This is a genomic window from Gordonia alkanivorans NBRC 16433, from assembly GCF_000225505.1.
In the GTDB taxonomy this organism is placed as follows: Bacteria; Actinomycetota; Actinomycetes; order Mycobacteriales; family Mycobacteriaceae; genus Gordonia; species Gordonia alkanivorans.
Window position 1 is genome coordinate 115,344 of the sequence record NZ_BACI01000016.1, and the last position, 43,787, is coordinate 159,130.

The following is a 43,787-nucleotide window of genomic DNA, read 5'->3' on the forward strand; positions in this document are numbered from 1 at the left end:
GGAATCTCTGCTCGCCGACGGTGATGTCGTCATCGGAGTCGACGACGCGCATCTGCTCGACGAGTTGTCGGCCACCCTGCTTCATCAGCTCGCGATCGACCGTGCGGTGCACATCGTGGCGACCGTCCGGAGCGGGGAGGCGGTGCCGGACGCCGTCACCTCCCTGTGGAAGGACAATCACCTCACCCGGATCACGCTGTCGCCGTTCACCAAAGAGCAGAGCGTCGAGCTGATCGAATCCGTCCTCGGTGGGCAGCTCGAAGAGCATTCGGCCTCCCTGATGTGGGAGGCATCGGGTGGAAACGCCCTGTTCCTGCGGCATCTCGTGGACGGCGCCCGCCAAGCGAACACCTTGCGACAGGTCAACGGGGTCTGGCAGTTGCGCGGCCGCGCGGCCATCACCTCCGAACTCGCATCGCTGCTCGAGGGGCGGATCGAACAACTCGATGCGTCGGTCCTCAGCGCGCTCAAGTACCTGAGCCTGTGTGAACCGCTCGACATCGACGTGCTCGCCGAACTCGCCGGCGAGGAGGCCGTGGAGGAGGCCGAGATCGCCGGCCTCGTCCGCATCACGCGCGACGGCCGCCGGTTGAATGTCGCCTTCCACCACCCGCTGTTCGGCGAGGTGATCCGCCGCAGACTCGGGATGGTGTCGTCCCGACGACTCCGCGGCAACCTCGTCGAGGCGCTGCGATCCCGCCCCACCGACACGCCCGCCGAGCGGATCAGGCTCGCCGACCTCGCGATCGAGAGCGACGTCGAGATCGATCTGTCGCTCGTTCGCACCGCGGCGAGCGACGCCCTCAAACTCGCGCAGACCTCACTCGGTGAACGGTTCGCGCGGGCGGCCCTCGTCGAGGGCGCCGGGGTCGACGTCGCCGAACTGCTCGCACGCGCCCGGATGTGGCAGGGCCATCCCGACGAGGCCGAGGAGATCCTGTCGCGGTTCTCCCCGGACGATCTGGACGAGGCGCAACTCCTGCTCTGGGGGAATCTGCGGATCGGCAACGCGTTCTGGGCCCTGGGCGACGCCGACCGTGCCGGTGAGATCCTGCAGATGCTGCGCAAGCGGGACATGCAGCCCGCGCTCGTGCCCATCGTCACCGGCATCGCCTCGGCCTGCGCGCTGTTCGAGAACCGGATCGGTGAGGCGATCACGTTGTCGGACAGTGTCTTCGCCGAGAAGCGCAAACTTCCGTGGGCGATCGAGTGGGCCGTGTTCGGTGGTTCTCTCGCGCGAGCAGTCGCAGGCCGCGGGAACGAGGTGGAGGCCCTGGCCGCGCACTCGCGTGAGGTGGAGGTCGACGGACTCCTCCGGTTCCCGACGGGTTTCGGCGAGATCCTCGCCCTCACGCTGACCGGCCGGCTCGACGACGCGGACACTGCCGCCGGGCGCTTCCTGACGGCCGCCCAGACCGCGCAGTACCTGGGTTGGGCCATGTCGGAGATTCTCGTTGCCGCCGTGGAACTCTCGCGCGGCGCATGCGTCTCGGTGACCCGGCGGATGGAGCAGACCCTCGCCACCCTCGACAGCGGTGAGTTCTCGGAGTCCTGGAACTTCCCGGCCCACATCTTCTTGATCCAGGCACTGAGTGCACTCGGTCAGGTCGACCGTGCCGCCGAGGTGCTGGAGAAGGCGAGGGCCCGGTACGGCAGGCACGTCGCGATCTTCGGTCCGATGCTGGCCATTGCGCAGGCCTGGCAGTCGGCGGCCGCCGGCACCATCACGCCGGCCGTCGCGCTTCTCCGTCGAACCGCCGAAGAGACAAGGGAGACAGAACAACTTGCCATCGAGGCGGAGGCGCTGCACTCGGCGGCCAGGTTCGGTGACGCCACCGTCGCCCAGCGACTCACCGAACTCGCCGGACTCGTCGACGGCCCACTGGCACCGCTGTACGCCCGGCACGCCATCGCGCTCGCTGCCGGTGACGCCGTCGAACTCGACCTGTGCTCAGCCGATTTCGAGTCACTGGGCGTTCGGTTGTCGGCGGCCGACGCCGCCGCGCAGGCGAGTGTGCTGCATGATTCGGCGGGCAGCAGGTCGGCGACCGTTGCCTCGGCGGCGGTGGCCAACCGACTCGCCTCGGAATGCGGCGGTCTGCGCACGCCCGCGCTCATCACCGCCGCACAACCGCTCCCGTTGACCTCACGTGAACGCGAGGTCGCGAATCTCGTTGCGGCAGGCCTGTCCAACAAGGAGATCGCGGAGCGGCTCACCGTTTCGGTGCGCACCGTCGAGGGGCACATCTACCGTGCGTCCACCAAACTCGACGTCACCGACCGTGAGGGCATCGCCAAGCTGTTGCTCAAGGACGGTGATCGCGCTCCAGGCACTCGATCACCTCTTCGTCGTCGATCTGACTGAAGTCGTCGTAGGAGAGTCCGACCGCCTCGAACGGTTCCGGGGTGGTCAGTACGACGACGTCGTCGACGCCCCGATCGATGAGGCGGCCGACCGAATCCGACGGTGCCGTGGGTACGGCCACGATCAACCGTGCGGCACCGGCGGCATCCATCGCGTCGATGGCCACCGCCATCGTCGAGTCGGTGGCGAGACCGTCGTCGACCAACACCACGACCCGGTCCTCGACCTCGACCGGTGGCCGTCCGCCGCGATAGAGCTCCTCGCGGTTGTGCAGGATGCGACGTTCCCGGTCGGCTACCGCGTCGAACTCGGCACGCGAGACGCCCAACCGGCGGGGTATGTCGTCGTTGACCACGAGATGGCCGGCGGTCAGGGCGCCCATCGCGAACTCCTCGTGTCCCGGTGCGCCGATCTTGCGTACGACGAGGGCGTCGAGGTCGCCGCCCGTCGCATCGGCGACCTCACGGGCCACGGGCACCCCGCCGCGCGCCAGGCCGATGACCACCGGCCTGGCCCCGTGGGTGTCCTCCCGGGACCGCAGGACCTCCGCGACCCGGGCGCCGAGGGCACGTCCCGCCGCGATTCGGTCGGGGAAGACGCGGCCGGACATGTCGGGTGTCCTCAGAGGTGCACCGCGGGACCGACCTCGAGCTTGAAGCTCGGCAGATCGGCCAGTCCGATGGTGGCCTCGTAGGTGCGGTCGTAACCGGTGGCGCTGATGCGCCAGCCGTCCTCGGTCCGGCGGTAGGTGTCCTCGTAGAAGGCGGCTCCGATCAGCATGAACGAGAACTCGGCGACGATCACGCGGTCCTGCAGATACCAACGGCCGCGGGCGGTGTCGCCGGAGACCTCGATCTCGGGGTGGTTCACGCGGTGCTCGGTGATGACCGCCGGACCGACGTTGGCCTCCATGTACCCCACGAGCTCGTCCCGGTTGGCGAAGGACAGGCTCGCACCGTAGTTGCCGGTCACATCCTCGGTGAGCGTCGACGCGAACGTCTTCCAGTCCTTGGTGTCGAGTGCCCTCAGGTAGCGGTACTTGAGGTTCTCGATCTCGCGGACGTCTTCGTTGTGATTGCTCACTTGCGCCTCGTTCCGGGCAGGACGCCGGCATCGAGCACGGCCTTCACGATCGGACGGGTCCGTTCGAGCAACTCGGAGTTGCCCGACCACAGCGACTCGCCCGCGGCGTCGGTGGTCGCCTCGATGTCGTCGTACACCGCGGCACCCTGTGCCGTGAGTCGATGGCCGTCCTCGGTCCGTTCGGCCAGGCCCGCCTCCGCCAGTCGGTCGATGCTGTCCTCCCAGTCCTGTTCGGTGTAGCCACGCGTGAGCAGCACGACGCGCTTGCCCATGACCTTGCGTTTGACCGTCGGGCCGGGCAGCTGGGCCTCGTGGAAGACCGCCGCATCGAAGCCGTTGAGTCCGTGCAGGACGAGGGCGGCGATGTGGTTGTCGCCCCGCCACTCCCGCAGTACAGCGGTCGCCTGCCACAACCTCAGGCGCGGTGTCTCCGGGATCGGCGCCGACGCCCACGCCGCAGCGAGGGGACGACCGCCGAGCGGAAGGTCCGCGGCGAGCCGGGTGTACCCGGAGGCGAGTTCGTCGAGGAGGGCGTCGTCGGCGGAATCGCCGAGGATCTGCCGCAGGGAGTCATCCAGCATCGCGTTGCGACGTTCGTGGACTCGGTCGAGGCCTGCGTCGACCGCGGCGTGCCAGGACTTGGCGACCAGGTCGGGGTTGAAGTTGTAGAACGCGGCGGAGACGACCGGGGCGGCGCAGGGGCCGAGGGGAGCTCCGCGTGCGCCCACGTAGAAGGCGTGGCCGTCGAGACCGGTGTCCTCTTGTGCGGGGCCGAGTCCCGGGTTGAAGTACGCGAGAATGTGGAAGGGCTCGAGGGTCTCGTAGGCGAGGCGGGAGAGCGACGTGGTCGCTGTGGGCGTCATCACCCCACCTTCTCCACCGGCGGAACGGGTGTCAACCACTTTCGCGGCGATGGACGCTCGCGATCAGTTGTGCCGCGAGTCCCGGCTGCCGACGGATCGATCGCCGGACGCGGAGCCGTCCGGACGCAACCCTGCGTCGTCGTCGCGCGAGTCGGGATCACCCGGTCCACTTCGGAACTCCGCCTCGAAGGCCTCCGCCTCGAACGCGCCGGGTTCGGACTTCTCTGGGTCGGAATACTCCGGCTCCTCGCGGCCGCGACGCCAGCCGCCCTTCATCGGCGGAGCCTCACCGAGGTGGTCGGGGTCGACCGAGCCGTACCACGCCACCAGCACGGCACCGATGACGGCGCCGACGAAGCCGAGGATCGCAAGCCAGCCGAGTCCGGGCTTGGCCGTGTCCTCGAGGAACACCACACCCACCAGGCTGGGTCCGGCGGTCTCGCCGACCACCAGCACGGCGGTGACGCCGTTGACCGCGCCGAGCTGGAGCGCGACGGTCTGGATGTAGAAGCCGACCGCGCCCGCTGCGGCGATGGTCCACGCCGCCGGGTCGGTCAGGAACGCAACGGGATCGAACGGCTGGACGCCGTCGAGGATGCGGACCGAGATGGCGATGATGCCGAACAACAGACCCGCGGCGGCGCCGCCGACGATGGCGCCGGCGGCCGAACCGAGGTTGTAGACGGCGACGAGCGCGAAGGCGCACAGCGCGACGGTGGCGAGGAACAGACCCCAGTGGAAACCGACCTCTTCGCCGCCGCCGGTGTGATGCGACGAGGAGACACCGAGCAGGCACAGCGACATGACGACGAGCCAGATGGCGACCCATTCGCGGGTGTGCAGGGCGATGTTGAGGATGATCGTGCCGAGGAGTGCGGTGACGACGAGGTTCGCCGACACGATGGTCTGCGACAGGAAGAGCGGGAGGAACCGCGCGGCGAGTGCCCCGCCGGCGAAGCCGAAGACGACCATCGTGGTGCCGAGGATGAAGGCGGGATCGACGAAGGTCGACATCGTCGAGGAGATGGTGGGAGCACCCGTCTCGGTGGTGATGCCCTTACCCTCTTCGGCGGCTGCCGCGGCGACACGACGCGCGCCGAGCGCGCGGAGCACCGTCGACATCCCGTAGGCGACAGCGGCAAGGCATGCGGCGATGACGCCGACCACGAACAGTTGCATGCCTCCTCCAACTCGGTCCGGAACCCCCGGGTTCTCGAGGTCATCCGGTCCGTCGCCCAATCCGACTGCCTGCCACCACAGGCTCGACCGGCACAACAGCCCGGTCGTGCGGAAACTAACAGGACGAACCGACAGATAGATACCGAATATTCCCGTAGTGTCCGATTCCATTCAACAGGCGTAGGGCCGACGCGGCGCGTCAGGGTCCGGAGTACCCCCTAGACTCTGTCGGGTGGACAGCGCCGGACGAGCTCATGTACTGATCACCTCCGGTCGGTCGTTCCTCTCCCTGGAACTCGCACGACTCATGGCTGCGGGTGGCCATCGCGTGACGACCGTCGACTCTATTCCCGTCGCCATCAGCAGATTCTCCAACGCGGTAGGCGAATTCCACCGTGTTCCGCCGCCGAAGTTCGAGCCCCTCGAATACTGTCGTGCCCTCGCCCGGATCGTCGAGGAGAACGACGTCGACATGGTGATCCCGGTGCACGAGGAAACCGACATCATCGCGATGCTCGCCGAACTGTTCCCGCCGACGTGTCGGCTCTTCCTCTCCGACTTCGACATCGAGAACCGGCTGCACCACAAGTACGAATTCCAGGAACTGCTCGTCGAACTCGGAATCCCCACCCGCACATTCGCGTGGGTCGCCGGCCCCGAGGACGCGGGTTCACTCGACTTCGACAAGCCCTTCGCGCTCAAGCGGTGTTACTCGCGCGGTTCGCAGAAGGTGCACAAGGTGCAGCCGGGGGACCCGCTCACCTGGCTCGAGCACGACGAACAGAACCCGTGGGTTGCACAGGAATGGGTCTCGGGCGACAAGTACTGCACCTACTCGGTGTGCCACGAGGGCCGGATCTACGCGCACGCCACCTATCCGGTCGACTACGCCATCGACGGCAGCTCATGCCTGAACTTCCGGTCCGTCGACCACCCGCGCATCCAGGCGTGGGTCGCCGACATCGTCGAGCGCGTCAACTTCACCGGGCAGATCGGCTTCGACTTCATCGAGGACGGACCGGACGAGGACCTGTTCTGCATCGAGTGCAATCCGCGCGCGACGAGCGGCATCATGATGTTCTCTCCGGAGGACGGCGTAGACCGCGCCTTCCTCGGCACCTCCGACCCCGACACCGAGATCATCACTCCCGCACCCGGTGTCGACAAGATGATCGGTGTCGGCATGATGCTCTACGGATGGCGTGCGCCCTCTCGCAACGGCCGGTCGTTCCGTCAGTTCGCACGCGACTTCCGCGGCGCGTCGGATGTGATCACCCGGTCCGGCGACCAGAAGCCGGCGGTCCTGCTCCCGTTCGCCTACGCGGGCATCCTCCGCAGCTGTCTGAAGTACCGGGTCGGGCTCGCCGAGGGGTTCATGCACGACCACGAGTGGGACGGTCTGCGGATCAGCCTCTGAGCCCGGTCCACGGACCGGTTCCACCCGTGTCCCCCAGATGTGCGACACGATCTCCGGCCCTGTCGGCGTAGACTCGAAACCTAGCACCACCTGCGGCGATGGGTCACGTGAGCGGGTTCGGTGCGGGGGAAACGTGCTCGAGGGGGCTCGCTATGTACACATCCAAGATCACTCGTCGTCTGACTGTCGGGATCACGACTGTCGCCGCGGCCGGCGCACTCGCACTCGCCGGTGCGCCCACCGCCGCAGCGGCGCCGGTCGAGGCGCAACCCGTCGTGGGGTCCGTGGCGCTCTGCTTCGGAGTCCCGCTGGGTTCGCTGTCGTTCAACATCTGCATCTGACGGCACGACTCTCCCGTCCCGGGGCCGATGGTCCCCGGGACGTGACAATTCCGTGCCGCTGACGCGCGGAAGTCCTGCTCGGGCAGTGATTCCGCACGTACGATTCACCGATGACGTCGACGACGCCCGAGGGTGACACCGGTACGGCACCGGCACGCGCGCGTGCGATCCTCGTCGCGCTGATCCTCGTCGCGGGCGTGGCCAACATCAACCTCGCGGTGGCCAACGTCGCGCTGCCCGACATCGGCAAGGATCTCGACGCCAGTTCGACGCAGCTGAACCTCATCGCGGTCGGGTACTCGCTGGGTCTCGCGGCGTCGGTGCTGTACTTCGGTGCGCTGGGAGATCGCCACGGCCGCAAGCGGATGCTCGTGTTCGGCATGGCTCTGTCGATCCCGGCGTCGCTCGTGGCCGGCTTCGCGCCGAACGTCGAGGTCTTGTTCGGTGCCCGTCTGGTCGGCGGCATCGCGGCCGGCCTGGCCTTCCCGACGACCCTCGCGGTGATCACCGCGCTGTGGTCGGGTCCCAAACGCACCCGGGCGATCGCCGCCTGGTCGGCGTTCGGCGGAGCGATCTCCGCTCTCGGACCGGTGATGTCGGGTGGTCTGCTGGAGGTGTTCGACTGGCATTCGGTGTTCCTGGTGACCCTGCCGCTGGCGGTCCTCGCGCTGGCGGCGGCATGGAGGCTGGTGCCCGACGACACCGGCGACGAGGCGGCGGTCGTCGACAACCTCGGCGGCATCGTCTCGATCGTGATGGTCGGGGCGCTGGTCCTCGCCATCAATTTCGCCCCCAACAGCGATCAGCGGCTGCAGGTCTACATCCTCGCCGCGATCGCGATCGTCGCCGGTGCCGGATTCGTGTGGCGGCAACTGCGCGTGCGTGTTCCGCTCTTCGACCTCCGCATCGCATCCCGACGCACCTTCTGGGTCGCGGCGCTCGGCGGGCTCATCGTCTTCGGCACGCTCATGGGCGCGATGTTCATCGGCCAGCAGTACATGCAGAACGTGCTCGGCTACTCGACTCTCGCCGCGGGCGCGACGATCCTGCCCGCCGCCGGCGCGATGGTCGTCGTCGCACCGCGGTCGGCCAAACTCGTGCAGAGCATGGGATCACGGTTCACCCTGCTGTCCGGGTACGCCTTCATCGTGCTCGGGCTGGTGTTCGCGATGCTCACCTGGGATCAACACGCCCACTTCTGGCACGTCGGGCTCGTCTACGTCCTCGTCGGCATCGGCGTGGGCCTGGCCGGCACCCCGGCGTCGCAGTCGCTCACCGGATCGGTGCCCGTCCAGCGGGCGGGCATGGCGTCGAGCATGTCGGATCTGCAGCGCGACCTCGGCGGAGCCATCCTGCAGTCGACGCTCGGCGCGATCCTGACGGCCGGTTACGCCAACCAGTTGCGGGAGACGATCGCGAACTCCCCGCAGGCGGATCAGGTCACCGACCAGACCGAGGCGGCGCTCACCAAGTCCTTCTCGAGCGCCGAGGTGCTCGCCGAGCGGTATCCGCAGTACGCCGATCAGATCATCGGCGCCGCCCGGGACGCCTTCGTGCACGGGGACAACCGCGCCTACGGTGCCGCCGCGGCGATCGTGCTGGTGGGCGCCGCCATCGTCTTCTTCTTCTATCCGGATCACGACGGCGAGCGCGCGGCCATGGCCGAGTACGCGGAGCAGCGCAGTCTCTGAGGTCGCTCTCGGCCGGCGCGGGAAAAACGAATGGAAAGTGAGCACGCACGTGTTCTCATTGAGTCATGGAGCGGATACCCACTGATCTGGTGAACGCCGACCTGGCCGTACAGCGATACGGGGAGGCCGGACGAGTCTGGCTCGACCAGATGTGGCTCGCCGATCCCCTCGCCGACGCGGTGGCGGCCGACTCGCATCCGGGCGGGTCCACGACCACCGTGCTCCGGAGAGCGCTCGCCCACGGGATCGGATCGCTCGACGAGTCCACCGAGTCGATGCGGGCGCTGTTCGCTTTTCTCGACGACGAGCCGGACTGGGTCGACCACGATCGGATGGCCCGGGCCGCGGACGCGCTCATCGTCAACACCGCGCCGCTCGGCATCGTGCTGGGCGCGGCTTCGCTGGTGCGCGGCGCGGGAAACACGATCGCCGCCAAACCCCTTGCGATCACCGGACGCTATGTGTCGCAGCCGGCGATGCGGTCGGTGGAGGTGGGGGAGTGGCTGAGTCAGGTCATCACCCCGGGCGGGATGCGACGCGACGGAGACGGTTTCGCCTACACCGTGCGCGTCCGCATGATCCACGCGCACGTCCGGCAGATGCTGTGGAAGCGCGGCGACTGGAACGAAAATGCTTGGGGTGTACCGATTCCGCAGCCGTACATGGCGTTCACGATCGCCGAGTTCGGCCACATCGCGATCGACGCGATGCACACCCTCGGGGTCCGGTTCACCGACCGTGAGCTCGAGGACATCTACCACCTCTGGCGTTACGTCGGCCATGTCGTCGGGATGAGTCCCGAACTCGGCCCGACGTGCGAGGCCGATCATGTCCGCATCGAAGAGCTGTACCGCCTGACGTCACCGGGACCCGGGCCCGACGATCACGACTTCGTGGTCGCGCTCACCGAGGACTACCTCGTCCCTGAGCTCGCCAACGTACTGCCCGGCCCGCGCATCCTGCGAGATCGATTGGCCACCAACCTCATGTACGGGTTGCAGCGGGTGTTCATCGGCGATGACGACGCCGATGCCCTGGGCATGCCGGACGGGAAGATCAAGCACCTTCTCGGCCGGGTCGGTCCGTCCCTCGCGCTGGCCGGCTCGGCACAGCGTCTGGGCGGCTCACGGCGCGCTCGTGCACGGATCGAGAAGGCCTACCGCGTGCGCGATGCCGAGATGGCCCGGATGCGCGACGACTACCGGGTCACCCATGGTCTGGTCGATGCGGCCGCGAACTCCGCATCGTCGGGCCAGCCGCCGGTTGCCGGGCCGACCGCTCAGCCGCCGAATGCGCTTGCGGCGGTGACGTCCTCGGTCAGGCAGTAGCCGATCGAGGTGGGCTGTGTGAAGGTCCACTTCGTCTGGTCATCGGGGCAGCCGATCGATCCGTCGCCGCGGCTGACAGTCTTGGCGATGACCGTGTTGTCCACCGGGGATGCGCCGCATTCGACCTCGCGGTAGTCGGCGAGCTTTCCGCCGTTGAGCGGGATCTGATAGCAGGTGTCGGTCGCGAAGTTCGGTGTCATGCACAGTTTCTGGTCTCCGCCGGAGAAGGTGAGGGTCGAGGTGTAGTCGGCGGTGCATTCCGCGTCGGACGCCACCTTGTCGGCGGCGAAGAAGGTGAGGCCCTCGGTGCCCTCGCAGTCCTCCTTGGTGGCCTCCACCTTGCCCTCGCCGGCCTCGTCACCGATCTGCAGGCACTCGCCGACGTCGATGTCGGAGGCCTCCTCGACGGTCTGGGAGCCGATGCTGAAGCTGCAGGCCGTCAGGGCGGTGAAGCCCAGACAGGCGACGATGACGGTGGCGCGGCGACCGATCTGCCACAGCGGCCGGCGGGGGCCGGAGATGGGGCCGATCTCCGTGTTGTGCAGGGTGTCGATCTGCTCGGTCGCGAGGTGGTCGGTGTCGGGCTGGGTGTTCTGCGGGCGGGACATGGGGTTTCCTCTCCTGGGCGGTCGTCGTCCGGGGTGCCCGGAGGCGGTTCGACCGCGGGGGTTCGTGTGACAGGAGAAAGAATCGCCCGATCCGCTTGTGGGGAACTTGGGGTCGACTTGTCCGGACCTTGGACCGTCTTGGACAGAGTTCTTGAATGGGGTGTCAGCGCTGGTCGAGCGACGCGTCGAGCGCCTGGAGCTGCTCCGGCCGGACGTCGCGGAGCACGGCCATGGTGGCGGTGATCGCGAGGTCGCAGGCCTCGTCGATGCCGGCGCCGTCGACGATGAGCGCACGATGCGCGACGTCGAGACTCATGCCCAGCAGCAGAGACGCGAGCGTGTCCGCGCCCGCGGAGATGTCGGCACCGCGCTCGGCGTAGTTCTTCCGCAACCGCGCGGAGATCCTCGGTTCGAGTGCGGCATACAGGCGCCGGTTGCTACCGCCGCCCCCACTGTGTCCCATGAGCACCCGCAGGCCGGCGGGATGGTTCCGGGCGTAGTCGAACAGGCACTGCACCGAATGGCGGGCCCGCGCCCCGTAGGGCATGTCCTCGCTCTCGTCGTAGACGCGGAACATGAACGAGGTGAAGATGTCGAGCTCGCGGTTGATCACGCGGGCGACGAGCTCATCGCGGGACCCGAAGTGTGCATAGAGCGTCACCCGTGTCGTGCCACCGCGTTCGGCGATCGCGGTCATCGTCGCCCGGTCGGCGCCCACCTCGGCGATCACCTCGCAGGCGGCATCGAGCAGTTGTTCGTCGGTCGGACGATTCCGGGTGCTGCGTGCCGGACGGTCCTGGCCGGTGCGGCGCCGAGCGGACCGGCCGGGCCCTCGCCCGTTGGGATCGTGCCCGTTCGGATCGTGGGTGTTCGGATCTTGGGTGTTCGGATCGTCGACCGTGACCACGGCGTCCCCGGATTCGTCGGTGGTGGCGTTCTTCGGCCGGTCTCAGGAGGCCTGTTCCTCTATGGTGCGACCGAAGTATGCGGCCTCCACCATGTCCCGACGGCTGCGCAGGTCGGCGGCACTCGCCGACAGTGCGACCCGGCCGTGATGGAGGACGATCGCCGAGTCCGCGATCCCGAGGGCGAGGTCGATGTGCTGCTCGACGAGGACGACCGCCATCTGGTGCTCGTCGGCGAAGGCGCGGAGCCGCGGGAGCAGATCCTGCACGGCGACCGGAGACAGGCCGAGACTCATCTCGTCGATGAGCAGAACGCGCGGACGCGCGAGGAGTGCCTTGGCCAGGGCCAGCATCTGCTGTTCGCCGCCGGAGAGATTGCCGCACTGCCGCGAGCGCATGGTCTTCAGTTTCGGGAAGTACCCGAAGACCGTGTCGAGATCGGTTCCGTTCTTGCGCTTCGCGAGTCGCAGATTGTCCGATACCGACAGCTTGTGGAAGAGGCCGCGGGTGTCGGGGACCAGGGTCACGCCGCGGCGGGCGTTGCGTTCGATGTGATGGTCTATCGGTTCGCCCAGCGCGGTCACGCTGCCCGACATCAACGGCAGGGCGCCGACGGTGGCGAGCAGAGTGGTCGTCTTGCCTGCACCGTTGGGGCCGAGCAGGGCCAGGATCTCCCCGGCGCGGACCGAGGCGCTCAGACCGCGCACGGCCGGCACACCGCCATAGCCGACGGTGATGTCGTCGAGTTCGAGGACGGAGGACGCCGAGGAGGCGTCGTTCGGCGTGCTCATCGGTTCTCCTCGGGCGCGGCGGTCGTGGTCGGTTCGGTTCCGGCCGCGAGATCGGTTGGCCCACCGGATGACCCGGCCGCATCGAGCTCGGCCACCGCATCCGGGTCCACCTCCGGGCTTCCCAGGTAAGCGGAGATCACCGCCGGATCGTCCTGGATGGCCGCGGGTGTGCCGCTGGCGATGACCTTCCCGAAGTCGAGCACGTAGAGGCGGTCGCAGACGTCGAGGACCAGCGACATGTCGTGGTCGATGAGGAGGATTCCGATGCCGGTGGCAGCGATGCGCCGCAGCTCGGCACCGAAGTCGCGGCTCTCGTGGGTGTCGAGGCCCGCCGCCGGCTCGTCGAGCAGGACGAGTCGGGTCCCGCCGACCAGGGCCCGGGCGACGCCCACCAACTTCTGTTGTCCCAGCGTGAGTTCGCCGGGACGCTGATCGGCGGCGTCGCGCAGACCGACGAGATCGAGTGCGTGGTCGATGGTCTCGGCGGGTGGCCGCGAACCGTTGAGCACGTCCGACACCATCGCGCGCAGGCCGACGGGCTGCACGGCGACGGCCAGGTTCTGGGAGACGGTGAGGTCGGTGAACAGCTCGCCGGCCTGCCAGGTGCGTGCCATTCCGGCTCTACGCCGACGATGCGGCGAGGCCTTCTCGAGGCGTTCACCGGCCAGCGAGACGGTGCCGGTGGCCTTGGTGAACCCGGTGACGGCGTCGACGAAGGTGGTCTTTCCCGCGCCGTTGGGGCCGATCAGGCCGACGATCTCGCCGGAGCCGACGGTGATGTCGACGTCGGTGTTGGCGCTGACACCGCCGTAGCGGACGGAGAGCCCGCCGGTCTGGAGCAGGGTGGTCCGTTCCAGGACGGTCGACTCAGACATGGACACCTGCCTCCGCGCTCTGCGCCGCACCGGGCGCCTCGGGTTTTGGATCCGGTTCTCGGCGGTGCCGTAGGGCCCGGATCTTGTCGCCGAGTTCGGACGCCGCGCCGGCCACGCCGACGGGGTTCATCACCGCCATCAGCAGAAGGCTGCCCGCGGCGATCAGTTCGTAGTACTCGCCGAAACTCAGTGTCTGGGTGAGGAACACATAACCGACGCCGAGCGGGCCGATGATGCCGGCGATGACGGCGCCGGCGAACGAGGTGATTCCGCCGACGTAGGTCATCGCGAGCAGCGTCAGGCCGATCATCACGGTGAACGAGCCGGCCGAGAGCTGGCCGCGGCTGTAGCCGATCAGGCAGCCACCGATGCCGGCCAGGAAGGCCGACAGGGCGAAGCCGAGGAGTTTGGTTGCGGCGACGTTGATTCCGACCGATGCCGCCGCGCGTTCGTTGGAGCGAACCGCGAGGAAGGCGCGGCCGGTGGAGCCGCCCATGAACCGAAGGACCACGAGGGTGGCGATCGCGACGACGACGAGAACCATCAGCGCGAACCGCAGGGTGACGAGGTTGGTGCCGTCGCGCACACCGAGGTCGATGCCGAAGAGTGTCGGGTCGGCGATCATGTTGCCCTCGAACGCGGTGATGGCCGGGTTGTTGAACACGAAGCTCTGGATCGCCAGTGCCGCGGCCAGGGTCACCACTGCGAGCTGCGCGCCGCGGATACGGAGGGCCGGCACGCCGACCAGCACGCCGAGTCCCGTCGCGATCAGTGCGGCGAACAGCATGCTGAACGGGAACGGCACATTCCAGTTGGTGGTCAGCTTCGACAGGGCGAATCCGGCGGCGCCGGCAAAGGCCATGGACGCCAACGAGATCTGGCCGAGGTAACCGGTCAGCAGGACCAGCGAGAGCGCGATGAGCGAGAGGATCACCGAGGTGACCACGCCGAACCGCCAGGTGCCGGAGGTGAGCAGGATGGCGAGGACGACGGCCGCGACGATCGCCACGGTCGGGATGACCCGGATGCGGGGGATGCGCACCGCAGGCATGCGTACCTCGCCGAGCGAGCCGCGCGACGGGATTCGTCCGCCGAGGAGGAACAACGCGATCACCACGATGACGAAGGGCACGGCGTCGCCGAGACCGGCCTGCGCCCACTCCGGCCACCAGGCCTTGGTGGCGAGCCACGAAATCACCGACTGGAAGGCGCCGAGCACTAGTCCTGCCGCGCAGGCGACCCCGAAGGAGGTGAGCCGTCCGACGAGTGCGACCGCCAGCGCCGGGATGACGAAGAAGGTGTAGCTGGTGACCGTCAGGCCGATGGTGAACGAGGCCAGCACGACGATGAGGCCGGTGGCCGCGCCGGTGATGACCCACACGATGGCGGCGAGGCGGTCGGGGGAGTAGCCGGACAGGCGGGCGGCCAGTTCGTCCTCGGATCCGGCGCGCGTCGCGACCCCGAGCGTGGTGAGACGGAAGTAGGCCCACAGCAGCAGGGACACCGCGATGGCGACACCGGCCAGGATCAGGTCGGAGACGTTGACGACGGCACCGGCGATGTCGACGGTGTCCTCGGGCAGGATCGACTGGGCGAACAGATTTTCCGTGTCGAAACGCAGCTGGACGAGGGCCTGGAGGAAGAGCATTAGGCCGACCGACGCGACGACTTGTGCGAGCACGGGCGCGTGTCGTAGGGGACGGAAGACGAGGACGTGGGCGAGCAGGGCCCAGACCACCGCGCTGACCACGCCGAGGGCCAGAGCGAGTTCCATCGACGTGGGGTTGTCCTCACTGCCGATACTCAGGGTGCCGATGGGCAGGACGAGACTGCCGTCGGTGCGCAGCGCGGCGACGAGATAGACCGAGTAGAGACCGATGGCACCCTGGGCGAAGTTGATGATTCCGGTGGCGGCGTAGATGCCGACCAGAGACGAGGCGAGTACCGAGTAGATGGCACCCGCGGCTAGCCCGAGGAAGGCGAACTGGAGGAACTGGCCCATGTGCGTACTCATTCGTTCGGCGCGTGTGCATCTCACGCGGACGGATTGCGCGGACGGGTGGGTGGGTCACCCGGGAGAACGGTCGGGGAGCGGGTGGTGGGGATGGGCCCCGGGTGCGGGGCCCATCCCCACCGTGTCGTGCTCGGTTACGCGGCGCCCGGGATGAGCGCGAGCGCGGCCGGGAGCGGGGTGATGAATCCCCCGGTGGCGGGCTCGGTCTTCTTGTCGGCGACGACGTTGAACAGCAGCATCTCGGTGGTGCAGTTCGGGCTCGTCGGCTTGCCGCAGTTGAGCTTCGGTCCGATGAAGGACTGGTAGTCCTTGACCGCCTTCAGTGCGCCGAGGATGCTCGGGCCGGTGTAGTCGCTGAGCTCGGCGTTGCCGACGGTGGTCGCGAAGTCGGCGAGGATCGAGAAGGTGCCGTAGGCGTAGAAGCCGGCGGTGCCGCTCTGGTCGTCGATGAACTTCTGGGCGGTCTCCAGGTTGCCCTTGACCTCGGCCGGGGTGGAGTCGAGCGCCGGCGTCTGCCAGAACGGTGAATACGTCTGCGCGCCGACGGCCTGCTGGCCGAGGGTGTCGATGAAGTCGGTGCAGGCGGCCAGGAAGATGGTGCCCTCGAACTTCACCGAGCGCAGCGACTGGGCGAGCTTGGTGCAGACGTTGTCGTTGGGTGCGGTCATGAGACCGGCCGCGTCGGGACTGCCCTCGGCGAGCTGGCTCGCCAGCTGCGTGAAGTTGGGTCCGGCCGGCGGGTAGTACACCGACTTGACCTCGATGCCGAGCTGCGCGCCGAGCGGCTTCATGAGTCCGTCGAAGACCTGATGTGCCTGCGGCAGATCGGCATTCGCGAGCGTGAGTGAGTTCTTGCCGTCGGCCTTCAGCTGCTGCATGAAGCCGACGAGGAACGCGGCCGGCGGCGGTCCGAAGTACACACGGTTGTCCGCCGATGCGCCGGTGATGGTGCTGAACGGGATCTGGCCGACCAGCGGGATCTTCGCGGCGGTCAGGATCGGCACGGCGGCAGCGGATTCGGCGTTGAATCCGTCGATCGCGGCGACCACGCCGGCTTCGACGAACTGGTTGGCGCACGACACCGTCGACTCGGGTGCGGTCTGGTCGATACCGCAGTCGATGATCTCGATGGGGCGGCCGTTGATGCCGCCGATCTGGTTGTTGATGTAGTCCACGGCCGCCTGCTTGCCGGTGGTGACACCGGGCTGGGTGGCCGGGCCCTTGGAGGGGTTGAACAATCCGACCTTGATGGCTTCGCCGGAGGCCTTGGTACCGCTGGAATCCGCGGCGGAGCCATCCGATCCGCCGTCGTCGCTGCTACATGACACGACGGAGAAGATGCACGCCGCGGCCACGGCGACCGCCGCCAGCCGTCCGGCTCCTCGAGAGTTCGACAAACGCATGTTTCGACTGCCTTTCGGCGATGGTCTCCGGGCACGACGAAGCAGCCCGGGAAGCGGGCACGGCGACATCGCCCCGGCGGGGCTTGAAGGTGAGTGAGTTCGTTAACCCAGTCGTCGGACTGGATGCGAGATTCGGCACCGTCCGCCCAGTTCACGGGCGGTGAGTCCACCTCGGGTGTGACGTGGACCACCCGAAAATTCGCCGTATCCTTACTCTGGTGTCAAGCTGTTCGGGCTAACTGGACACACACTGACGCCCACGACACGACGAGATGGCGCGTGCGGGTGAGTTCGCAACGCGCAGTGGGACAAACGATTCAGTAAGGGAAAGCGGAAAGCGCCGTCAGTGAACGGTGACGCCGCCGTTGTCGTCGACGGTCACCCGGGCGGTGTAAGCCCGAACGAGATCGAGGCGCTGCCAGGAGGCGCGTCCCGGTCGCTGGTCGTCGAGCGGGTAGCCGGCGGGATGCGCGGTCGCAACGAGGATCTGGCGACGCTGCGCGTCGGACAGTGACGGGAAGGCGGGTGAGATCATGTCGACGGCCTGCTGTGGCACCACCATTCGATGCGTGGGCGAGGCGACCCGGCCGAAGCCGTACGTGAGGCGGTCGGTGTAGATACGCTTCGCCTCGTCGTCGGTCAGATACGGGGTGTCCTGGTTAATGCAGGTGGACAACGGAGCACCGCAACGCCATTCGAGTTCACGACGGATCTCGGTCGCGGAGGCGCGGAGCAAACGCTTGAATTCCGGGTCGTTCCACCGGTCGGCGGCCGCGGCTTGGCCGACCATGGCGCCGCCGATCACGTCGAGCGGGTAGTGCACGCCGAGTACGACGCGGTGGTAACCGCCCTCGGAAGCACGGGTGAGGAACTGCGGGGCGAACTCGGGAAGCATCAGCGCGAGAAGCGTTCCGCGCCAGAAGAACATGCCCGCGTGTCCGGAGGGGAAGGACGGGTTGGCCCCGAGGGCGTCGTACTCGTTTTCGTCGGTGCGCGTGTACTTCCGGATTCGCTTGGGGGCGACGACGAACGGGCGGTCGTTGCCGAAGACGTACTTCTCGACCAGCGTCGTGTTGGCGATGCCGCCACCGCGGGCCAGGTAGTCGCTGAGGATCGACTTGGTCTTGGGCAGGCGACCGGCAGCCAGTGCGTTCCGGAAGTGGCTTCCGAGTTTCTGTCCGAACGCGTCGGACATCGTCACGAGCGGATCGTCGTGGGCGTCGGTGAGTGCGCGCCGCTGCAGGGCGGGGTCGTCGGCCGCGGCCTGGTTGATGGCCACGACCTTGTCGAGGTTCTGCGCCATGATCTCGGGGTGGTCCCGTCGCAGCGCGCTGAACGTCTCGATGGGCTGCAGGTAGACGCCGCCGGGGAACGACGAGACGTCCGACGGATAGAGCCGGGCGAGATCTCCGGTCGGGAACGGCACCGGTGTGGGCTTCGCGGGGGCGGCCTGTGTGGGGGCGACCAGCGCGACGGTGGCGGCGACTGCGGCCGCGGTCGCGATGACAGGCGCGAACATCCGCGTGAGGGTCCGCCGGCGTGGGCGAGGTGCGGCGGTCCTGCGGGGTCGGGCGACGCTGTCCGAGATCACCCCACGATCCTAGATGTTCCTTCGCCGGACGAACGGCCGTGACCGTCAGTGGTCGGATTCAGCAGGCCGGGCTACCCGGGAACGCCGGCACGCCGAGACCGCAACCGACCGCGGTCACCGCGCGGATTCGGGCCTCGGGATTGCGCCGCTCGAGTGCGGGGATCAGGCCGTTGGTGACCACCGTGGTCTTCGCTGCCGGGCTCGTGGCCGCCGGGTTCAGCACCCCGCGCTCGCGGGCGAAGTTCACCAGCTCGTCGTAGACCATCGAGAGGGCTGCCTCGGTGGTGCGGTCCTCCGCAGCGAGATCGTGGAAGTCCACGCCGGTCTCGTATTCGTGGCGCACCGCATGCGGTCCCTGATTGCAGGCGCGATCGAGCAGGTCGATGTCGAAGGCACGGTGTCGCGGCGTCGGTGGGGTCATCGTGGCCCGGTCGGTGCACGTATGGTGCGAGATCCGGTCGCCGAGGGCGTGGATGTAGATGCCGATACGCGCGTTGGCCGACTGCTTACCGACGTAGGAGTCGAATCGCTCCGAGGTCACCCCGTCGGTGATGACCTGGCGGCCGGTCACGTTCTGGAAGGGGAGCGTGACCGGATAGGCGACGCTGTACTGCCCGGTGATCTGGGCCGGGTTGTTGCGCCCGCCGTAACACGTTGTTCCGGTGGCAAAGTCGCCGCGCGCGGTCCGGTCGGTGAAACCGCCGGTGCACAGGGGTGCGTCGCTGCCGGGGCCTTCCATGGCCCAGCGCCGGATGTGGGTGAGCATCACCTCGTGCCGCGGATCGTTCACGTTGGGTCGCAACCCGTTCGGTACCGGCGATCGCGGACCACGCATCGTCGGCAGCACGTGGAAGAGGAACCCGCCGGTGTTGAAGTGAGTGCGCACGAGACCGCTGATGTCCTTGGTGGTCAACGCGGCTGCGTTCGGGACCTTGTTGCTGCGCATGTCACGGGGCGCGAAGGTACCGAGGTCGGTGGCCTCGCTGTAGGCGGCGATCCAATAGGCGTCCTGCAGCGAGAAGCCCACCTTACGCGCCATGATGTACGTCGAATCGGTGTGCACCAGACTGCGTCCGCCGAGCGGTTGCTGCAGCGTGTAGCCGTAACGGATGGCGCCGCGGATGCCGCACAACGGATCGTCGCCGTTGTTCGGCGGGCAGGCGAACGGCAACGGTGCGCAGTTGTGAGGTGGTGCTCCCGGCGTGTAGCAGATGTCCTCGGCGAAACCCCGGGCCGTCGGCGGTGATGCCACGATCAACGACGTCGCGGCCAAGACCAGTGTCAGCGCGGAGACCGCGAGAGTACGTGGCCAGAGCCTGATCTGGAGGTGTCGGGTGGGGCGCATGCTGATCCCTCCTGCAAGGATCAGCTCATCGTAGGTTGGGTCATGCCCGTGCACTGTGGCTTTCGGGAACTGCATCGGAAGCCGTCACGAAAATGCGCCCCTGACAACGCCCTCGAAATACGCCGTCCACAGTTGGACCGGCGACGTAGTCAGTCGAGCGGAAGCCCCTGTTCGAGAAGATCGATCGCCCGCAGGGTCGTCTCGATCTGCAGATCCGCGGGGTTGTCGTCGCCTTCGGTCGCGAGTCGGAAGGTCACCCCGGCCACCGCGTCGAGGAACACGCCGAGGGCGAAGTCGTCGGCGTCGCGACCGAGGTGGTCGGCGATGAGTTGCCGCATCCCGGTCATCATCCGCTCGGACTCGGCCTGGAAGGTTTTCTGCAGCAGGGGTTCCGACCGGATCAGCTGCATCCGAAGCGGATTGCCGACCCACGGGTCGTCGACCGTGAGGCGGTGGAGTTCGGTGAACAGACGCCGGATGAGGTCGAAGTGGCCGAGTCCGGGCGGCATCGACTCGACGATCGCTCGGGCCTCGGTCTCGAAGTGTTCTCCGCCGATCACCACCTGTTCCTTGGTGGGGAAGTAGCGGAAGAAGGTCGTGTGGGAGACGCCCGCGGCCTCGGCGATCTGCTCGACGGTCGTCTTCGCATAGCCGTGTTCGGAGATGAGGCGAAGCGCCGCTTCGCGAATCGTGTTGCGGGTCCGCGCCTTCTGCTGCTCACGTAACCCGGGCCGACGCCCCGGGCTGTTGCCCGGGGCGTCGGTGGTGGATGGAGCGCTGGACACGGTCAGCTCGCCGGTACCGGCGTCTTCGTCTCGTCGGGATCGGTGAGTCCGCGGTGACGGACCGACTCGCCTTCGATGTCGAAGTTGATGACGAGCTTGTCGAGCCACTTGGGCAGACCCCAGGCGCGGTCGCCGAGCATCGCGATGACGGCCGGGACGACCAGCATGCGGATCACGAAGGCGTCGAACAGGACTGCCGAGGCGAGGGCGAAGCCCATCATCTTGGCCGTCGTCTCCGGCGAGAGCATGAACGCGGCGAAGACGCTGATCATGATGATCGCGGCGGAGGTCACCACACGAGCGCCGTGACGGTAACCCGCGACGATGGCCTCCTTCGCGGTCATGCCGTGGATGTACTCCTCGCGCATTCGGGTCACCAGGAACACCTGGTAGTCCATCGCCAGGCCGAAGACCACTCCGATCAGGAAGATCGGCAGGAACGAGATGATCGGCTGGGTGTTCGTGATGATGCCGAACCAGCCCTCCTGGAAGATCGCGACGGTGATGCCGAAGGTCGCGAGGACCGAGAAGATGAAGCCGACCGTGCCGATCAGCGGCACCCACAGGGAGCGGAAGACGCCGATCATGATCAGGAACGCGAGCCCGACGACGACGATCAGGTAGGGGATCAGCGCGTCGTTGAGCTTCTGCGAGAGGTCCGACATGATCGCGGTCTGTCCACCGACATGCAGTTCGGCGCCCTGCTTGTCGACGACCGGTGAGTACGCACGGATGTTCTCCATCAGCGTGTGCGTCGCCTCGGACGAGGGTGCGCTCTTCGGTGTCACGGTGATGAGTGCGGTGCTGCCGTTCTGCCCGCCCTCGTTGCCGATCCAGGTGAGGGAGCCGGGGTTGACGACGTCCTTCAGCCCGGCGATGTGCTTGACGGCCTCGTTCGCGACGGGCGCGATCGGGGCGTCGTCATCGTGCAGGACGACGAGCAGCGGGCCGTTGATGCCCTCACCGAAACCCTTGCTCAGCAATGCCTGTGCCGGTGCCTCGTCCTCGGTCGACAGCGACAGACCCAGCTCCATCTTGGTGGCGGGGATGGCCGCGGCGGCGAGAGCGAACAGGCCGATGACGATGAACGGGATCGGGGCCTTGACTACGGTGCGGCCCAGACGGACACCCAGGGTGTCGCCGTCCTCGGTCTGCTCGGCGTGCTTGATCCACGGGATCTTCGGGCGGAAGGCGAAGCGGCCGAACGCGCCGAGGAGAGCGGGGATGAGCGTGAGTGCGGCGGAGACGGCGATGAAGACCGCCACCGCGGCGCCGGCACCCATCTGGGTGATGATCGGGATGCCGATGACCACGAGGGCGACGACCGCGATGATGACCGTGAGACCTGCGAACACGACCGCTGATCCGGCCGTTCCGACCGCGCGGCCGGCGGCATCGGCCGCATCACCACCCCGGTTCAGTTCGGCCCGGTACCGGGACACGATGAACAGCGCGTAGTCGATGGACACCGCGATGCCGAGCATCGTGACGATTGCGGTCGCGGACTGGTTGATCGAGAGCAGCTCCGCCGACAGCGTGAGCAGCATGATGGTGATCGCGACGCCGACGATGGCGGTCACCAGCGGGATGAACGCGGCGATCAGGGCGCCGAAGGCGACGATCATGACCACGAAAGCGATGGCGAAACCGATCAGCTCGGCGGCGCCACCTTGTTCCATCACCTGCATCAGGGCGCCGGTGGCCTCGACCTGCAGGCCGTTGCCGCGGTTCTCGTCGAGGATCTTGACGAGCTCTTCCTTGTTCTCGGTCGTCAGGTCCATGACCGTGATGTTCTGACGGACCTGGATGAGGCCGACGCGACCGTTGTCACCGAGGACCGAGGGCGCGATCGCCGGGTCGACGGCAGCGGCCACGACCGGGTTCACCACGGTTTCCGGCGCGATGACATCGGGCAGCGTGCGCAGATCCTCGGCCAGCTTGTTGATCTGCTCGGTGTGGTTCTGCAGGCCGTCGTCGGCGGCCACGAGGATGCTCGTGGAGGCGCGCTCCTGCTCCTTCATGACCTGCGGGAAGTACTCCTCGACCTGCTCGGTCGCGGTGCCGGAGTCGGTTCCGGGGAGGCTGAAGTCCTGGGCGAACTTCGGCTGTAGGACGCCGACGAGCGAGACGACCGCGATCATCGCGGCCAGCCAGGCCGCGATCACGGCCCATTTGTGCCGGAAGGAGAAACTCCCCAGCCTGAACAGAAGCGACGCCATGGCGTGTGAACCCTTTCGGTTTTCGAGCGCAGGGTCGGCGTCGGCGCCGACCGGTGGTGCGACATGCGACGGTCGCGTCACATGTGTTAGTGACTAACACTAGTTACTGAGTACCAGTTTTGCACTGGTCCCCGATTCCGGCGCGAGAGACAAGCGTGACCTGCACGCTTCCGTTAGTCACGCGAATTAGCGCGAATTCTGTGACAAAGTTCCACAAATCGGACACGAAGACGCGATGTCGGTCACACCTGCGTCCCCGATGTGAGGTGCTCTGCGTCTGCGAAGGGTGCCCGGTCAGCGCACCGGTACCGGTGCCGCAGCACCGACCAGGGCGACGATGTGGAGTCCGCCCGGGTTGGTCTGGAGCGGGACCTCTTTCCAGTTGTTGGTGGTCCAGACATTGCCCGCGGGGTCGACGATGATGCCGGTGCTGCGCGCGAGCCCGTCGAAGAAGTAACCGGTCACGTCCGGGGAGATGGCGTCGCCGGTGCTTTTGCCGGGCGGGCAGGTGGCGGCGTTCGCGCCGCAGAACTTCGAGACGCGCTTGCCGGCGAAATTGCCGACCCAGACATTGCCGTCGCCGTCGGTGGTGATGCCCCACGGGATCGTGATGCCACCGCCGCGCAGCGGCCCGACGAGGGTCTTGCCCGTCGGGCCCAGAGCGGACACGGAACCGAACGATCCTGTGCCGGTGGGACGGTCGGGACACGGCAGCGTGATGGCCCCGGAGTTCGCGATCCACACGTTGCCGCGGGCATCGGTGGCCAGGCCCAGCGGATTGTCGACGTGGGGTCCGGTGATCGGGGTTCGCAACGGTCGTCCGGAGCGGTCCAGCATCGCGATCGAGCTGCTCTGTAGGCCGCTGACGAAGAGGGCCCGGCCGTTGTCGACGAGATGGAAGGGCTGCTTCACGCCGACCTTGATGCTGCGGGCGCGGCTCGGGTCGCCGTCGGGGAAGACGGTCAGTGAGTTGGTGGCGCAGTTGGTGGTCCACACCGATCCGGTGCGGTCGGTGGTCATGCCCTGCGGCCAGCTGATCGATCCCTGCGTGAAACCGGCGGGCGGAGAGAGAACTTCACCCTGCGCGCTGAACTTCGACAGCGAGTTGTGTGGCGGCTGGCGGTCGGCGGGGCAGCCCGGTTCCGGTGCGGCGAAGCCGTAGTTGCTCACCCAGATGTCGCCGGAGTGGTCCCGGGTGATGCCGTAACCGGCGCCGCTGAGGCCGCCGCCGGTGATCGGGCGTCCGCCGACGAGTTTTCCGTCGGGCCCGAAACGGAACAGGTACTTGCTGCCGCACACCGCAGTTCGCGGGTCGGCGTTGTACTCGTAGTTCGCGTTGACCCAGATGTCGCCGCCCTCGCCGATGACGAAGTTGCCCGGGCCGGCGAGAAGTCCACCGCCACCGTCGAATCGGAGGGCCAGCGTCCAGGCGGCGGGCGGAAGCGGAAGTGCCCCGGCGCGAGCGGGTCTCCGCAGTGCGACCCCGAACAGTCCGGCGGGGTTGTGTTCCGGGCTTCTCGCCATGTTCGCCATCGCCTCGACCATGTTCGACGGCCGGCCGCTCAGCGGGGTCGTCGTCGCGGACCGCAGAGCAGCGCAACCCTCGGGTGACGAGGTGCAGGCGGCGAGCGCATTGGACAGCGAGAGGAACGCGGCCTGGGTCGACGTCTGTGCACCGTTCGGTGCTGAGGCGAGGGTGGAACCGATCCGGCCGCTGGTCGGATCGGCGAGGTTGCCCGCCATCGACGCCGCGTTGCGCACGCCCGGTGCCAGGCCGCTGATGCGAGTGCCGTCGACGAACTGTGCCATCGCGTAACCCGTTGCCACGGTGGTCAGCTCGTTCACGGTCAGGCGGGAGGGCAGGGTCGGGGAGATCGTGGCGAGGGCGGTGAAGGAGTTCGGTTGTCCCGCCGGGGTGGCGGTCACGTAGAAGGCGTCGTCCGTGCCGGGCTGTGCGGTGGGTCGGAGAGTGAAACGACCGGACCGATCCGACCGCGCGACACCGGCGCTGCGCACCGGCGACGAATCCGTCCCGGTGATCCAGGCGCGCACCTCCCACGCCCGTGCCGGACCGTCGGCGACCACGGTGCCGGCCACATCACCGGGTGCAGCTGACGCATCCGAGACGCCGACGATGCACAACGAGGCGATCGCACCCATCGTCGCCAGTAGGGTGACCGGAATTCTTGGAAGTCGCACGGGAACTCCTCGCAGCACGCGCTGACCCGCCGAGGTCGCGAGCCGGGAACGTTCCGGAGCGTACCGAGGATCGGTGGCCCGGCGGTGCGTCGTCGTGCAGGGTTCCCGGACGCCCCAACCATTCGGACTGGTAACGGCCCTCGCGTACTGCGGACGTAGTAGACGATCCATACCGCGTATGTCGCATTTGCCGCGATTGCGGCTAGGGGGACCGTAGGAGACGGAGATGGAGACGGATCGCCGCGGGTGATCAGACCACAGGTGCGTAGCCCTGATCAGCGGTAATCTGCTGCGCGTGGACCTCGACGAACGGTGGGTGCGATTCGCCCGTCGTCGTCCGCTCATCTCGTCGGTGGTCGTCGCCGGGCTGGTCGCCGTCGGCACGGTGCTGGCGTTGCGGGTGGTCCAGCGGGGCGGCCCGGGTGACACGAGTCTCGAGGCGGCGTTGCTGGGCGTCGCGGCGTCGGCGTTCCTGGTGGCGAAGAATCGCGCGCCACTGGTGTCGGTGGCGGGAACGACCGCCGGAGCGGTGATCTACATCGTGGCGACCGGCTCGTTCAACTCGGCGATGAGCCTGCCTCCGGCAATCGCGTTGTACACCATCGCCTCCCGATATCCGATGCGTCGGGCGATGACCGTGACCGCGGCCGCAGCCGGTGCGCTCCTCGCGGCATCGTTCATCTGGGGTGACGACTGGTTACCGGTCGAACGGATCGGCGCCGTCGGCTGGCTGTTCCTCGGCATGTGCGTCGGGGCGCTGGGTCGTGCTCGCAACGGGTACCTCGAGGCCATGAAGGCACGCGCGGAGGCGGCCGAGTCACAGCGGGAGGTGGAGGCCGCGCAGGCCGTGCTCGCCGAGCGGATGCGTATCGCCCGCGACATCCACGACGCGGTCGCGCACCATCTGACCGCCATCAACCTGCAGATCGGAACCGCGCGGCGACTCGTGCACGCCCGCCCGGAGGTGGCCGAACAGATGCTCGCGCAGATGCACGACATCGCCGGTGCCGCGCTGAGCGAGGTCAAGGCGACGGTGGGGATGCTCCGTCGGGATTCGCTGACGGTCCCCGAGCCGGGTGCCGGGATGTCGAGCATGCCGGGCATGGTCGAGGTGTACCGCAATGCCGGAGCGTCGGTCGTGGTGACCGTGTCGGGCGAGGAGCGGCCGCTGCCCGACGACGTGGATCAGGTCGCCTACCGGGTGATCCAGGAGTCGCTCACCAACGCGGTCCGCCACGCGCCCGGGACGCCGGTCGCGGTGCGCTGCCGATACGACGACGATGCCGTCGCGATCGTCGTCGAGAATCGGTTGCGCCCCGACGACGCCCGTGCAGGCGAGGGGGGTCGGGACGCCCGTGACCTGCCCGGGCTCGGGATGATCGGCATGCGTGAACGGGTCGTCGCGGTCGGTGGGACGCTCGACGTGCGGTGGGTGGACGACCTGTTCGTCGTCGACGCCGCCCTGCCGGCCGGTGGTGGATCGGCTGATCGCGAGGCCACCGTGAGAGGAGATGTCGATGACCATCCGGATCGTCCTGGCCGACGATCAGGGTCTGTTCCGCAGCACCCTGCGCCTACTCGTTGACACCGAACCCGACCTCGAGGTCGTCGCCGAGGCGACCAACGGCGGCGAGGCCGTTCGTGCGGCCCGACGCTTCCACCCGGATGTCGTGGTCGCCGACATACAGATGCCCGGCATCGACGGCATCGCGGCCACCCGCTCGATCACCTCGGACCCGCTGCTTCGCGGGACCCGGGTGATGGTGCTGACCACCTTCGAATACGACGACAACGTCGCCGCCGCATTACGCGCGGGCGCAAGCGGTTTCATCGGCAAGGACGCCTCACCGCAGGAGCTCCTGGACGCGATACGCGCGGTGGCGCAGGGTGACACGCTGATGTCTCCCACCGCCACCCAGATGCTGGTGAGCCACTTCCTGTCTCGCCCGGCGGCCGGATCGGCCGCGGAGTCCGCGGTCGTCGGGACGTTGACCCCGCGCGAGCGGGAGGTGGTGGTGCTGGTGGCCGAGGGATTCGGCAACGCGGAGATCGCCGACCGCCTGCAGATCAGCGTGTTGACCGCGAAAACCCATGTGAACAGGTCGATGACGAAGTTCGGCGCGCGGGATCGGGCGCAGTTGGTGGTGGCGGCATACGAGTGCGGACTCGTGGTGCCGGGGCGACGCTCGGTGCGATGACCGGGGCGGGAATCCGCCGGTCAGTTGTCGGCGTTCTCGGCTTCCTCGCGGTCCCGACGACGGTCCTCGTGGAGTGACTTGACGCGTCGTTCCTCGCGGCGGACCTCCACCTGCGTGGCGCGTTCGGCGGCGAGCCACTCGGGCATCTCGGCGAGCAGGTCGTTGATCTGTGCGGTGGTCAGCGCCTCGGCGATCCCGTTGCGGACCAGGGCGGAGTTGGAGACACCGAGCTTGGCCGCGACCAGGTTCTTCGGGTGCGGTCCCTCGGCCCGGAGGGTCTTCAGCCACTCCGGCGGGTCGGCCTGCAGGGCGGCGAGCTCGGCGCGTGTGATGGAACCCTCGCGGAACTCCGCGGGGGTCGCCGGCAGGTACACGTCCAGCTTCTTGGCGGCGGTGGCCGGCTTCATCGACTGCGAACTCATTCCCCCAGGGTATCGGGCGGTAGCCTTTGGTCGTGAGCACACCCGACCGGGCAGGCGATTCTGGGGCTTCGACGTTCCGACTGGCATACGTCCCCGGCGTGACCCCCGGCAAGTGGGTCCGCATCTGGGAGGAACGGCAACCCGACGTCCCGCTGGAGCTCGTGGCCCTCGAGGTCGCCGAGTGTGCGGGGGCCATCGCCCAGGGAAGTGTGCAGATGGCGATCACCCGTCTGCCCGACGCTCTGCGGCACGGCGATGCCGGGCCACACCACACGATCGAACTGTACGAGGAGACCACTGTCGTCGTGGTTCCCAAGGATCATGTGCTCACCGCGGGTGACGAACTGACCCTCGCCGACCTCGCCGACGAACAGATCCTGTGGCCGCTCGACGAGCCGGCGACAGGCTTTGACGATCCAGCCGGCCGTCCCGGCACCGCCGTCGAGCACCGTCCGGAAACGACCGGCGACGCAATCGAACTCGTGGCCGCCGGCATCGGTGCCCTTCTCGTGCCTCAGTCATTGGCGCGGCTACATCACCGCAAAGACCTCGTCTACCGCCCGGTGACCGACGCTCCGACCGGCACCGTCGGTCTGTTGTGGCCGGCCCCGACCACCGAGCTGGCCGAGGAGTTCATCGGAATCGTCCGCGGCCGCAAGGCGACGTCGTCGCGTGGACACTCCGAGCCGGTGCCGAAACGGTCGGCCAAGGAGAAGGCCGCCGCGAAGCGGGCCGCGCGAGAGGCCGCGGGCAAGGTCCCGGGAAAGAGTGGCCGAAAAAAGCCCGGGGTGCGTCCGAAGCGACGGTGACGTCGGCCGGAAGGCTCAGGCGGCGCGCCACTCCGGGGTGCGTTCCGGCGAGGCTTCCTTGAGTGCCGCGAGCGTGTCGTCGACGCCGAAGTCCTTGCCGTACACGGGTGTTCCGGGCTGTTGACGCCACGACTCGGCGAGCGGTCCGGCGTCGACCGGGTCGAAACCGAGCTCGTCGACGATGCTGAACACGATCGTCTTGCCGTCCGCGTCGTCACCGGCGATCGGCAACGCGATCCGACCCTCGGCGCCGTCCGGAAGACCCTTCTTGAGCAGGTGCTTCCAATAGATTCCGTTGAACACCTTGTACACCGGCACACCGAGCTGCTCGGACACCCACACGCTTTCCGGTGTGCCGTTCTCGATGGCCGCGATCTTCCCGTCACGCTGCTGCGGGTAGTAGTTGTTGGTCTCGATCACCGGGGCACCCGGCTTACGAGCGTCGAGGATGCCCGGGGCCAGGTCAGGCGTGTTCTTCTGCGGGATGGACACGATGACGAGGTCGGCGTCCCGGGCCGCGTCCTTCGCCCATACCGCCGTTGCGCCGGTTTCTTCTGCCAGGTCTGAAAGCGTCTCGGGCGCGCGCGAATTCGACACGCGAACGTCATGTCCCAGTTCGGTGAGTCGACGAGTCAGCGTTCCGCCGATGAATCCTGCTCCGATGATCCCGATCTTCATGCTGTACCTCTTCCGACGATGTCGTTGACTCTTCGCGCAACGGTGGTCGGGGTGGGGGCATTCCCCGGGCCGGGTTTATGTGATCTGGGGATCAGAAAGTGCCTGGGCCGTGCGGCGCGACGGGGCGGCCTTTCGCATCTCTGCGAAAGGCCGCCCGGTCGCGTGGTGGTCACACTGTGGAAGCCACCGGCTGTTCAGCAGTGGTGGGCTCGGTGGCTGTCGCTTCCACCCGTCGACCGTCCCACCAGGATCCGACCACCATCGCGATGATCGCGCACACCAGCGTGGGGACGATGCCGTGGAGTTCGATCACCCCCTGCTTGCGCAGGACCTCGAACACGATCAGCACGATCACGCCGACAACCATCGACGCCACCGCACCGGTCTTCGATGCCCCCTGCCAGAGCAGTCCGATGAACAGCGGCACGAACAGGCCTGCGGCGAGGAGTGAGACCGCGTACGAGGCGAACGTGAGGATCAGCGGTAGCGGGCTGAACGACATGAACGTGGCGGTGGCCACCGCCAGTGCACCGATGACGCCGGTCGAGATTCGCGAGAGCTTCAACGCTGTCGCGTCGTCCGCGGTCTTGCGCAGCGTGCACACGATGTCGCGACCGAAGTACACACCCATCACGTGGAGAAGTGAGTCGGTCGTCGACATCACCGCGGAGATCAGACCTGTCAGCGCAATAGCCGCGATGATGGTGCCGCCGTGGGTGAGCAGGAATGACGGCAGTGCCGAGTCGCCCGTCATGGACGGGTCGATGATCGCGATGCCGATACCGATGACGAGGATGGGTGCGTTCACGAGCCAGAAGGAGATCGCCGATCCCCAGCCGAGCACGAGTCGGGTGGTCCGGACATCCGGGCAGGACAGGATGCGCTGCAGATAGTTCGGCATGCACGCGACGCCGAGTCCCCACGAGAGGCCCCAACCGAAGGCGAGCATCCAGGTCGGCACCGGGCCGCCGAGGAACTGCGACAACCCGGGGCCATCGCTCCAACTCAGGCCGTCGCTTCCGACTTTGGTGATGACCAGGACGAGCGTGATCAGAACCGCCGCCACGAGTACCACGAGTTGGTAGGCGTCGGTGCGGGCGACTGCTTGCATACCACCGGTGAGGGTGTACAGCACGAAGATGGTGCCGACCACCAGGATCACCGCCCACACCTCGAAGCCGATCGTGGTGGAGAGCAGGATGCCGACCGCGAAGAGCTGAGCGATGAGGTAGACGAAGTAGGCGATCACGATGGTGCCTGCGGAAGTGACGCGAACTGAGCTGTCGCCGTAGCGTTTTCCCAGGAGTTCGGGAACGCTCTCCGAGGTGCGGCCGGCCCGGTGAACGCGACTGGACATGAGGACGAGGAACAACAGTCCGCAGCCGAGGCCGAGGAATGTGTACGGGACGAGGGCGAGGCCCATGCCGTTCGCGGAGCCGACCAGACCGATCACCGTCAGGGCCGAAACGTATGTGGCGGTGAAGGTCATCGTGCCCAGTACCGGACCCATGTTGCGTCCGGCGACACTGTAATCCGACGACGTGGTGATCTTCTTGTTGCTGCGGAGCCCCACGATGAGGATCAGAACGAAGTAGATCGCGACCAGAATGGTGAAGGCTGTCTGCAGACTCACTGGTCGACACCCTTCGCCTTGACCCGGTCGCGCCAGTTGAGGATGAGCGCTGCCGCCAGCGGCGCACCGCCGCCGAGCACCATCACGGCGATCGAAGCGGCGACTGCAGGAACGGATACTGAATCCATCCGGAGGCCTTCTTCCTAGATGTTGGGATGATTGTGTACACGTGCAGATTTATGCAAGGGAGGATTCCCAGCTGGCGACTTCGCAATTCAACGCTAAGCCGTACGGGGAAGCCCGGTTTCACGAGGTGTGAGCATAGTTAGCTTATGTAACGGTCATGTGACGCGCAACACTCTGACGAGTTAACCGTAGCGGGTTGTATACATTCCTGCAACGGTTGGAGGCGATTCGCCAAGCGGTCCAACGGTGTTCCAATGAACGGGAACGGCGAGAGATTCAGAACGGCGGCGTGCTGGACTGTTGGACTGTTGGGGTGTTGTGCCGCGTCTAGTGCGCGCGGAGCGGGTCGACGTGATGGCGGAGCCGATGACGGGAGTCGAACCCGCGTAATCGGTTTCGGTAGTCGAAACTCAGACCCAAAGGGCGCCAGTGGGATTCACTGAGAATGCTCCATGACCTGAACCGATAGTCCGACGAGCGCCAACGGGAAACAGCGGAACTCGGGGGCCGATGTGGCCCGGCAACCGCCGCAATAACTCAGATCACGAAAGAAATGATCGACGCGGAGCTGGCCGGCCTGGACTACAAGCGTTCCGCTGGCACCGTCACCTCGAGAACGGACTCACTGCGTGGGGAGTGTTCTGCGCAGTGTTCGCGGCGAACCTGGCGACCGGAGTAGTGGCCGGCATCGTGACGTGGCTCGTCTTCGTTCTGGGGAGTTGGTAGGAACCGACTCTCGCCTGCGGTTTCCGTGGAGCCGATGACGGGAATCGAACCCGCGTATTCAGCTTGGGAAGAATTTTCAGGGTCCGAACGTGGGTTCGAGTCGGTGCAGGTAGACGCCTCGCCGGGGTACACGTAACCGCTGGTCAGGTCTGGTAAACAGGCCGCTTTCGGCCCGCTTCGGGACGCCTCCGATTCGGTCCCGGACGGCTGGGATTCGGTCTCGGACGCGGCCCCTGTGCGGCCCCGTTTGGATGAACGGCATGCGGGTGAGCCGGTAACAGCTCGCGTGGTGAGATGCTTGTCGGCATGTCCGTTAAGGTGCCTCCCTACCAAGACATGCTGTGGCCGACGTTGCAGGCCGTCATTGCTCTCGGAGGGTCCGCTTCCATTGAAGAACTCGACGCAGCGGTGATCGAACGTGAGGGATACCCGCGCGAAATGCAGGACGTGCTGCACGGCGACGGACCCACTACGGAGATCAAGTACCGCCTTGCGTGGGCGCGCACATATTTGAAGGGGATGGGACTTCTAACCAACAGTAAGCGCGGCGTTTGGAGTGTGACTGAACTCGGCAGGGTGACTTCTGAGACCCAGATCGAGCCACTGCGAGCCGAGTACATCCAAACCGTGCGTGAGAACCGCATCAAGAAGCGACAAGGTCGATCGGAGGCCGTGCGGGATGCGGAGTCTCCGTTGGCTGACGAGCACGGCGGAGATAACGAAGGTGTGGAATGGCAGGAACGCCTGCTAGATGTACTACTGGAGATGTCCCCGGCGGGCTTCGAGAATCTCGCTAAGAGGCTTCTCCGCGAGTCAGGGTTCTCAAGCGTGGTCGTTACCGGCAAGAGTGGCGATGGCGGGATCGACGGGATGGGTGTGCTCCAATTGTCTCTGTTGAGCTTTCCCGTCTACTTTCAATGCAAGCGGTACCGAGGCAGTGTGGGGTCTTCTGCGGTGCGCGACTTCCGGGGCGCCATGGCGGGACGTGGCGAAAAGGGACTGCTGATCACCACTGGATCTTTCACGAAGGACGCTCAAGACGAGTCGAAGCGTGACGGAGCGCCGCCGATAGACCTCATCGACGGCGACAGGCTATGCCAACTTCTCAAAGAGAACGCGCTTGGCGTCGAAACGCGGGAACGTGTGGTTGAAGACGTCACCGTCGATCCAGACTTCTTCTCCGCGCTGGAGCCGCGGTAGACGCCCGCCAGTCTTCTCCCTCGACGCTGCGCTATCCCAATTCGTATTGACGCGCAGTGTGTGCGGGGGAGCTTCGAGTACCGTTAGGACCGAGCCGTCGTCGGAGGCGACCGGCTCAGCATCTTATCCGCTCAACCCCGCTGCGCGGTGCGTAGCAACTCCCTGGGCTGGTGGCCTGGAGCGAGAGCAAACCTCAGATCACGCCACCCAAACAACAGGGGAGACAACTATGTCCGTGCAACCCGTCCGTCAGCTCGCGCTCGCACCCATCTTCGGTGCAGAACCCCGGCGAGGCCGAGGTATCAGCAGCCAGGCCGACGTCCTCGTCAACTCCACCGCCGACGGCATCGACCTCAACGTCATCTGGGACGAGTGGGCGGCGGTGCTGGAGGTCTGGAACGAGGAGCGCGCCTCGATCGCCTCCCTCCTCAGCTTCTATACGACGCTGCGTGGCGAGGCCGTCCCGCAGACGTTGGCACAGATGAAGTTTGAGGAAGCCTCCGAGTTCGGTGTCCCGGTTTCGGGCCGTGCCGATGCAGACGTGCTGCGCCTCGGCTATACCTTCACGGACTACGATCTGCGACTCGGCACTACTTGGAAGTTCCTGCGCGACGCCGATTCTCGGCAACTCGACGCCAACCTCACCCAGGCAATCGAGGCAGATAACCGATTGCTGACCGGTACCGTGCTGAACCGGTTGTTCGATCCGACGCCCGGCGCCAACGAGGACGCAACGACCGTCTATGGCCTCTACACCGGTGACGACGGGATCGCCCCGCCGCCGTATATGGGCGTGGAGTTCCCCGAGACCACGTCGCACTACCTCGTCAGCGGCGCCAACACAATCGACTCCGGGGATCTTGAACTGGCAATCAAGGCCATCACCTCCAAGGGCTACGGCCCGGTGGCCGGCGCCCAGCTCATCATTCTCTGCAACGAGTTCGAGGCAGACGTGATCGCGACGTTCCGTCGCGGCGAGGAGTCCCGGACGGGTGGGCCGGTCGCCAAGTACGACTTCGTACTGTCGAAGTCGGCTCCGGCATACCTCACCGAGGAGACAGTCGTCGGACAGCAGGCCCCCGAAACCTATAAGGGACTACCAGTCTTCGGGAGTTATGGTCATGCGCTCGTGATCACGTCGAACCTGATCCCGGCCGGGTACGTTGCGGTCGCGGCGACGGGCGGTCCCAACTCGGAGGTCAACCCGATCGCGATTCGGCAGCACACCAACGCCGCCTATCACGGCTTGCGGATCATCCCCGGAGCGGAGAAGTATCCCCTCCAGAACTCATATCTCCAGCGATCCTTCGGAGTCGGCACCCGTCGTCGCGGTGCGGCAGCCGTGATCCAGGTGAAGTCGACGGGAGACTACGAACCGCCCACGTTCGCAGTCTGAATCGACTTTCGAACCCTGCCCAGTCCGGCGTGCTTACCTCCTCGAGCGCAACCGAGGGGGGCGGACCCATCTAAGGAGACACACAATGCGCAACCCAAGAGATCCCGGCGAATCGGAGTTCTCGACTGGGCGGGCGAATGGTCGCCGCACCACGACCGACCCCTACCGTCCGGCCCGCGACGCCATGCCGGGCAACCCAGGTCCGACCGTGACCCCGCTGAGCGTGGAGGGTGGACATACGTATCGCGGCACAATCGCAAGCGACACCACCGCCGAGGCGCAAGCTCGGTTGCTTCCTCCTCCCACCGCTCCGCTGCCGAGGAAGCGAGTCCGACGAGCGTAGTAGCGCGGATGTGTGGCAAGTCACACGCGGGGATGACTGGCGAGAAACGCGCCTCAGTACCGCGTGTACGCGTTTTCACGAGATCGCCCAATAGCTACCTACTCGGGGCTTGTTACTCGAAAGTGATAGTTGAACGCTTATCTGTTGGTGTGCAACGTAATTCGCGTACCGGTCCGGAACGGTTCGGGTACGATCTAGGTATCGGCCCCGAGAAGCCCGGCCCGCGCGAGCGTCCCGGAGGAGGAACGGACCAGTCGAAGCCATCGAGGCGGCAGGTGTTAAGCCGTCCTCCGTGAACGCCAGTGAGGCGCGCCCATTCCTGTTGGCGGGAACCCAGTTAAGGGTGGCGCGCTTAGGCAAGTAGACGACAACAAACCACGCATGCAACTGGCCGATCTCTGCCAGGGCGTGCGTCGTGCGTCGTGCGTCGACTGGCATTGTTCCCACAGAGGACAACAACATGCATAAACCGGAAGAGCCCCACTATCGCGGCGAACAGGCGGCCGCTGAGCGGATCGCCGAGAAGTACGGCGTGCGTTGCAGTTCCAGATTCGTTAAGACGGAGACCGAGTCGGGCCGGTTGGCCGTCGTGATCTTCGCTCACCAGCGGTGGTATGCGGAAAGCGACCTCGACGCCTGGTTCGCTTCGAAGCGCAAGGTTCTCAGCACGGGCGGTGCAGCATGACGCCGGAGCGCCGCGCGGAGATACTGGCGAAGCCCTACATGGCGAACTTGGCTCTGCGGCATCGAACCGCTAATCCTCAGGTGGATGCGGAGGAGGCGGGCACACGAGACGTCAAGCACTATTCACCTCGGGCCAGATCGAATCCAATTGTGGGGCCGGTGCTTGCGGAGGTTGCGGATACGCCGGTGACCTACCCCGAGCCCTCGAATCTCGCAGAGCTGCTGGCGTATCTGTACTCGAACTTGGCCCGGCGTCGCCTGCTCAACTTCCGCGCGGGTGGCTACACGACGGAAGAGCTGCGGGACGCGACGGACCCAGCACTGCTGCGGCCCGAGCGAGTGCAGACCTACGAGGGACTGCTTGGCCGGGCGGTAGTGGGTGCTTCTGGGCAAATCGATGTCATCCTCCATGATCCTGCTGCTCCGCGCGTCGGGGGTGCGCCGGTTGCGTTCCCGACCGTTGCGAATCCGTTTGCGTCGGTGCTGCCGTACGACAATGTCCGCTACCTTCCTCTGCCAGACGACGCATCGAGCGACGAACATGGCGTCGCGTGCAGTGTCCTCCACTTGCGTCAGAAGGGCGCAGAGGATGGCGACGAGGGCTCTGATGACTTCCACTTCGATGACTTCGACGACGATGTTCCGCAGGACACCGAACCTTGGACGCGTCCTTCACCGATCAAAGACGCAGAGCCGCAGGAGGCATGGTCGGTCGAAAGACTCGTCTCGTGGCTGATGCACCGCTTCGCGTCAGCGTGCATCTTCTGTGAGAGGGCAGGACGAGACCGGGCGCCGGACTGGGGCGGGGTTGTCGTACGCCGAGGGCAGCGAGTTCACGTTCTACCGATCTGCTCGACGTGCCTTTGTGATGCGACCGGCGTCTACGAGCTGGGGCTCTTAGACAACTCGTTAGACATCTTTCGCAACGATGGTTTCCACGATGATCACGGGTGGTTTGAGGACCGGTGGCTCTAGCTTTCGCCAGCCCCGTAAACGCCGACTGACGTCCACAGAGGCCGGGATTAAGGCTCTGTGAACGCCAGCGACGTTGATCCAGGGAGCGGGCGACCTGGTATCGAATCCATCTGCGCAACAGAAAGACTCGCACTATGAGCATACCTAACCTCTCGTTCGATACAGCTGACGACGAGTCCCGACCACCTGCCGAAAGGGTCTCGCGCGATCCCGAGCGTCCCGACGAACGGCTGCGCGAGACGAGCGTTCCCGTCGCCGAGCGGGCGAGGGAGGGCCTGAACGGTACGTCGGCGGCATCGGCTACCCCTCGCGGTTCAACGCGACGAGGGCGTTACGACCGTCTATCACCCGACGAGTTCGTAACGCACGGCGAACGGCTGATGGAACGGGGATGGCATCCGATTCCCCTGGGGGACGGAAAGAGGGACAGTAAGGGCAAGACGCTCCTTGAAATCGGGGTCACTGGTCACCGTGGCGTTGACGCAGATAGTGTTGAAACACTGCGGAAATGGGCCAGCAAGCACGCTTCGCGTCGCGGCGGTCTGAATCTCGGAGTGCGGATGCCGCTGGGGGTGATCGGTATTGACGTCGATTGTTACGACGGCAAACCCGGGGCCGAGACGATTGCAGCGTGCGAGACCCAGTGGGGCAAGCTTCCTGCCACCTGGACTTTGACCGCTAGGACAGACGGAAGCCGGAAGCTCTTCCTCCGAGTGCCTGACGGGTGGGTCGGGGTAGGCCGGTTGCCGAACGGCGGTGTTGAGCTACTTCAGCGCCACCTGCGCTACTCGGTCGCTCCTCCCTCGGTTCATCACTCCGGGAACCTAGTTCGAGCTTTCGGCCCGGATGGGAAGGGGTGTGAACAACTCCCGCCTCCTGAGCAGCTACCAGAACTCCCGCTGCGATGGCTGGAGGGGTTGCGCAGCGACGTGGAGGATCTGCCAGTCAGCAGTAGTGCAGAAGGTCGGGAGCTGCGGGGCCGGTTCCTCGGCGGAGAGATGGCTCCGGAAGTAGTCGCCAGGATCAACGAGTTCCTGACCGCTTTAGCCGACGGCGCTAGCCGACACGACGCCTGTGCGACCGCAACATACGCACTGTGCGCCCTTGGCGCTGAACAGTATGCGGGCGTGGCTGGAGCGTTGAACCTCGTGGAGAGTGCCTTTGTTCATGCTGTGGCGAGTGAGCGTGGCGGGGAGGCGGTGGCGCGCGAGGAGTTCGACCGCATGATGAACGGTGCACTCAGGAAAGTGGCTAGGAACAATCCGGCCGCGAGCTTAACGGCTGAGGACGTGGCGTTGGCTCGCGAAGCCTTTGCGCCGGGCGGTGTCTGGCATCCGGACAACCCGAAGGGCAACGTCTATTACCTGCATCGGCGCGGTCAGCGCGCCGATCCGCCGCCGCAGGCCGATGGACGCCAGTTCACGCAGTCGCTGGCTCAGGTGACCCCGACTAAGGTGCGATGGTTATGGCATCCCTGGATTCCGCTGGGCAAGCTCACGATCTTCGAGGGCGAACCAGATGTCGGCAAGTCGACCATGACGCTGAAGCTCGCGGCGATGGTGAGCAACGGTGGCCCCTGGCCACGCGTTGACGTCAGTGGTGACACTAGCCGCAACGAGAAGGGGCTGACCGATCCGGCTGCTGTTGTCCTCGTGGGCGTGGAGGATGACCTAGCCGACACGGTGGTCCCGCGCCTGGAGGCGGCGAAAGCTGACCTGCAACTGGTTTCGGCAATGGCGAGACCGAGAGACGCAAACGGTCAACCGATTCCGTTCCTTGTTCCCGACGATGTGGCCAAGCTGCGTCGCGCAATCGACGAGGTGGACGCGAAGCTGGTCGTGATCGACCCGATCAGCGCGTTCATGTCGGACGCGGTAAAACCGGGTAGCGATACGGCAAACCGTAAGGCGCTCATGACCCTCGCGGATGTCGCTGAGCAAACTGGAGCTGCGATCGTCCTCGTGCGCCACCTCAACAAGGGGACGGGTATGAGCGCGAAGCACCGTGGGGGAGGGTCTATCGCCTTCACAGCTCTCGCGAGGTCGGTCCTGTTGGCGGCGAAGCTGGACCCGAGCGAGGATCGCGAGAACACCAACGCAACACACGCCCTCGCGTCCACCAAAGGGAACCTTGCCCGAGCACCGAAGACGATGGGGTACGAACTGCGTTCCAGCCCCAGCGATCCAGACTCGCCGGTCGTCCGCTGGGCCGGTGTTCTCGAGGAAAGCGCAGACCAACTCGTCGGTGCGGACGGAACCAAGGGCGACGCCAGAACCAGCGCGCCCGCACGCGATGAGGCTGGGCGACTGATTCGAGAGATGTTGGCTGATGGGCCCCGCGATGCGAAGGAGGTTCGGAAACATGCGCCGCGAGGAAGGGCTGGGGCCGAAGGCTATCGCGAACTGGCTCGATGAGGCCGGAATCGCAACGCCGGGTGGGGGTTACCGATGGCATTACGCGACAGTTCGTCGGGTGCTGAGTAGGGAAGGGGTGGCCTGAGATGGCGTCGGTCTCTAGGTTCACGTCCAAGCGGGACAACAAGCCCTACTACAAGGTGAAGTGGCGGCCGTTTCCGCCTGGCGGTCGATAACCCCCCGCGTAGAGCCGCCTCGGCTATCTGCCCCCACGCCGGCCACGTCCATCGCCACGCTAAGTCGCTGAGACGGCGGACCCTTCCCGGTAGGCCGACCCAGCGTTCAACGTGGGGAGCGTTGGAGGTACCTGGGTAGAACCGCGATCGTAGCGACGCTCTACCGGCCCGACGGGGGCGGAGTGCATACGAAATGAGTTGCCAGCGAGCAACTGTGGACGTTTCGACAGCATCTAGGTGGCGTACCGTCTGCGTCGTCGGAACCGTCGTAACGACCGTTTTGCGATTCCGACGCCCGCCCACCAGGAACTACGCCGAAACGCAGGAGAGAACACGATGACCAAGAGCAAGCCCACGTCCAGAGCGGAGGCGCTACGCCGCGCCCTGGCCGATAAGTCGCAGCCAGCCGAGCCGGAGGTGGCCGAGTACCAACCACTGAAAGTTATTGGCTACGTCAGGGTATCGACCACTGTGCAGGACACCAACGGCTACGGCTTGCGATCCCAGCGGGATTCTCTGGCAGAGTATTGCAGGGAACGTGGCCACCAGTTGCTCACTGTTACAAGCGATGTGGTCAGCGGCGGTAAGGCCGCGGAGATGCACGGCCGAGCCGTCGCGATCAACGCCCTCGAAGCGGGCATGGCGGATGCGTTGCTGGTGCGGGCACTGGACCGTGCGACCCGCGACCAACTCGACGCCGCCGAACTCTACAAGCGCGCCGAGTTGCACGGTTGGCGACTGCTGGATCTGGAAGGGGCGGACAGCGGCGAACCCAGCCAGCGACTCACCGCCGACATACGCCTCGCCGTGGCTGCGGAAGAGCGCCGACGCATCAGCGTCCGCACCAAGGAGGGCCTGGCCCGAGCGAAGCGCGAGGGAAAGAAGCTTGGCCGGCCAAGTCGCATCGACCCGCTCGTGGTGAAGGAGATCGTCAGCATGCGCCGCGAGGAAGGGCTGGGGCCGAAGGCTATCGCGAACTGGCTCGATGAGGCCGGAATCGCAACGCCGGGTGGGGGTTACCGATGGCATTACGCGACAGTTCGTCGGGTGCTGAGTAGGGAAGGGGTGGCCTGAGATGGCGTCGGTCTCTAGGTTCACGTCCAAGCGGGACAACAAGCCCTACTACAAGGTGAAGTGGCGGACGCCGGACGGCAAGCATCGCACCAAGGGCGGCTTCCGGACGCGCAAAGAAGCGGACGCCTACGCCACTTCCGTCGACTTCAACCAGCGTCGCGGAACCACGTTCGACCCGAGGTCCGGCGACGTCACGTTCCGCGTAGCGGCGGCAGCGTGGCTCGACAGTCGCCACGACCTCAAAGCCACGACCCGACGCGGGTACGCATACGCCCTCGCCCCAGCAACCGAACGACGAGGCGAGATGGGCGCGTTGGGGATTGACGCGGTGTTCGGCGGATACCCGCTCAACGCCATCAAACGCGAACGCATCTCGGAGTGGGTCGATCTGTTGGTGAGGGCGGGGAAGAAGCCGAGCACCGTGCGGCATGCCTACTTCCTAGTGCGGATGGTGCTGGCGCAGGCAGTGGTAGATGGTCGACTAACGACGAACCCGGCCGACTACGTGCGCCTACCTGGGGAGCACAGCGCAACGGGCGGCACGGCTGGCGTCGTAGACGACCCGGCCCAGTTCCTCACCGCGACTCAAGTTGCCGCACTCGTCGCAGCGACGCCCTGGCCGTTCAACGTCTACGTCCACATTGCCGCATGGGCCGGATTGCGGGCAGCGGAACTGGCAGGGTTGCAGGTGGGGGACGTCGAACTACCGACCCGGACGATCAACCCCAACGTGCGCCCGAAGCCGGGGACGTTGCGCGTGGAACGAACGGTGCAGGTTGTCGACGGCGTTGCCAGTTACGTCGCGCCGAAGACTCGCGGCAGTCGCAGGCGCGTACCGCTCACCCCGGCGACGGTGGACCTACTACGTAGCTACCTGGCCGAGCATCCGCGCGCCGACGACCCCACAGCACCTCTGTTCCCGGCGATGCGACTCATAAGCGAGCGGCCGACGGGCATCAAGGCGGACGGCGAACGAACCGCCAGGGCGAAGGCCGGACGACAGGCAGACGCCCTGGCAGCGCTCGACGTACAAGACGCGGAGCTGCGGTTGGCGCTGGACTGGACCGAGCTGGTACGGCACCCGACGTTCTACAAGGCAGTGTTCCGGCCTGCGGTGCTGCGCGCCAACCGGCTGGCCGGCCACGCGCTGCTACCTGCGGACCTGAAGTTCCACGCGCTCCGGCACACGTACGCGTCGTTGTGCGTGGCAGCGGGCATCGCTCCGCTGGAGATCGCCCGGTTCATGGGGCATGCGAAGGTCACGACCACGCTCACTGTCTACGCGCACCTGTTCGAAGACGACCACACCGACGCCATGAGCGCGCTCGGCGCGATGGATGCGCCGACATCGACTAGCGGCGGGAACGTATTGCGGCTGCGAAGGTAGCTAAACACTGTCGTCTACGTCACTTAAGCTCTTGTGCATGGCACGTAGACGGTTGTCGCAACGAACGGGCAAGTCAGAACCGGATGGCCCATACGAAGGCGTACCGCCTCATTTGACGCACCTACTGGAGCACTGGTTCGACTCGGTTTTGAGTTCCGGGCCGGGTGGGTATTTTAGTAACACGGAGACCATTCGTGAGCTTGCATCTTTCATGCGAACTTCCGTGCCTGCAGGTTGGGATGCGCATGACGTCGCCGCAGGACTCCTCAAGTTGGGCCGCGCGAATGGAGACTACTTTCTCGACCTCATAGATGGGCTTCTCCAATTGCGGGGGAGTGAGACAAACGGCAGGGCGCTCGCACGCCTGCTAGAGACGTCGGGATCAGTTTGGACGGTGGCGGACGATAACCGGTCTCTGATCCGTGTCGTTTCCGACCAGACCCAATCGACCTACGAGATTGCAACGTCACCTGAGGACGATGCCTCCGAGGAACTCAGGGAGGCGTGGACTAATGCATTTGGCCGTGACGGCGACCCGTCCGACGCTTGGGACCATGCGATAAAGGCCGTCGAGGACGTGCTGATCCCTGCTGTAGTGCCCAACCAAGCGAAGGCAAATCTAGGGCATGTCGTGGGTCAACTCCGTAACCAAGGTAATCAATGGAAACTGGTGCTGCCGGGCAAAGCGCAGGATCACGACGTAAGTCCGCTCGTTGGGATGCTCGACGTGATATGGCCGAATCACGATCGCCATGGCGGCGTGTCTTCTAAGCGCCAGCCGTCAGAGGAAGAAGCGCGCGCGGTTGTCACACTGGCCTCGACGATCGTGCAGTGGCACCGTGAGGGTTGGGTGGTTCAGCGTCGTTGACCAAGCGTTGCAAGAAAATGGTGGCTAGTCGTCTGTCGTCGATGTGCCACTTTCTCGACTGCCATTGTTGACGTTAGTGTCGATTACGAAGTATCCCGACATTGGCGCTTTTCCCTCAGGGTCCCGAATGGCGAGCTCTTGGTCGGCGAGCATCATCCCGACGGCACCTAGTCGGAATCTCAGAGCGCCGGACGTCGTCAGTGTTTCTAGGAATTCCGCTAGTTCGGGAAACGAGTCCTTCGCCACCGATTCGAACTCGTCCTCGTCGATCGATCGTTTACGCACGAAGTCGGCGAACCTGTCACGTGAGGTCAACTCCTTTTTCTCTCGTGACGCGCCCATAAAGCCGTCTCGCCGCTTGGATTCGAGAATGTCGTCCGCAAGGGCGGGTGATGGCAAATGTAAGTCCGAGTCGGGCGATGTGAGCTGAATCAGCCCAGCTAATTCCGCTATCACAATCTCGGGGGGCAATTCGTCCAGACGGAAGGGTTTACACATGGAGTGTCTGTGACTGCCGTGAATCACGGTGTAAGCAGTGTATTTTCCGCCGAATGCCTCGGCCGTCACTTGACGCTCTGACCATACGCCCAAGGCCTGCATGTATTCGTACTCTAGGTAATCTGAAGGGATACTTCCGTAGTAAGGGCGTAGGCCTTCATCGAGCGCTCCCAAGAGGGTTTGCGGGTCGACGATGTTGGGATAGTACTTAAGTGTGAGCCTAGCGACGACGGCAATTCCGTTGAGCTGCAACAGAGAAAGTTTCGGTGCCAAGTCGACGCATTGCCGCAGAAGTTGCTCCCGATGAGTCCGGACTGGTTCGGATATCATCTCAGATACAAGATTTGCTAACAGAGCGCCCAGGTCTTCATCGCCTGTCTCGCCATAGCCCTTCTGTGCCGCCGACAAAGCAATCTGAATTCGTGGCTCGGAAAATCTGTTAAGTAGCTTAGGGTCGCGAGCAATAACACGCTCGAGCACAGCCAGCGTCAATCGCTCTCCGCGCTCAGAGAAATCCTCCAACGCCGCGGCGGTGATATCCGGCATCGACATGTGGAGAACCTCACGGCAGATACCTGCAGCTTCTTCGCGCGAGATACCTTGTCCGTAGATGTTGAAGGTGTTGCCAACGTTGCTTAGATTGATGTCTTGTCCAGCGCCGTACTGTTGCGAACCGCCGCCCGCTGATTGGCTCGTCTCTCGACTCATTTGCCGTTATCGATATTCCCGTGAATATTGATGTTTCCATCCGACATCAGCTGGTTCGACTTGTCGCCAGCTGCCTGAGATCGGTTGCCGGTGCCCGATTGCTGAACGCCAGTGAGTAGTCGCCGTGCGCCGCCGTTGCTCGTTGGCCAGGGGAAGAGGAAGGCGAAACCGAGAACGATCACTGTAGCCAGCGTGACTAGAACCCACGATGCAGTTGTCTTCGCGATGGGAAGTGCGGCGACGACGAACATCGCAGCCGCGATGCACACGTTACCGATCCATAGTCGGCGTTCAGGTGTCAAGGTGCCAACCTCTACTGGGTCCACATGGGGTTACGTCTCTCTGAGACATCGTCCCATAGGGGTACGACAGCGAAGCGCGAGACACGGGCCGCGGCCCGGATGCGGCCCCGATTCGTCCGAACGAACCACAAAAAGCCCCGGTTAAACTCTCTGACCAGGGCTTTCGTC

Annotated in this window: 37 protein-coding genes and 1 pseudogene (1 of these 38 only partly in view); 17 read left to right on the forward strand and 21 right to left on the reverse strand. The window is 66.0% G+C overall.

The features are described from left to right. Nucleotides 1-2,365, forward strand: the 3' portion of a protein-coding gene (locus tag GOALK_RS02215; RefSeq protein ID WP_040003928.1) for a LuxR C-terminal-related transcriptional regulator. 275 nt of this gene lie to the left of the window's left edge; only the last 2,365 of its 2,640 coding nucleotides appear in the window; its start codon lies beyond the left edge, outside the window; it ends in the stop codon at nucleotides 2,363-2,365. Here GOALK_RS02215 and GOALK_RS02220 read toward each other — a convergent pair. The 4 genes from GOALK_RS02220 to GOALK_RS02235 form a co-directional block, all read right to left on the reverse strand. Beyond that, entirely contained in the window at nucleotides 2,307-2,975 is a 669-nt protein-coding gene (locus GOALK_RS02220; protein WP_006357154.1) for a phosphoribosyltransferase, read from the reverse strand. The two genes, GOALK_RS02215 and GOALK_RS02220, sit on opposite strands and share 59 nt — an antisense overlap. Nucleotides 2,976-2,986: 11 nt before the next feature. Then, complete coding sequence (locus GOALK_RS02225) at nucleotides 2,987-3,448, reverse strand: nuclear transport factor 2 family protein (RefSeq protein WP_006357155.1); 462 nt, start codon at nucleotides 3,446-3,448, stop codon at nucleotides 2,987-2,989. Further along, entirely contained in the window at nucleotides 3,445-4,311 is an 867-nt protein-coding gene (locus tag GOALK_RS02230; RefSeq protein WP_006357156.1) for an SCO6745 family protein, read from the reverse strand. The genes GOALK_RS02225 and GOALK_RS02230 overlap by 4 nt, the downstream gene beginning before the upstream one ends. Before the next feature lie 63 nt (nucleotides 4,312-4,374). Continuing rightward, nucleotides 4,375-5,490, reverse strand: coding sequence for a DMT family transporter (locus GOALK_RS02235; protein WP_006357157.1), 1,116 nt, complete (start codon nucleotides 5,488-5,490; stop codon nucleotides 4,375-4,377). Between the two features lie 232 nt (nucleotides 5,491-5,722). On the opposite strand from GOALK_RS02235, the gene GOALK_RS02240 reads away from it, so the two are divergent. From GOALK_RS02240 to GOALK_RS02255, 4 genes are all read left to right on the forward strand, one after another. After that, on the forward strand, nucleotides 5,723-6,907 hold the full coding sequence (locus tag GOALK_RS02240; RefSeq protein WP_040003929.1) for an ATP-grasp domain-containing protein: 1,185 nt from the start codon (nucleotides 5,723-5,725) through the stop codon (nucleotides 6,905-6,907). 152 nt (nucleotides 6,908-7,059) lie between these two features. Next, nucleotides 7,060-7,248, forward strand: coding sequence for a hypothetical protein (locus GOALK_RS02245; protein ID WP_006357159.1), 189 nt, complete (start codon nucleotides 7,060-7,062; stop codon nucleotides 7,246-7,248). A 110-nt stretch (nucleotides 7,249-7,358) separates the two neighbouring features. Further along, entirely contained in the window at nucleotides 7,359-8,939 is a 1,581-nt protein-coding gene (locus GOALK_RS02250) for an MFS transporter (protein WP_006357160.1), read from the forward strand. 65 nt (nucleotides 8,940-9,004) lie between these two features. Beyond that, complete coding sequence (locus GOALK_RS02255; RefSeq protein WP_006357161.1) at nucleotides 9,005-10,267, forward strand: oxygenase MpaB family protein; 1,263 nt, start codon at nucleotides 9,005-9,007, stop codon at nucleotides 10,265-10,267. Here GOALK_RS02255 and GOALK_RS02260 read toward each other — a convergent pair. The 11 genes from GOALK_RS02260 to GOALK_RS24120 form a co-directional block, all read right to left on the reverse strand. Beyond that, entirely contained in the window at nucleotides 10,219-10,875 is a 657-nt protein-coding gene (locus GOALK_RS02260) for a hypothetical protein (RefSeq protein WP_006357162.1), read from the reverse strand. The two genes, GOALK_RS02255 and GOALK_RS02260, sit on opposite strands and share 49 nt — an antisense overlap. Before the next feature lie 163 nt (nucleotides 10,876-11,038). After that, the gene (locus tag GOALK_RS02265) at nucleotides 11,039-11,782 is read right to left on the reverse strand and encodes a TetR/AcrR family transcriptional regulator (protein WP_006357163.1); all 744 of its coding nucleotides are present in this window, start codon (nucleotides 11,780-11,782) and stop codon (nucleotides 11,039-11,041) included. Nucleotides 11,783-11,824: 42 nt separating this feature from the next. Continuing rightward, nucleotides 11,825-12,571 (reverse strand): ABC transporter ATP-binding protein, encoded by a 747-nt coding sequence (locus GOALK_RS02270; protein ID WP_006357164.1) that lies wholly within the window; start codon nucleotides 12,569-12,571, stop codon nucleotides 11,825-11,827. Beyond that, entirely contained in the window at nucleotides 12,568-13,446 is an 879-nt protein-coding gene (locus tag GOALK_RS02275) for an ABC transporter ATP-binding protein (protein WP_006357165.1), read from the reverse strand. The genes GOALK_RS02270 and GOALK_RS02275 overlap by 4 nt, the downstream gene beginning before the upstream one ends. After that, on the reverse strand, nucleotides 13,439-15,448 hold the full coding sequence (locus GOALK_RS02280; RefSeq protein WP_006357166.1) for an ABC transporter permease: 2,010 nt from the start codon (nucleotides 15,446-15,448) through the stop codon (nucleotides 13,439-13,441). The genes GOALK_RS02275 and GOALK_RS02280 overlap by 8 nt, the downstream gene beginning before the upstream one ends. A 146-nt stretch (nucleotides 15,449-15,594) precedes the next feature. Beyond that, entirely contained in the window at nucleotides 15,595-16,863 is a 1,269-nt protein-coding gene (locus GOALK_RS02285) for an ABC transporter substrate-binding protein (RefSeq protein WP_006357167.1), read from the reverse strand. Between the two features lie 343 nt (nucleotides 16,864-17,206). Then, a complete protein-coding gene (locus GOALK_RS02290; RefSeq protein ID WP_006357168.1) occupies nucleotides 17,207-18,382 on the reverse strand; it encodes a phosphatase PAP2 family protein in 1,176 nt (391 codons plus the stop codon). Nucleotides 18,383-18,512: 130 nt separating this feature from the next. After that, complete coding sequence (locus GOALK_RS02295; RefSeq protein WP_006357169.1) at nucleotides 18,513-19,799, reverse strand: hypothetical protein; 1,287 nt, start codon at nucleotides 19,797-19,799, stop codon at nucleotides 18,513-18,515. A gap of 149 nt (nucleotides 19,800-19,948) precedes the next feature. After that, nucleotides 19,949-20,584 carry a TetR family transcriptional regulator gene (locus GOALK_RS02300; protein WP_006357170.1) on the reverse strand — a complete coding sequence of 212 codons (636 nt, stop codon included), beginning with the start codon at nucleotides 20,582-20,584 and terminating at the stop codon, nucleotides 19,949-19,951. Between the two features lie 2 nt (nucleotides 20,585-20,586). Continuing rightward, nucleotides 20,587-22,803, reverse strand: a complete 2,217-nt coding sequence (locus GOALK_RS02305; RefSeq protein ID WP_006357171.1) for an MMPL family transporter — start codon at nucleotides 22,801-22,803, stop codon at nucleotides 20,587-20,589. A 294-nt stretch (nucleotides 22,804-23,097) separates the two neighbouring features. After that, entirely contained in the window at nucleotides 23,098-25,002 is a 1,905-nt protein-coding gene (locus GOALK_RS24120) for a Vgb family protein (RefSeq protein WP_232283132.1), read from the reverse strand. A 295-nt stretch (nucleotides 25,003-25,297) separates the two neighbouring features. Here GOALK_RS24120 and GOALK_RS02315 point away from each other — a divergent pair, with 295 nt between their 5' ends. Next, nucleotides 25,298-26,587 carry a sensor histidine kinase gene (locus GOALK_RS02315; RefSeq protein ID WP_006357173.1) on the forward strand — a complete coding sequence of 430 codons (1,290 nt, stop codon included), beginning with the start codon at nucleotides 25,298-25,300 and terminating at the stop codon, nucleotides 26,585-26,587. Beyond that, nucleotides 26,520-27,200, forward strand: a complete 681-nt coding sequence (locus GOALK_RS02320) for a response regulator (RefSeq protein ID WP_006357174.1) — start codon at nucleotides 26,520-26,522, stop codon at nucleotides 27,198-27,200. Before GOALK_RS02315 ends, GOALK_RS02320 begins: the two co-directional genes overlap by 68 nt. A 20-nt stretch (nucleotides 27,201-27,220) precedes the next feature. Here the strand turns inward: GOALK_RS02320 and GOALK_RS02325 are convergent, their stop codons facing one another. After that, nucleotides 27,221-27,607 (reverse strand): DUF5997 family protein, encoded by a 387-nt coding sequence (locus GOALK_RS02325; protein WP_006357175.1) that lies wholly within the window; start codon nucleotides 27,605-27,607, stop codon nucleotides 27,221-27,223. 41 nt (nucleotides 27,608-27,648) lie between these two features. Between GOALK_RS02325 and GOALK_RS02330 the strand changes: the two genes are divergently transcribed. Further along, nucleotides 27,649-28,431: a LysR family substrate-binding domain-containing protein gene (locus GOALK_RS02330; RefSeq protein WP_006357176.1), complete on the forward strand. Its 783-nt coding sequence runs from the start codon at nucleotides 27,649-27,651 to the stop codon at nucleotides 28,429-28,431. Between the two features lie 15 nt (nucleotides 28,432-28,446). On the opposite strand, the pseudogene GOALK_RS02335 reads toward GOALK_RS02330, so the two are convergent. The 3 genes and pseudogenes from GOALK_RS02335 to GOALK_RS24465 all read right to left on the reverse strand — a co-directional run. Then, a pseudogene (locus GOALK_RS02335) lies at nucleotides 28,447-29,130 on the reverse strand (NADPH-dependent F420 reductase); the annotation flags it as partial. A 148-nt stretch (nucleotides 29,131-29,278) separates the two neighbouring features. Beyond that, complete coding sequence (locus GOALK_RS02340) at nucleotides 29,279-30,742, reverse strand: sodium:solute symporter family protein (RefSeq protein ID WP_006357178.1); 1,464 nt, start codon at nucleotides 30,740-30,742, stop codon at nucleotides 29,279-29,281. Continuing rightward, nucleotides 30,739-30,870, reverse strand: a complete 132-nt coding sequence (locus tag GOALK_RS24465; RefSeq protein ID WP_006357179.1) for a hypothetical protein — start codon at nucleotides 30,868-30,870, stop codon at nucleotides 30,739-30,741. Before GOALK_RS24465 ends, GOALK_RS02340 begins: the two co-directional genes overlap by 4 nt. Nucleotides 30,871-31,888: 1,018 nt before the next feature. Between GOALK_RS24465 and GOALK_RS02345 the strand changes: the two genes are divergently transcribed. The 9 genes from GOALK_RS02345 to GOALK_RS23795 all read left to right on the forward strand — a co-directional run bounded on the left by GOALK_RS02345 (nucleotide 31,889) and on the right by GOALK_RS23795 (nucleotide 42,111). Next, complete coding sequence (locus tag GOALK_RS02345) at nucleotides 31,889-32,794, forward strand: restriction endonuclease (protein WP_006357180.1); 906 nt, start codon at nucleotides 31,889-31,891, stop codon at nucleotides 32,792-32,794. A gap of 229 nt (nucleotides 32,795-33,023) precedes the next feature. After that, nucleotides 33,024-34,190, forward strand: coding sequence for a hypothetical protein (locus GOALK_RS02350; RefSeq protein ID WP_006357181.1), 1,167 nt, complete (start codon nucleotides 33,024-33,026; stop codon nucleotides 34,188-34,190). 803 nt (nucleotides 34,191-34,993) lie between these two features. After that, nucleotides 34,994-35,218: a hypothetical protein gene (locus GOALK_RS02355; RefSeq protein ID WP_040003930.1), complete on the forward strand. Its 225-nt coding sequence runs from the start codon at nucleotides 34,994-34,996 to the stop codon at nucleotides 35,216-35,218. After that, nucleotides 35,215-36,192, forward strand: coding sequence for a hypothetical protein (locus tag GOALK_RS02360; protein ID WP_006357185.1), 978 nt, complete (start codon nucleotides 35,215-35,217; stop codon nucleotides 36,190-36,192). The genes GOALK_RS02355 and GOALK_RS02360 overlap by 4 nt, the downstream gene beginning before the upstream one ends. Before the next feature lie 380 nt (nucleotides 36,193-36,572). After that, nucleotides 36,573-38,606: an AAA family ATPase gene (locus GOALK_RS24725; protein WP_157139123.1), complete on the forward strand. Its 2,034-nt coding sequence runs from the start codon at nucleotides 36,573-36,575 to the stop codon at nucleotides 38,604-38,606. Further along, the gene (locus tag GOALK_RS23240) at nucleotides 38,554-38,691 is read left to right on the forward strand and encodes a recombinase family protein (RefSeq protein WP_232283133.1); all 138 of its coding nucleotides are present in this window, start codon (nucleotides 38,554-38,556) and stop codon (nucleotides 38,689-38,691) included. Before GOALK_RS24725 ends, GOALK_RS23240 begins: the two co-directional genes overlap by 53 nt. A 427-nt stretch (nucleotides 38,692-39,118) precedes the next feature. Continuing rightward, nucleotides 39,119-39,856 carry a recombinase family protein gene (locus GOALK_RS02370; RefSeq protein ID WP_006357187.1) on the forward strand — a complete coding sequence of 246 codons (738 nt, stop codon included), beginning with the start codon at nucleotides 39,119-39,121 and terminating at the stop codon, nucleotides 39,854-39,856. Nucleotide 39,857: 1 nt separating this feature from the next. Further along, nucleotides 39,858-41,243: a site-specific integrase gene (locus GOALK_RS02375; protein WP_006357188.1), complete on the forward strand. Its 1,386-nt coding sequence runs from the start codon at nucleotides 39,858-39,860 to the stop codon at nucleotides 41,241-41,243. A 394-nt stretch (nucleotides 41,244-41,637) separates the two neighbouring features. Continuing rightward, entirely contained in the window at nucleotides 41,638-42,111 is a 474-nt protein-coding gene (locus tag GOALK_RS23795) for a hypothetical protein (protein WP_157139121.1), read from the forward strand. Between the two features lie 24 nt (nucleotides 42,112-42,135). Here the strand turns inward: GOALK_RS23795 and GOALK_RS02380 are convergent, their stop codons facing one another. Together GOALK_RS02380 and GOALK_RS23800 are read right to left on the reverse strand one after the other, a co-directional pair. Beyond that, nucleotides 42,136-43,317 (reverse strand): LPO_1073/Vpar_1526 family protein, encoded by a 1,182-nt coding sequence (locus GOALK_RS02380; protein WP_006357190.1) that lies wholly within the window; start codon nucleotides 43,315-43,317, stop codon nucleotides 42,136-42,138. Next, complete coding sequence (locus tag GOALK_RS23800; RefSeq protein WP_157139122.1) at nucleotides 43,314-43,586, reverse strand: hypothetical protein; 273 nt, start codon at nucleotides 43,584-43,586, stop codon at nucleotides 43,314-43,316. The genes GOALK_RS02380 and GOALK_RS23800 overlap by 4 nt, the downstream gene beginning before the upstream one ends. Between the last annotated feature and the right edge of the window lie 201 nt (nucleotides 43,587-43,787).

Coding starts and splice junctions, on each gene's coding strand:
- GOALK_RS02285 (WP_006357167.1), bottom strand. CDS start 16,863: ATGCGTTTGTCGAACTCTCGAGGAGCCGGACGGCTGGCGGCGGTCGCC.
- GOALK_RS02375 (WP_006357188.1), top strand. CDS start 39,858: ATGGCGTCGGTCTCTAGGTTCACGTCCAAGCGGGACAACAAGCCCTAC.
- GOALK_RS02245 (WP_006357159.1), top strand. CDS start 7,060: ATGTACACATCCAAGATCACTCGTCGTCTGACTGTCGGGATCACGACT.
- GOALK_RS02295 (WP_006357169.1), bottom strand. CDS start 19,799: ATGCGCCCCACCCGACACCTCCAGATCAGGCTCTGGCCACGTACTCTC.
- GOALK_RS23240 (WP_232283133.1), top strand. CDS start 38,554: ATGCGCCGCGAGGAAGGGCTGGGGCCGAAGGCTATCGCGAACTGGCTC.
- GOALK_RS02260 (WP_006357162.1), bottom strand. CDS start 10,875: ATGTCCCGCCCGCAGAACACCCAGCCCGACACCGACCACCTCGCGACC.
- GOALK_RS02290 (WP_006357168.1), bottom strand. CDS start 18,382: ATGTTCGCGCCTGTCATCGCGACCGCGGCCGCAGTCGCCGCCACCGTC.
- GOALK_RS02370 (WP_006357187.1), top strand. CDS start 39,119: ATGACCAAGAGCAAGCCCACGTCCAGAGCGGAGGCGCTACGCCGCGCC.
- GOALK_RS02355 (WP_040003930.1), top strand. CDS start 34,994: ATGCATAAACCGGAAGAGCCCCACTATCGCGGCGAACAGGCGGCCGCT.
- GOALK_RS02305 (WP_006357171.1), bottom strand. CDS start 22,803: ATGGCGTCGCTTCTGTTCAGGCTGGGGAGTTTCTCCTTCCGGCACAAA.
- GOALK_RS02280 (WP_006357166.1), bottom strand. CDS start 15,448: ATGGGCCAGTTCCTCCAGTTCGCCTTCCTCGGGCTAGCCGCGGGTGCC.
- GOALK_RS02360 (WP_006357185.1), top strand. CDS start 35,215: ATGACGCCGGAGCGCCGCGCGGAGATACTGGCGAAGCCCTACATGGCG.
- GOALK_RS02230 (WP_006357156.1), bottom strand. CDS start 4,311: ATGACGCCCACAGCGACCACGTCGCTCTCCCGCCTCGCCTACGAGACC.
- GOALK_RS02345 (WP_006357180.1), top strand. CDS start 31,889: ATGCTTGTCGGCATGTCCGTTAAGGTGCCTCCCTACCAAGACATGCTG.
- GOALK_RS02235 (WP_006357157.1), bottom strand. CDS start 5,490: ATGCAACTGTTCGTGGTCGGCGTCATCGCCGCATGCCTTGCCGCTGTC.
- GOALK_RS02255 (WP_006357161.1), top strand. CDS start 9,005: ATGGAGCGGATACCCACTGATCTGGTGAACGCCGACCTGGCCGTACAG.
- GOALK_RS24465 (WP_006357179.1), bottom strand. CDS start 30,870: ATGGATTCAGTATCCGTTCCTGCAGTCGCCGCTTCGATCGCCGTGATG.
- GOALK_RS02250 (WP_006357160.1), top strand. CDS start 7,359: ATGACGTCGACGACGCCCGAGGGTGACACCGGTACGGCACCGGCACGC.
- GOALK_RS02325 (WP_006357175.1), bottom strand. CDS start 27,607: ATGAAGCCGGCCACCGCCGCCAAGAAGCTGGACGTGTACCTGCCGGCG.
- GOALK_RS02320 (WP_006357174.1), top strand. CDS start 26,520: ATGACCATCCGGATCGTCCTGGCCGACGATCAGGGTCTGTTCCGCAGC.
- GOALK_RS02380 (WP_006357190.1), bottom strand. CDS start 43,317: ATGAGTCGAGAGACGAGCCAATCAGCGGGCGGCGGTTCGCAACAGTAC.
- GOALK_RS02350 (WP_006357181.1), top strand. CDS start 33,024: ATGTCCGTGCAACCCGTCCGTCAGCTCGCGCTCGCACCCATCTTCGGT.
- GOALK_RS02270 (WP_006357164.1), bottom strand. CDS start 12,571: ATGAGCACGCCGAACGACGCCTCCTCGGCGTCCTCCGTCCTCGAACTC.
- GOALK_RS02220 (WP_006357154.1), bottom strand. CDS start 2,975: ATGTCCGGCCGCGTCTTCCCCGACCGAATCGCGGCGGGACGTGCCCTC.
- GOALK_RS24725 (WP_157139123.1), top strand. CDS start 36,573: ATGGAACGGGGATGGCATCCGATTCCCCTGGGGGACGGAAAGAGGGAC.
- GOALK_RS02275 (WP_006357165.1), bottom strand. CDS start 13,446: ATGTCTGAGTCGACCGTCCTGGAACGGACCACCCTGCTCCAGACCGGC.